The sequence below is a fragment of the Microbispora sp. GKU 823 genome, from assembly GCF_002027145.1.
GTDB classification, from domain to species: Bacteria; Actinomycetota; Actinomycetes; order Streptosporangiales; family Streptosporangiaceae; genus Microbispora; species Microbispora siamensis.
This window is the reverse complement of the sequence record NZ_MWJN01000026.1, coordinates 1-56,970: the sequence shown is the minus strand read 5'-3', so window position 1 is coordinate 56,970 and position 56,970 is coordinate 1. Positions and strand designations below refer to the sequence as shown.

50 protein-coding genes and 4 pseudogenes (1 of these 54 only partly in view) are annotated in these 56,970 nt (G+C 71.9%); 29 read left to right on the top strand and 25 right to left on the bottom strand.

The annotated features are described in order from the left end of the window. On the bottom strand, positions 1-580 hold the 5' portion of the coding sequence (locus B1L11_RS50950; RefSeq protein ID WP_256862595.1) for a GNAT family N-acetyltransferase. It extends 95 nt beyond the left edge of the window; the window shows 580 of its 675 coding nt (coding positions 1-580); the start codon lies at positions 578-580; its stop codon lies beyond the left edge, outside the window. Continuing rightward, positions 493-1,017 (bottom strand): GNAT family N-acetyltransferase, encoded by a 525-nt coding sequence (locus B1L11_RS50945; RefSeq protein ID WP_256862594.1) that lies wholly within the window; start codon positions 1,015-1,017, stop codon positions 493-495. The genes B1L11_RS50950 and B1L11_RS50945 overlap by 88 nt, the downstream gene beginning before the upstream one ends. Positions 1,018-1,124: 107 nt before the next feature. On the opposite strand from B1L11_RS50945, the gene B1L11_RS16240 reads away from it, so the two are divergent. The 4 genes from B1L11_RS16240 to dop all read left to right on the top strand — a co-directional run bounded on the left by B1L11_RS16240 (position 1,125) and on the right by dop (position 7,030). Continuing rightward, on the top strand, positions 1,125-1,988 hold the full coding sequence (locus B1L11_RS16240) for a tRNA (adenine-N1)-methyltransferase (protein WP_079315254.1): 864 nt from the start codon (positions 1,125-1,127) through the stop codon (positions 1,986-1,988). Between the two features lie 205 nt (positions 1,989-2,193). Next, positions 2,194-3,957 (top strand): proteasome ATPase, encoded by a 1,764-nt coding sequence (arc, locus tag B1L11_RS16235; protein ID WP_079315253.1) that lies wholly within the window; start codon positions 2,194-2,196, stop codon positions 3,955-3,957. A gap of 247 nt (positions 3,958-4,204) precedes the next feature. Then, positions 4,205-5,437 (top strand): acyltransferase, encoded by a 1,233-nt coding sequence (locus tag B1L11_RS16230; protein ID WP_256862593.1) that lies wholly within the window; start codon positions 4,205-4,207, stop codon positions 5,435-5,437. A 75-nt stretch (positions 5,438-5,512) separates the two neighbouring features. Next, on the top strand, positions 5,513-7,030 hold the full coding sequence (gene dop, locus B1L11_RS16225; RefSeq protein ID WP_179155174.1) for a depupylase/deamidase Dop: 1,518 nt from the start codon (positions 5,513-5,515) through the stop codon (positions 7,028-7,030). A 28-nt stretch (positions 7,031-7,058) separates the two neighbouring features. On the opposite strand, the gene B1L11_RS16220 is transcribed toward dop, so the two are convergent. Further along, entirely contained in the window at positions 7,059-7,322 is a 264-nt protein-coding gene (locus tag B1L11_RS16220) for a hypothetical protein (protein WP_079315251.1), read from the bottom strand. 312 nt (positions 7,323-7,634) lie between these two features. On the opposite strand from B1L11_RS16220, the gene B1L11_RS16215 reads away from it, so the two are divergent. The 3 genes from B1L11_RS16215 to B1L11_RS16205 are packed head-to-tail and all read left to right on the top strand — an operon-like array spanning position 7,635 to position 9,983. Further along, a complete protein-coding gene (locus tag B1L11_RS16215; protein WP_079315250.1) occupies positions 7,635-8,327 on the top strand; it encodes a response regulator transcription factor in 693 nt (230 codons plus the stop codon). Between the two features lie 4 nt (positions 8,328-8,331). Then, the gene (locus B1L11_RS16210; RefSeq protein WP_079315249.1) at positions 8,332-9,618 is read left to right on the top strand and encodes a HAMP domain-containing sensor histidine kinase; all 1,287 of its coding nucleotides are present in this window, start codon (positions 8,332-8,334) and stop codon (positions 9,616-9,618) included. Positions 9,619-9,653: 35 nt separating this feature from the next. Then, positions 9,654-9,983, top strand: coding sequence for a PepSY domain-containing protein (locus tag B1L11_RS16205; RefSeq protein ID WP_079315248.1), 330 nt, complete (start codon positions 9,654-9,656; stop codon positions 9,981-9,983). A 67-nt stretch (positions 9,984-10,050) separates the two neighbouring features. On the opposite strand, the gene B1L11_RS16200 is transcribed toward B1L11_RS16205, so the two are convergent. After that, the gene (locus tag B1L11_RS16200) at positions 10,051-11,142 is read right to left on the bottom strand and encodes a serine/threonine-protein kinase (protein WP_143737308.1); all 1,092 of its coding nucleotides are present in this window, start codon (positions 11,140-11,142) and stop codon (positions 10,051-10,053) included. A gap of 304 nt (positions 11,143-11,446) precedes the next feature. On the opposite strand from B1L11_RS16200, the gene B1L11_RS16195 reads away from it, so the two are divergent. After that, entirely contained in the window at positions 11,447-11,656 is a 210-nt protein-coding gene (locus B1L11_RS16195) for a ubiquitin-like protein Pup (protein WP_079315247.1), read from the top strand. 193 nt (positions 11,657-11,849) lie between these two features. Here B1L11_RS16195 and B1L11_RS50940 read toward each other — a convergent pair whose 3' ends face one another. The 8 genes and pseudogenes from B1L11_RS50940 to B1L11_RS16160 all read right to left on the bottom strand — a co-directional run bounded on the left by B1L11_RS50940 (position 11,850) and on the right by B1L11_RS16160 (position 21,308). Beyond that, positions 11,850-13,493, bottom strand: coding sequence for a glycoside hydrolase family 38 C-terminal domain-containing protein (locus B1L11_RS50940; protein ID WP_256862592.1), 1,644 nt, complete (start codon positions 13,491-13,493; stop codon positions 11,850-11,852). A 133-nt stretch (positions 13,494-13,626) separates the two neighbouring features. After that, positions 13,627-14,619: pseudogene (locus tag B1L11_RS54860) on the bottom strand (alpha-mannosidase); the annotation flags it as partial. A gap of 13 nt (positions 14,620-14,632) precedes the next feature. Further along, positions 14,633-15,847 (bottom strand): Gfo/Idh/MocA family protein, encoded by a 1,215-nt coding sequence (locus tag B1L11_RS16185; protein WP_256862589.1) that lies wholly within the window; start codon positions 15,845-15,847, stop codon positions 14,633-14,635. A gap of 66 nt (positions 15,848-15,913) precedes the next feature. Beyond that, positions 15,914-17,185: a CehA/McbA family metallohydrolase gene (locus B1L11_RS16180; protein WP_079315246.1), complete on the bottom strand. Its 1,272-nt coding sequence runs from the start codon at positions 17,183-17,185 to the stop codon at positions 15,914-15,916. Then, entirely contained in the window at positions 17,182-18,240 is a 1,059-nt protein-coding gene (locus tag B1L11_RS16175) for an ABC transporter ATP-binding protein (RefSeq protein ID WP_079315245.1), read from the bottom strand. Before B1L11_RS16175 ends, B1L11_RS16180 begins: the two co-directional genes overlap by 4 nt. After that, positions 18,237-19,061 carry a carbohydrate ABC transporter permease gene (locus tag B1L11_RS16170; RefSeq protein ID WP_079315244.1) on the bottom strand — a complete coding sequence of 275 codons (825 nt, stop codon included), beginning with the start codon at positions 19,059-19,061 and terminating at the stop codon, positions 18,237-18,239. The genes B1L11_RS16175 and B1L11_RS16170 overlap by 4 nt, the downstream gene beginning before the upstream one ends. Further along, the gene (locus B1L11_RS16165; protein ID WP_079315243.1) at positions 19,058-19,948 is read right to left on the bottom strand and encodes a carbohydrate ABC transporter permease; all 891 of its coding nucleotides are present in this window, start codon (positions 19,946-19,948) and stop codon (positions 19,058-19,060) included. The genes B1L11_RS16170 and B1L11_RS16165 overlap by 4 nt, the downstream gene beginning before the upstream one ends. After that, on the bottom strand, positions 19,935-21,308 hold the full coding sequence (locus B1L11_RS16160; RefSeq protein WP_079315242.1) for an extracellular solute-binding protein: 1,374 nt from the start codon (positions 21,306-21,308) through the stop codon (positions 19,935-19,937). Before B1L11_RS16160 ends, B1L11_RS16165 begins: the two co-directional genes overlap by 14 nt. 233 nt (positions 21,309-21,541) lie before the next feature. Here B1L11_RS16160 and prcB point away from each other — a divergent pair, with 233 nt between their 5' ends. The 4 genes and pseudogenes from prcB to B1L11_RS16140 all read left to right on the top strand — a co-directional run bounded on the left by prcB (position 21,542) and on the right by B1L11_RS16140 (position 26,490). Then, positions 21,542-22,357 carry a proteasome subunit beta gene (prcB, locus tag B1L11_RS16155; RefSeq protein ID WP_079315241.1) on the top strand — a complete coding sequence of 272 codons (816 nt, stop codon included), beginning with the start codon at positions 21,542-21,544 and terminating at the stop codon, positions 22,355-22,357. Positions 22,358-22,378: 21 nt separating this feature from the next. Next, positions 22,379-23,069: pseudogene (gene prcA / locus B1L11_RS16150) on the top strand (proteasome subunit alpha); the annotation flags it as partial. A gap of 1,028 nt (positions 23,070-24,097) precedes the next feature. Continuing rightward, the gene (gene pafA, locus B1L11_RS16145) at positions 24,098-25,456 is read left to right on the top strand and encodes a Pup--protein ligase (RefSeq protein ID WP_079315240.1); all 1,359 of its coding nucleotides are present in this window, start codon (positions 24,098-24,100) and stop codon (positions 25,454-25,456) included. 71 nt (positions 25,457-25,527) lie between these two features. After that, positions 25,528-26,490, top strand: a complete 963-nt coding sequence (locus tag B1L11_RS16140) for an FKBP-type peptidyl-prolyl cis-trans isomerase (RefSeq protein ID WP_079315239.1) — start codon at positions 25,528-25,530, stop codon at positions 26,488-26,490. A gap of 60 nt (positions 26,491-26,550) precedes the next feature. Here the strand turns inward: B1L11_RS16140 and B1L11_RS16135 are convergent, their stop codons facing one another. Continuing rightward, a complete protein-coding gene (locus B1L11_RS16135; RefSeq protein WP_306291660.1) occupies positions 26,551-27,426 on the bottom strand; it encodes a chitosanase in 876 nt (291 codons plus the stop codon). Positions 27,427-27,592: 166 nt separating this feature from the next. Between B1L11_RS16135 and B1L11_RS16130 the strand changes: the two genes are divergently transcribed. Both B1L11_RS16130 and B1L11_RS16125 read left to right on the top strand, forming a co-directional pair. Then, positions 27,593-28,234: a transcriptional regulator gene (locus B1L11_RS16130; RefSeq protein WP_256862588.1), complete on the top strand. Its 642-nt coding sequence runs from the start codon at positions 27,593-27,595 to the stop codon at positions 28,232-28,234. A 30-nt stretch (positions 28,235-28,264) separates the two neighbouring features. Continuing rightward, positions 28,265-28,741 (top strand): DUF3291 domain-containing protein, encoded by a 477-nt coding sequence (locus B1L11_RS16125; RefSeq protein WP_079315238.1) that lies wholly within the window; start codon positions 28,265-28,267, stop codon positions 28,739-28,741. Here the strand turns inward: B1L11_RS16125 and B1L11_RS16120 are convergent. Then, positions 28,687-29,754 (bottom strand): DUF3866 family protein, encoded by a 1,068-nt coding sequence (locus B1L11_RS16120; RefSeq protein WP_079315237.1) that lies wholly within the window; start codon positions 29,752-29,754, stop codon positions 28,687-28,689. The two genes, B1L11_RS16125 and B1L11_RS16120, sit on opposite strands and share 55 nt — an antisense overlap. A 39-nt stretch (positions 29,755-29,793) precedes the next feature. Here B1L11_RS16120 and B1L11_RS16115 point away from each other — a divergent pair, with 39 nt between their 5' ends. The 6 genes from B1L11_RS16115 (at position 29,794) to B1L11_RS16090 (ending at position 36,920) form a co-directional block, all read left to right on the top strand. Continuing rightward, positions 29,794-30,735: a YafY family protein gene (locus tag B1L11_RS16115; RefSeq protein WP_079315236.1), complete on the top strand. Its 942-nt coding sequence runs from the start codon at positions 29,794-29,796 to the stop codon at positions 30,733-30,735. Next, positions 30,732-31,682 (top strand): YafY family protein, encoded by a 951-nt coding sequence (locus B1L11_RS16110; protein ID WP_239109250.1) that lies wholly within the window; start codon positions 30,732-30,734, stop codon positions 31,680-31,682. The genes B1L11_RS16115 and B1L11_RS16110 overlap by 4 nt, the downstream gene beginning before the upstream one ends. A 271-nt stretch (positions 31,683-31,953) precedes the next feature. Beyond that, positions 31,954-32,277 carry a Sec-independent protein translocase subunit TatA gene (gene tatA, locus B1L11_RS16105; protein WP_079315235.1) on the top strand — a complete coding sequence of 108 codons (324 nt, stop codon included), beginning with the start codon at positions 31,954-31,956 and terminating at the stop codon, positions 32,275-32,277. Positions 32,278-32,311: 34 nt separating this feature from the next. Continuing rightward, positions 32,312-33,238, top strand: coding sequence for a twin-arginine translocase subunit TatC (gene tatC, locus B1L11_RS16100; RefSeq protein WP_079315234.1), 927 nt, complete (start codon positions 32,312-32,314; stop codon positions 33,236-33,238). Beyond that, positions 33,228-34,112, top strand: a complete 885-nt coding sequence (locus B1L11_RS16095) for a diacylglycerol kinase family protein (protein ID WP_079315233.1) — start codon at positions 33,228-33,230, stop codon at positions 34,110-34,112. Before tatC ends, B1L11_RS16095 begins: the two co-directional genes overlap by 11 nt. Before the next feature lie 90 nt (positions 34,113-34,202). Further along, positions 34,203-36,920, top strand: a complete 2,718-nt coding sequence (locus B1L11_RS16090; protein WP_079315232.1) for an RNA helicase — start codon at positions 34,203-34,205, stop codon at positions 36,918-36,920. A gap of 36 nt (positions 36,921-36,956) precedes the next feature. On the opposite strand, the gene B1L11_RS16085 is transcribed toward B1L11_RS16090, so the two are convergent. The 3 genes and pseudogenes from B1L11_RS16085 to B1L11_RS50920 all read right to left on the bottom strand — a co-directional run bounded on the left by B1L11_RS16085 (position 36,957) and on the right by B1L11_RS50920 (position 39,929). Beyond that, the gene (locus B1L11_RS16085; RefSeq protein WP_079315231.1) at positions 36,957-38,384 is read right to left on the bottom strand and encodes an RNB domain-containing ribonuclease; all 1,428 of its coding nucleotides are present in this window, start codon (positions 38,382-38,384) and stop codon (positions 36,957-36,959) included. Positions 38,385-38,432: 48 nt separating this feature from the next. Then, positions 38,433-39,323 (bottom strand): 5'-3' exonuclease, encoded by an 891-nt coding sequence (locus B1L11_RS16080; RefSeq protein WP_079315274.1) that lies wholly within the window; start codon positions 39,321-39,323, stop codon positions 38,433-38,435. A 25-nt stretch (positions 39,324-39,348) separates the two neighbouring features. Then, a pseudogene (locus tag B1L11_RS50920) lies at positions 39,349-39,929 on the bottom strand (PP2C family protein-serine/threonine phosphatase). Positions 39,930-40,464: 535 nt separating this feature from the next. Between B1L11_RS50920 and B1L11_RS16070 the strand changes: the two are divergent. The 8 genes from B1L11_RS16070 (at position 40,465) to B1L11_RS16040 (ending at position 49,378) form a co-directional block, all read left to right on the top strand. Continuing rightward, a complete protein-coding gene (locus B1L11_RS16070) occupies positions 40,465-41,583 on the top strand; it encodes a Xaa-Pro peptidase family protein (protein ID WP_256862603.1) in 1,119 nt (372 codons plus the stop codon). A gap of 427 nt (positions 41,584-42,010) precedes the next feature. Beyond that, entirely contained in the window at positions 42,011-43,438 is a 1,428-nt protein-coding gene (locus B1L11_RS46860; RefSeq protein ID WP_179155173.1) for a tetratricopeptide repeat protein, read from the top strand. A 65-nt stretch (positions 43,439-43,503) separates the two neighbouring features. Next, positions 43,504-44,469: an STM4015 family protein gene (locus B1L11_RS16060; protein ID WP_079315229.1), complete on the top strand. Its 966-nt coding sequence runs from the start codon at positions 43,504-43,506 to the stop codon at positions 44,467-44,469. Further along, complete coding sequence (locus B1L11_RS16055; protein WP_256862587.1) at positions 44,466-45,419, top strand: STM4015 family protein; 954 nt, start codon at positions 44,466-44,468, stop codon at positions 45,417-45,419. The genes B1L11_RS16060 and B1L11_RS16055 overlap by 4 nt, the downstream gene beginning before the upstream one ends. Further along, positions 45,416-46,465 carry an STM4014 family protein gene (locus B1L11_RS16050; RefSeq protein ID WP_143737307.1) on the top strand — a complete coding sequence of 350 codons (1,050 nt, stop codon included), beginning with the start codon at positions 45,416-45,418 and terminating at the stop codon, positions 46,463-46,465. The genes B1L11_RS16055 and B1L11_RS16050 overlap by 4 nt, the downstream gene beginning before the upstream one ends. Further along, a complete protein-coding gene (locus B1L11_RS45260; protein ID WP_179155177.1) occupies positions 46,462-47,253 on the top strand; it encodes an STM4013/SEN3800 family hydrolase in 792 nt (263 codons plus the stop codon). Before B1L11_RS16050 ends, B1L11_RS45260 begins: the two co-directional genes overlap by 4 nt. After that, positions 47,250-48,530 (top strand): STM4012 family radical SAM protein, encoded by a 1,281-nt coding sequence (locus B1L11_RS45255; RefSeq protein WP_179155172.1) that lies wholly within the window; start codon positions 47,250-47,252, stop codon positions 48,528-48,530. Before B1L11_RS45260 ends, B1L11_RS45255 begins: the two co-directional genes overlap by 4 nt. After that, on the top strand, positions 48,524-49,378 hold the full coding sequence (locus B1L11_RS16040) for an STM4011 family radical SAM protein (RefSeq protein WP_079315228.1): 855 nt from the start codon (positions 48,524-48,526) through the stop codon (positions 49,376-49,378). The genes B1L11_RS45255 and B1L11_RS16040 overlap by 7 nt, the downstream gene beginning before the upstream one ends. On the opposite strand, the gene B1L11_RS16035 is transcribed toward B1L11_RS16040, so the two are convergent. Continuing rightward, positions 49,354-50,391 (bottom strand): DUF6745 domain-containing protein, encoded by a 1,038-nt coding sequence (locus tag B1L11_RS16035; protein ID WP_079315227.1) that lies wholly within the window; start codon positions 50,389-50,391, stop codon positions 49,354-49,356. The genes B1L11_RS16040 and B1L11_RS16035 overlap by 25 nt on opposite strands. Continuing rightward, entirely contained in the window at positions 50,391-50,591 is a 201-nt protein-coding gene (locus B1L11_RS16030; protein ID WP_256862586.1) for a hypothetical protein, read from the bottom strand. Before B1L11_RS16030 ends, B1L11_RS16035 begins: the two co-directional genes overlap by 1 nt. A 216-nt stretch (positions 50,592-50,807) precedes the next feature. On the opposite strand from B1L11_RS16030, the gene B1L11_RS16025 reads away from it, so the two are divergent. Further along, entirely contained in the window at positions 50,808-51,278 is a 471-nt protein-coding gene (locus B1L11_RS16025; protein WP_079315226.1) for an Lrp/AsnC family transcriptional regulator, read from the top strand. On the opposite strand, the gene B1L11_RS16020 is transcribed toward B1L11_RS16025, so the two are convergent. The 6 genes and pseudogenes from B1L11_RS16020 to B1L11_RS15995 form a co-directional block, all read right to left on the bottom strand. Further along, positions 51,227-52,261 (bottom strand): N-acetylglucosamine kinase, encoded by a 1,035-nt coding sequence (locus B1L11_RS16020; protein WP_218671158.1) that lies wholly within the window; start codon positions 52,259-52,261, stop codon positions 51,227-51,229. The genes B1L11_RS16025 and B1L11_RS16020 overlap by 52 nt on opposite strands. After that, on the bottom strand, positions 52,258-53,520 hold the full coding sequence (locus tag B1L11_RS16015; protein WP_079315225.1) for a 6-phospho-beta-glucosidase: 1,263 nt from the start codon (positions 53,518-53,520) through the stop codon (positions 52,258-52,260). Before B1L11_RS16015 ends, B1L11_RS16020 begins: the two co-directional genes overlap by 4 nt. Next, the gene (locus B1L11_RS16010) at positions 53,517-54,341 is read right to left on the bottom strand and encodes a carbohydrate ABC transporter permease (protein WP_079315224.1); all 825 of its coding nucleotides are present in this window, start codon (positions 54,339-54,341) and stop codon (positions 53,517-53,519) included. Before B1L11_RS16010 ends, B1L11_RS16015 begins: the two co-directional genes overlap by 4 nt. Continuing rightward, positions 54,338-55,261 (bottom strand): carbohydrate ABC transporter permease, encoded by a 924-nt coding sequence (locus B1L11_RS16005; protein ID WP_079315223.1) that lies wholly within the window; start codon positions 55,259-55,261, stop codon positions 54,338-54,340. Before B1L11_RS16005 ends, B1L11_RS16010 begins: the two co-directional genes overlap by 4 nt. Positions 55,262-55,265: 4 nt before the next feature. Further along, positions 55,266-56,594, bottom strand: coding sequence for an ABC transporter substrate-binding protein (locus B1L11_RS16000; RefSeq protein WP_079315222.1), 1,329 nt, complete (start codon positions 56,592-56,594; stop codon positions 55,266-55,268). Between the two features lie 13 nt (positions 56,595-56,607). After that, positions 56,608-56,970, bottom strand: a pseudogene (locus B1L11_RS15995) (hypothetical protein); the annotation flags it as partial.

Sequence of the window (56,970 nt, the reverse complement as noted above, 5' to 3'; positions counted from 1 at the left end):
CCCGTTCGAGCACGCGGTGCGACGAGACGTTGTCCGGCGTGGTCCCGGCGATGATCCGGCGCAGCGGCGTGTTCGCGAACGCCCACTCGATCAGCAGGTTCGCCGCCCGGGTCACCAGGCCCCTGCCGCGGAACTCCGGACGGAGGCTGTAGCCGAGCATCGCCTGGCCGAGATCCGGGATGATGCCGGTGAGCTGGATGTCCCCGGCGTACTCGCCGGTCCCCGCGTCCCTGATGGCGATGTCCGCCCGCTGCCCGGTCAGCCACCGGTGCCCGGCGTACCGGCAGACGACCTCGCTGTCCGCGTACTCCGGCTGTCCGGGCGGCACGTGCGAGTCCATCACGTCCGGCACGGACGCCAGCGCGAAGTAGTCGGCGGCGTCGGCGGTGGTCAGCGGCGTGAGCCGGACGACGCCGTCGCTGAGCGAGCCGCCGGGGAACCCTCCGGGGAAGAACGGCAGGAAGGGCGTGATCGGGTCACCGGGGTCGGTGCTCAGCCGCCCGAACGCGGCGATGTCGCCGGGGGTGCCGCCCCGGGGAGCGCCGGCCCGCGCAGCACGCCCTCGTAGGCGAAGCCGCACCGCAAGGCGACCTGCTGGCTCCCGACGTTCTCCACGTCGGCGAGCAGCCCGATCCTGGGGACGCCCCGGGCGAAGGCCCGCTCGGCGAGCGTCCGCACGGCGGCCGTGGCGACGCCGCGCCCCCGGGCCCACGGCGCCAGCCAGTAGCCCACCTCCGAGGCGCCGAAGCGGTCCGGCGGCTTGAGCCCCGCGGTCCCGAGGATCTCGTCCGTGACCGGGTCGGCGGCGACGAAGCCGGCACCGCCGTTCTCCCACATCTCGGGCACGGTCTTGGTGATCCACGCCAGCGCGTCGTCCCGCGAGTACGGCGAGGGGAGGAAGGGGATGAACCTCGCGATATCGGGGTCGGCGCAGGCTCGGGCGATCTGGTCGGCGTCCCCCTCGACCGGCAGGCGCAGAACGGCCGGCCCGGCGGGGATCGCCTCTTGGGGCAACATGTCCCATTGTTACCAGCAGTGACACCGCACCGGCCAGGTGTTTTCCCCGCCGCCGCCGTCGCTCCGTCCGGGCAAATCTCGTCGGTCGCGGCACTAGCCTTTTCCGCATGGGTTTTCGCAGGCACGGCCCGTTCCGGGCCGGAGATCAGGTCCAGCTCACCGACCCCAAGAACAAGCGGCACACGGTGACGCTGAAAGAGGGCGGCGTCTTCCACACGCACAAGGGGTCGATCCCGCACGACGACCTGATCGGGCAGCCCGAGGGCTCCGTGGTGCGGTCCTCCGGCGGCACGGCCTACCTGGCGTTCCGGCACCTGCTCGCCGACTACGCGGTGTCGATGCCGCGCGGCGCCGCGGTGGTCTACCCGAAGGACGCGGCGCAGATCGTCGCCATGGCCGACATCTTCCCCGGCGCGCGGGTGGTCGAGGCCGGCGTGGGGTCCGGTGCGCTCACCTGCTTCCTGCTGCGGGCGGTCGGCCCGGAGGGGAAGGTCACCTCCTACGAGCGGCGGGCGGACTTCGCCGAGGTGGCCACCAAGAACGTGGAGAAGTTCTTCGGCGGCCCGGTGGGGCAGTGGCGCCTGGTGGTCGGCGACTTCGTCGACGCGCTGGACGAGGCGGACGTGGACCGCGTCGTCCTGGACATGCTCGCGCCTTGGGAGTGTGTTGACGCGGCGGCGAAGTCCCTTACCCCCGGGGGAGTTATTTGCTGCTATGTTGCGACAACGACCCAGATGTCCAGAACGGTGGAAACCCTGCGGGAGCACGGGAGTTTCACCGAGCCTCACGCGTGGGAGACCCTGGTTCGCGACTGGCATGTCGAAGGTCTCGCCGTACGACCCGACCACCGGATGGTCGGCCACACGGGATTTCTCGTCACGGCCCGTCGCATGGCGGACGGCGTCACGCCCCCGCCGCGGCGCAGGCGTCCCGCCAAGGGGGCGTATGGAGAGGGGATCGAACAAGTGTGACGATTCGGCCACAACCCGGCAAAGCCGCGTGACACGGGAACATATGGGTGTGTTCCTAATGGTGACCCGAACAATCGGTCCATAAGGTATCAAACGCCGAACACCCAACGTAACTACACGAACACTGCCCGGCCAGGTTACGTACAGCGCCAAGATAGGTAGGGTCTTGAGTAGTCGTTCTCGACGGGGAAGGAGGTGACGGGGCGTGGCAGCTCGCGACGACGCTGAGGCTCGAGCCGCGCAGCGCGAACGGGAGGTCGCGGATCTCACAACACAGGTCTCCTTCCTGCAAGAGGAGATCACCGCGTTGCGCCGGAAGCTGGCCGAGTCTCCCCGGCAGGCCAGGGTCATCGAGGAGCGTCTCCACGAGGCGCAGGCACAGGTGGCTGCCCTCACAAGCCAGAACGAGCGTTTGGTCTCCACCCTCAAGGAGGCCAGGGACCAGATCGTCGCCCTCAAGGAGGAGGTCGACCGGCTGGCACAGCCGCCGTCCGGATTCGGTGTTTTCCTCGAGGCCAGGGATGACGGCACGATCGAGGTGTTCACGGGCGGGCGCAAGCTCCGGGTGAACGTCAGTCCGGCGGTCGACGTCGACTCGCTCAAGCGTGGCCAGGAGGTCATGCTGAACGAGGCGCTCAACGTCGTCGAGGCCCTCGGCTACGAGGACGTCGGCGAGATCGTGATGCTGAAGGAGTTGCTGGAGAGCGGCGACCGCGCGCTCGTCATCTCGCACGCCGACGAGGAGCGGGTCGTCAAGCTCGCCCACTCGCTGCTGGACCAGCCGCTGCGGGCCGGTGACTCCCTCCTGCTCGAACCCCGTTCCAACTACGTCTACGAACGCATCCCCAAGTCCGAGGTGGAGGAGCTCGTCCTCGAGGAGGTCCCCGACATCTCCTACGAGGAGATCGGCGGCCTCAGCCGGCAGATCGAGCAGATCAGGGACGCCATCGAGCTGCCCTACCTGCACGCCGACCTGTTCCGCGAGCACAAGCTCCGGCCGCCGAAGGGCGTGCTGCTGTACGGCCCGCCCGGCTGCGGCAAGACGCTCATCGCCAAGGCGGTGGCCAACTCCCTGGCCAAGCAGGTCGCGGAGAAGACCGGCCAGTCCGGCAAGAGCTTCTTCCTGAACATCAAGGGCCCCGAGCTTCTCAACAAGTACGTCGGCGAGACCGAGCGGCACATCCGCCTGGTCTTCCAGCGGGCGCGTGAGAAGGCGTCCGAGGGCACCCCGGTGATCGTGTTCTTCGACGAGATGGACTCGATCTTCCGCACCCGCGGCTCCGGTGTGTCCTCCGACGTCGAGAACACCATCGTTCCCCAGCTCCTCTCGGAGATCGACGGTGTCGAGGGCCTGGAGAACGTCATCGTCATCGGCGCCTCCAACCGCGAGGACATGATCGACCCGGCGATCCTGCGGCCCGGCCGCCTGGACGTCAAGATCAAGATCGAGCGGCCCGACGCCGAGGCGGCCAAGGACATCTTCTCGAAGTACATCGTCAGCGACCTGCCGCTGCACCCGGACGACCTGGCCGAGCACGGCGACAGCCGCGAGGGCACGATCGCCGCGATGATCCAGCGGGTCGTCGAGCGGATGTACGCCGAGAGCGAGGAGAACCGCTTCCTCGAGGTGACCTACGCCAACGGCGACAAGGAAGTCCTCTACTTCAAGGACTTCAACTCCGGCGCCATGATCCAGAACATCGTGGACCGGGGCAAGAAGATGGCCATCAAGGAGTTCCTCGAGACCGGGCAGAAGGGCCTGAGGATCTCGCACCTGCTGGCCGCCTGCGTGGACGAGTTCTCCGAGAACGAGGACCTGCCCAACACCACCAACCCCGACGACTGGGCCCGCATCTCCGGCAAGAAGGGCGAGCGGATCGTCTACATCCGCACGCTCGTGCAGGGCAAGCAGGGCACCGAGGCCGGGCGGTCGATCGACACGGTCGCCAACACCGGCCAGTACCTGTAACACCCCGGCTCCGGCCGGACCGGTGCCATCGAGGAGCGGCGCGATCCCGGATCGCGCCGCTCCTCCGGCTTTCCGGGGCCTTTCCGACGCCGGCACGCGGACAGGGCGGCAGCAGGTGGGCCAAAAGTGACCTTTCGTGACGATCGTGATCCGAGGGAACCGAAACCCGGAGTGATCACGTCAAAGAGGGCATGATCTTCCTTGACGCGCGCGGGTGACCGCTGTGGGGCAGCCTGTGAGACAGCCTGTGAGACAGCCCGCGCGGCAGTCCGATCCGGCCTCGGCCGCGCCGGACGCGGTCCCAGCGCGGGGCGCCGCCGCGGACGCCAAGGGCCGCCGCCTGGTCGAGCTCGACGTCCTGCGCTTCGTGGCCGCGTTCGCCGTCATGGCGTTCCATTTCATGGCGGCCAGCAAATCCCTGTGGGACGAGTACCCCACCAAGCTGTTCGAGCCGGTCGCGCGCCTCACCACGCTGGGCATCCTCGGCGTGGAGCTGTTCTTCCTCATCAGCGGGTTCGTCATCCTGATGAGCGTCTGGGGGCACACGGTCGGCGAGTTCGCCGTCTCCCGGGTGTCGCGGCTGTACCCGGCGTACTGGTTCGCCGTGCTGGTGATCTTCATCATGTACCGCTTCAGCGGGGTCGCGGGATTCGACCCCAAGCTCGAAGACGGCGAGTACCTGCTCAACCTGACCATGCTCCAGGGGGCGTTCGGCGTGGGCCACGCCGGCGGCGTCTTCTGGTCCCTCTGGGTGGAACTGCGGTTCTACGTTCTCGTGGCGCTGTTCTCCCTCGTGGGGATCACACTGCGGCGCTGCCTGGTGTTCCTGGCGGCCTGGTTCGGCCTGGCGCTGCTGGCCGAGTTCACCCAGAACGAGGCGCTCGTCTTCGTCTTCATGCCGCGGCAGGCGCCGTACTTCATCGCGGGCATGGCCTTCTTCCTGATCCACCGCTTCGGGGTGCGTTCGGGGGCTCTCGTCCCGTGGCTGCTGGTCGCCGCCGGCTACGGGATGTCCCTGCACGCCGCCATGGAGCGCGTGGGGGAGCGGGTGCGCCTGGTCGGCATCGCGCGCTACCCGGCGCCCCCGGAGGCCGTCGTCGTCGCGATCACGGTCGTCTACCTCCTGATGGCCGCGGTCGCCCTCGGCTGGCTGCGGTGGGTGCGCTGGCGTCGCCTGGTCACCCTCGGGGCCCTCACGTATCCGCTCTATCTCCTGCACCAGACGGTCTCGGCCGTCGTGATCCCCGCGTACCGGGACGTGATCGACCCGTGGGCGCTGGCCGCGATCACGATGGCGGTCTCGATCGGGCTCGGGTATCTGATCTACCGTATGGTCGACAAGCCTGGTCAGCGGTGGCTTCGTGCCAGGCTGGGGGCCCTGCTCGACCGCTCCCGGAGGGCCCGTCCCCGGGGCCGCGGGGGTACCTCCCGGACTGCGACGGCCATTCCGGCGCAAAGTCCCGAGGCATCTGTGCCGTAACTGTTCGGTAGCAGGGCATAGAGAAAGGGCTAGGCTCGGATATGACTACGACGGCCTGAAACAGGCGGGGTGCGAATGACGGTTCGGCGGGTGATGGGCATCGAGACCGAGTACGGCATCGCCGTGCCCGGTCAACCGGGAGCGAACGCGATGGTGACCTCCTCACAGGTCGTCAACGCGTACCTGGCGGCGTCGGCCGCCCGGGCTCGCCGGGCCCGGTGGGACTTCGAGGAGGAGAACCCGCTCCGCGATGCCCGGGGATTCGACCTGGCCCGTGAGGTGGCCGACCAGAGCCAGCTCACCGACGAGGACCTCGGGCTCGCCAACGTGATCCTCACCAACGGCGCGCGCCTGTACGTCGACCACGCGCACCCGGAGTACTCCACGCCCGAGTGCACCAACCCCCGGGCCGCGGTGATCTGGGACAAGGCGGGCGAGCGGGTGATGTACGACGCCGCCGTGCGGGCCTCCTCCATGCCCGGCAACGCTCCCATCCAGCTCTACAAGAACAACACCGACGCCAAGGGCGCGTCGTACGGCTGCCACGAGAACTACCTCATGCGCCGCGCGACGCCGTTCGCCGACATCGTCAGGCACCTGACGCCGTTCTTCGTGTCGCGGCAGGTCGTCTGCGGCGCGGGCAAGGTCGGCATCGGCCAGGACTCGCGTGGCGAGGGCTTCCAGATCAGCCAGCGGGCCGACTTCTTCGAGGTCGAGGTCGGGCTGGAGACCACGCTCAAGCGGCCGATCATCAACACCCGGGACGAGCCGCACGCCGACCCGGAGAAGTACCGGCGACTGCACGTGATCATCGGCGACGCCAACATGTCGGAAATTTCGACATATCTGAAGCTCGGCACGACGGCGCTGGTCCTGGCGATGATCGAGGAGGGGTTCCTCACCATCGACCTGACCCCCGAGTCGCCGGTCGCGGCGCTGCGCGCGGTCTCCCACGACCCGACCTGCAAGTACGAGATCGCGCTGCGCAACGGGCGGAAGATGACCGCCGTGCAGTTGCAGATGGAATACCTGGAGCAGGCCCGCAAGTACGTCGAGGACCGCTTCGGCTCGGGCGTGGACGACCTCACCAAGGACGTGCTCAACCGCTGGGAGTCGGTGCTCACCCGGCTCGCGGAGGACCCGATGCAGCTGTCCCGGGAGCTCGACTGGGTCGCCAAGCTGGAGATCCTGGAGGGCTACCGCACCCGCGACAACCTGCCGTGGTCGCATCCGCGGCTGCAACTGGTCGACCTGCAGTACTCCGACATCCGCCCCGACCGCGGCCTGTACAACCGGCTGGTCGCCAGGGGCCGCATGCAGCGCCTGGTGACCGACGAGGACATCGACCGGGCGGTCGAGATGCCGCCCACCGACACCCGGGCCTACTTCCGCGGCCGGTGCCTGCGGCAGTACAGCGAGTCGGTCGCCGCCGCGTCCTGGGACTCGGTCATCTTCGACATCCCGGGCCGCGAGTCGCTGCAGCGCGTGCCGACCCTGGAGCCGCTGCGCGGCACCAAGGCGCACGTGGGCGACCTGCTCGACCGGTGCCGTACGGCCGCCGACCTCGTCGCCGCCCTCACCGGCGAGGGCTGAGAGGAAGCGGGGCCGGCCGGTGACCCGGTCAGTCGTCGTGCCGGGTGATCCGGGGGACCGGCACGCCGTCGGCGCAGCGCACCTCGATCTCGAGCCTGCCCTCGTCCGACTCGAACTTCACCCGGGCGCGGTCGTCCGGCCCCGGGTCGACGTCGTCCACCTCGAAGCCCTGCGCCGGGGTCCACGACTGGAGCCGGACCAGCCCGCCGTCGCACCGGGCGATCAGGCTGCCCGCGCCGGTGGAGACGAGCCTGCGTCCGGTCGCGGCGTCCGGCGTCTCGCCGGCCGGCATGAGGCCGCCGGGGTCGCACCGGCGGGGGTGGAGGCCGGGGAGGGCGGGCCCGGGGTGTCCCGGGCGAGTGCGAGGCGGATCTCCTCTGCCGTCATCGGCCGCTCCGCCGGGCCGGTGAGCGGCCGGCCGAGCAGGCCGAGCACCGCGACGCCCGTGCCGGTGGCGAGGGCGGCGGCCAGGAGCCACCCGGCGACGGCGAGTACGAGGCGGCTGTTCACGCCGCCCACTCTTCCACCGCGAACGCTAAGGGATTGCTAAGGCCCGGATAACGGACTTATGCCGCTTTCCTCGGACGGCTACCGTAGCGCTCAAATGCCAAGCGTGCTGCTCATCGAAGACGACGCCCCCATCCGCACCTCCCTCACCCGGAGCCTGCGCGATCGCGGCCATGCCGTCTCCTCCGCCTCCACCGCCCTCGACGGCCTGCGATCGGCCGTCGAGGACCGCCCCGACCTGATCGTGCTCGACCTCGGCCTCCCCGACATGGACGGCGCCGACCTGCTGCGCATGCTCCGCGCGGTGAGCCGCGTCCCGGTCATCGTCGCCACCGCCAGGGACGGGGAGGCCGACATGGTCCGCCTGCTCGACGCCGGCGCGGACGACTACGTGGTCAAGCCCTACAGCGCCGCGCAACTCGACGCGCGCATCCGCGCCGTGCTGCGCCGGGTCGACACCGGGCGTACGGACACCTCCCTGACGGTGGGGACGCTGCGGGTGGACCCGGGCAGCAGGGAGGCGACGCTCGACGGCGCGGCACTGGACCTGACGCCGCGGGAGTTCGACCTGCTGCACTATCTGGCGGCCCGGGCCGGCCAGGTCGTCACCAAGCGTGAGTTGCTCACCGAGGTCTGGCGCATCCCCTACGGGGGCACCGACAAGACGGTCGACGTCCACCTGTCCTGGCTGCGCCGCAAACTCGGCGAGACCGCCCAGCGGCCGCGCTATCTCCAGACGGTCCGCGGGGTGGGCGTGCGCCTGACCGCGCCGCCTTCGCCCGGGGAGTGAGCCGATGAGGCGCTGGCTCGCGGCCCTCGTCGCGGCGACCACGTCGCTCGTCCTGGTGTCGCTGCTGGTGCCGTTGGCGTTGCTGGTGCGGTCGGTGGCGCACAGCGAGGCAGTCGCCTCCGCGACCCGGGCCGCCGAGTCCGTCGCGGTGGCCGTCGGCGCGGTGGACGAGGAGACGCTGCGGCTGACCGCCGAACAGGCGGGCGCGTCGAGCGGGCACCCCGTCACGGTCTTCCTCGCGGACGGCCGCGTGCTCGGGGCCGTGGCGGCCCGCACCCGCGCCGTCGACCTGGCCGCACGCGGCCGGAGCCTGACCGCCGCCGTGCCGGGCGGCAGGGAGATCCTGGTGGCGGTGCAGGGGGCGCCGGGCGGCACCGCCGTCGTACGCGCCTTCCTCGGCGACGACGACCTCGACCGCGGCGTCCACCGGACGTGGCTCGCGCTGCTGGTCCTCGGGGTCGCCCTGGTGGGGGTCGGCATCCTGGTCGCCGACCGTCTCGCCCGCGCGGTCGTGCGGCCCACCACCGCGCTCGCCCAGGTCTCCCACCGCCTCGCGAAGGGCGACCTTACCGCCAGGGCGGCCCCGCAGGGCCCGCCCGAGGTCCGTACGGCGGGCCTGGCCCTCAACCACCTCGCGGGACGCATCTCCGACCTGCTCGCCGAGGAGCGCGAGACGGTGGCGGACGTCTCCCACCGGCTCCGCACCCCTCTGACCGGCCTGCGGCTCGAAGCGGAGTCGCTGGCCGACCCCGGCGAGGCGGCCAGGATGGAGGCCCGCGTCGACGCGCTGGAGCGGGCGGTCACGGCCGTGATCAACGATGTGCGGCGGCGGTCGAGGGAACGGGCCTCCTGCGACGCTGTCGCGGTGGTGCGCGACAGAGTGGAATTCTGGTCGGTGCTGGCGGAGGACCAGTCCAGGGCCTTCGCGCTCGACCTCGCGCCCGGCCCGCTGCCGGTGGCGGTCCCGGCCGAGGACCTGGCCGACTGCGTCGACGCGCTCCTCGGCAACGTCTTCGCGCACACCCCCGACGGGACGTCCTTCCGCGTACGCCTGGCCTCCGGGCCGGGTGGAGCGGTGACCCTGACGGTCTCGGACGCCGGGCCCGGCTTCGGCCCCGGCGATCCGCCGCGACGCGGGGAGAGCGGCGCGGGCTCGACGGGGCTCGGGCTGGACATCGCCCGCCGCGTGGCCGAGGACTCGGGCGGCTCCCTGGCCGTCGGCCGATCGGATCTCGGGGGCGCCGAGGTGCGCCTGCTCTTGGGCTCAGGCCCTGTTTTAGGGATCTCTTAGCGCGGCCCTAGCATGATCGCTGCGAACCTCGGGGCATGAGAAAGACAACGAAGATCGCTCTCGCCGCCGCCGTCACCGTCGCCGCTCTGGCCGCCGGGGGAACCGCCGTCGCCGCCGCCGTGCCCGCCCCTCTCTCCGCGAACGCCTCCGCTTCCGTCTCCCAGACTTCGGTCACCCGGAGCCAGGCGATCGCGATCGCGACGAGGCGGGTGCCCGGCGCGCGGGTGACCGAGGTCGAACGCGAGTGGGAGCACGGCCACCGCACCTGGAAGGTCGAGCTGCGCAAGAGCCACCGGGAGTACGAGGTCTACGTCGCGATCGCGACCGGGCGGATCGTCAAGTTCCGCGCCCACCACGACGACTGATCACAGGGAGGCGGGCACGGGCGGCTTCCCCGGCCGCGAACCCGGGGGAGTCGCCGGGGTTCGGAGCCTACGGGAGGCGTGGCGGTCCGGGCCGACGGGGCCCGGTCGTGGGGGTGGGCCAGTAGGGATTGTCCCGGCGACGTGAATCCACGTCGTGGAAGCGCCCGGTGGTGAGTTCTCCGGGCGCTGCGAGTTCCCGGGGTGCAAGGGGCCACCCGTGGCCGGAGGAGCGGCCAGACGGGTGCGCTCCGCTCGTTTTGGGCGCCGTGTCGGGCGCCGTGTTGGGCGTGGTGCGGCTGGGCAGCTCACCGGCCGTACGGCCCGGCGTCGCCGCCGGGATGCCCTGCCGCCGCAACACGTCCACGAGCACGTGCATCGCCTGGTCGATCGTGAGCCGTTCGTCCGGGTCGTGCCGCAACAGGCCCTCGATCAACGGCCGCAGCGGACCCGCCCGGCGCGGCGGCTCCGGCTCGCGGCCCAGCACCGCCGCGGCCGGCAGCGGGCCCGAGGTCGGGTACGGCGGCCGCCCCTCGACCCCGCAGTACAGCGTCGCGCCGAACGACCACAGGTCGGCGGCGGGGGCCAGGCCCTTCCCGCGCAGCCGCTCCGGGGCGAGATAGGCGCCCGACCGCGCCACGGGCACCGTCGTCGACCCGGCGGGATCCCGGTCGAAGGCGGCGATGCCGAAGTCGGTCAGCACCACCCGGTCCTCGGTCAGCATGACGTTGGCGGGCCGGATGTCGCCGTGGACGACGCCCATCGCGTGCGCGTGCCGTACGCCCGACAGGAGCTGGAAGCCCACCCAGGCGGTCCAGTGCACCGGCAGCCGGCCGAGGTGGCGGACGGTGTCGCCCAGCGTGAGGCCCTGCAGGAGCTCTGTCACGATCCAGAGACGGCCTTTGTCCTCCAGCAGGTCGTGCACGGTGATGACGGCCGGGTGGCTGAGCCGGGCCGCGGAACGGGCCTCTCGCAGGGCCTGCCGGCGGGCGGCCGGCAGGTCGGCCACGTCCACCCGGTACGGCGGCTGCACTTCCTTGATCGCGACGTCGCGCTTGAGGCGAAGATCGTGTGCCTGCCACATGATCCCGCCGCCGTCGCGCCGGAAGGGCGTCAGCAGTTTGTACCGATCCGCCAGCAGTTGCCGTGCGTGCGATGCCATCGACCACCCGTGCGCTAGGTCGTGCCGTGATCCATCAATTGTCGTCCCGGACGCGGTCGCTCTGTGCCGAAAGGCGGCCACGAAGAGTGTGACCTCGATAACGATCCGGTCTAACGCGCGTGGTTCCGGCGGGCCGGGGTGCCCGCCGCCGGGCCGGACACCGCGCGTTTGCCTTCCCGGCGCTCACCGGGTTGTCTGGCCACAGCGGACGGGCCGAAGATCGCGCGCTCTTTCGCGCGCATTGTCGGTCGGTTCGGGGAAGATATGGGGAGAGGCGTCCCCCCGAGCAGCGGAGGTGTCAGGGATGGCGACCAAGGAGACCGGCGGCCAGAAGCAGACCGGGCGACAGGAGCACGAAGTCGAAGAGACCGAGGCGCAGGCGTCCCCGGACGTCCAGGAGCGTCACGAGAAGCTCACCGACGACGTGGACGCGATCCTGGACGAGATCGACGAGGTCCTCGAGGAGAACGCGGAGGAGTTCGTCCGTTCCTACGTGCAGAAGGGCGGGCAGTAGCCCCGGCGGGAGGCGTCCGGGCCGGTGGTGGCCGCGCCGGGGGGACCACCCCCCGGCAGGGCCGCCGCCGGGCCCGGAAACTCCCGTCGGACGCACCGCCGCCACCGCGCCGCGATGAGGGCGTGTACGAAGCCGCCCTGACGATTCAGTGAATCCACCGGCCCGTTGACGGCCGGCTCGTCGGGCTGAGGCGTCAGGCTCCGCCGAGATGCACGGTCGCGATCTCGAAGGGCTTCAGCGGGACGCGCACCGTCCGCCAGGACGCCGCGGGCCCCTGCCCGTCGGCCTCATCTTCCGGCGACACGTCGGGCAATACGTCTGGGGACACCTCGTCGCGGGACACCTCCAGAGGGCTCAGGGGAGAGCCCAGCACGCCGGCCGTCCAGGCCGCGGTGAAATCTCCCCGGACGACCGCCTCGGTGGCCGTGGGATGCTCGGCCACCAGGCGGACCTCCAGCCGTCCGTCCCGCTCGCGCAGGGCGGCCATCACGACGCCGTTCCCGCCGACCGCGAGGCGACCGCCTGCGCCTGGGCCGTCCGCACCGGCGGCGCCTGCGCCCGGTACTGCCAGCAGATCGTGGCGGAACTCCTCGGCGAGCCTCGGCAGCCCGGCCTCGTGCCACTCGCCCGCGTACGGCAGGACGGCGAAGCGCACGGTCAGCGGCCCCTGGCACTGGGCGGCCGGGGTGGGCACCTCGGGCCCGGCGGGCTCGTCGCGGTAGGGGTTGCGGTTCCTGGACAGATAACCGACGGACCGCACGAGCGTCAGCGCCATCCCGGTCCCGTCCCCGCCGATCTCGTCCCTGGTGATCTCGTACTCGGTGACGTGGTCGAGCAGCACGGCCAGGCCGCCCGCGGCGGCGAAGGACTCGGCGGGGAAGGTCGGGATCGGCCGCTCGCCGCCCCCGCCCTCGGCCGCCAGGCCACGCCGCACCACGGCGAACTGCCCTTCGGCGTACGACTCGGCCGCCTTGCGGGGCAGCGGCGCGTGCCAGCGGACGCGGTGGTCGCGGCAGCGCACGTCCATGGTGATCTCACACCGCGCGAACGGCTCGCCCGCCCTGAGCTCCACCCGGGTCGTGACGGCCGTCGGCACGGTCTCGTCGTCGCCGTCGCCGTCGTCGCCGTCGTCGCCGAGCCCGGCCGGCCAGTCGTACACCCGCGTGATCTCGTACGCGCCGGTCAGCGGGCCGGAGCAGATCTCCTCGACGACGACCCGGGAGGGCCGGTCGAGGAGCCGGTCGTCCGGCGGGGGCGCGTGGTTGTAGGTGTCCCCGGCGTCCCCGCCGTGGACGATCCGCCCGACGCCGTGGACCTCGGTCCCGTCCGCGCCGCGCAGCGAGAGCGTCCCGTCGTCGGCCACCCGCACCCGCAGCAGCCCGTTGTCCAGCACCGGCTCGAACCCGTACGCGTCGGTCCGCAGGGCGTCCGCGACGGGGGCGGGCCGGCCGGACGCGGGCGGACGGGCGGTGAGGACGGCCCGGCCGAGCGGTGGCACGGTGACCAGCGCGGCCACGGTGACGACGGGCTCGGCCACCGTGCGGACCACCCACGGCCCGGGACCGGCCTCCAGGACGGCCCGGCGCAGGTCCTCGTAGGCGTACGCGCCGGAGGCGTGCCGGCTCACGGTGACGGTGAACACGCCGTCCCCGGCGTGCCAGGAGACGATCTCGTGGCCGTACAGTTCCCGCTCGTGGACGCGCCCCAGAAGCTGCGAGAGGTCGTCCATGACGGTCTCGTCGAGCAGTGTGGGAGCGTGTTCGAGCCGCTGAAGCGGGACGGGACGCCCCCGGCCGTCCGCCAGGGACGCGCGGTCCTCCGGCAGGTCGGCGAGCACCAGGCCGGTCCGCTCGAACGGGGGACGGGTTGACGACCACGAGCGCGCCCTTCGGCGCGGCCTCGGCGAGGGACGCCGCGACCAGGTCCACGACCGCCTGGGCCGTCTGCCCGGCCTCGGCGATCCGCGCGGCCACCTGCTGGGCGGTCTCGTCGGAGCCGCACCCGGTGACCGAGTCGTGCCCGCTGCAGGCGATCACCGACCGCCAGGCCATGTCGACGAGGCGCTCGCAGGCGGACCGGTCGGCGAGCCACAGCGCGGACATCGGCTCGGCGTAGCGGGTGAGGACCCGCTCGGCCCGCGCCATGGCCTGCTTCAGCGGCACCCGGGCCGAGATCACGCCGGGCAGGATGTTGGCCCGCGCGTGCGAGCGCAACTCGCCCGCCACCCGAGGCAGCCCGTCGCCGGGCCCGTCACAGCCGGCCAGAGCCTCGGCGAGGGTGGCGACGCGGAGCCCCGAGGTGGTGATCTCGCGAGCCGGCGCCGAGTGGTCCGCGCCGTACATCGCCAGCAGCGTCCTGCCCGTCGCCCAGCCCTCCGCCGTGGAGACGAAGGCCGTCGCGCGGTCGGGCATGCCCTCGGCCGGGCCGGTGAACAGGCCGAAGGCGTTGCCGTACCCGCCGGGCAGGTAGATGGTCCTGATCGTGGTGCCGTCTGCGCCGGTCCAGTCGAAGGCGTCGCGGTCCACGTGCGCGGGCACGCCGCGCCACAGGCACGCCACGCGTAGCCCCGCCAGCGACAGCATCTGCGGCATCTGGGCGCAGTGGCCGAACTGGTCGGGCAGGTAACCGACGGGCATGGCGCCGCCGAGCGCGGCGGCGCCGCGCATGCCGTACTCCAGGTTGCGCAGCAGGGTCTCGCCCGAGCACAGGAACTCGTCGGCGAGGATCAGCCAGGGCCCGACGGCCAGCCGTCCCTCGGCGACGAAGCGGGCGACGTCGCCGCGCCGCGCGGGCCGGATCTCCAGGTAGTCCTCGATCGCCGCGAGCTGGCCGTCCATCGTGAAGCGGTAGGCGGGGTCGGCGGCCATGGCGTCCAGGACCTCGTCGAGCACCCGCACCAGCCCGACCCGGAACCGCTGGAACGGCAGATACCACTCGCGGTCCCAGTGCGTGTGCGGGACCACCACGATCCTGTCGCTATCTGCTGAGGCTCTCCTCGGCGTGACCGCTGGCTCCACTCCCGCCCTCCTCGGCGTAGCTGCTGACGTCGGCCCCGGCGGTCGCCTCCCGCGGGGCGCCGGTCACCTCCTGGGCGCACTCCCCGCCGATGGGGATGCCCGCCCATCGCGCGTACCGGTGCACGATCCGCTGCGCCGTGACGATATCCTCCAGGGCCCCGTCGAGTCCGGTGAGCGGCGGTTCTTCCTGGGTGACGAAGCGGTGGAAGGCGCGAAGCTGGCGTTCGAACGCCTCGGCGACGTCCTCGTTGACGACCGTCCGCTCGGTGGTGCCGATCCGGCAGGTGACCGTCAGCCGGGTGGGCGCGTTCAGCAGATAGGGGGAGGGGAAGCGCAGCTCCAGCGAGCCGTGCTCGTGGTGCAGCGTCATGACCTCGTGGTAGGCCGGGTAGCTCGGCAGGTAGTGCCAGCGGATGCCGTACCTGCCGGAGCACTCGCCTCCGAGCGTCCCGCTGACCTCCAGGGACGGCGGGTACGCCTCCGCCGGCCACACGGCCACGTGGTCCACCGTGTCGGGAGACCCCGTGAACAGCCGCATCAGCGACAGCTCGTGGCACAGGCTGCTCAGCAGCACCTCCGCGTACAGCCGCCGCAGCCGCTCGGACGACGTGCCGAGCGCGGCGGTGAGGGCCCGCTCGTCGGCCTCCGCGTAGGGGGCCACCCGTTCGGGCGCGGGCCGCCCGGACCGCGCCCGGGCGAACAGCAGCTGCGACTCCTCCGAGGGATGCAGCACGGTGGCGTCCAGGTGGCGGACGACCTCCGGCCCGCCGGCCTCGTGCAGCGCCTCCACGAGCCGCTGGGAGGCCGGGTCGTACTGCTTCATGTAGCCGGCCATCAGCCGTTCGCCGGAGAACCCGCTCAGCTCGGCCCGGCTGTAGGCGACGGGCTTCTCGCACAGCACCCACAGGCCGCGTTCGAGGGCGGCCCGCACCAGCGGCCCGTGGGACCCCGGCGTGAGCACGATCAGCGCGTCGAACCCGCCCCTGTCGAGCATCGTCAGCGGGTCGTCGTACGCCGGGACGCCCGCCTCCCGGCCGACCGTCTCCGCGTGCCCGCGGTCGAGGTCGCACACGGCCGCGACCCGGAACAGGTCGCGCCGCCGGGCCAGCAGGGGCAGGTAGACGACCTGCGCGACCACGCCAAGCCCGGCGATCCCCACCTTCACCGTCTCCACGTCCTCACCCTCCTCCGCTCGGCGACCTGCCCTGCACCTCCCCGTCGGTGGCGGAGCACAACCCCGTCACGTGCAGACGGCCATCACCTCGTTGGCGGGCGTCTCCAGCCGGTGCACCCCGGGCCGGGCCGGCAGGAGGGCGAGGTCTCCCCGGACCACCCGCCGGGTCTGCGGGCCCCACAGCACCAGCCCGTCGGCGTCCACGGCGAGGAACTCGTCCTCCAGCCGCAGCAGCAGCGGGGCGCCGGGGGAGGCCGACACCGCCGTCCGCCCCTCCGCCACGGCCCGTACGACCGCCCCGGCCGCCTCGGAGCCCCGGCCGTCGCCCTCGGCGAGCACCCACGTCGTCGGCGCGCCGGGCAGGTGACCCTCCTCGGGCCGGTGGTAGTCGCCGCCGCCCACCACCACGAGGTCGCCGGCCGGGTCGCCGGTCGAATCGCGCGTCCAGGCCTGTGACCAGGCCAGCGGCGCGCCCCAGGTGCGGTCCCACCAGCTCCAGTGCCACAGCTCGACGACCCGCGGCCGGTCGGTCATCGGGTGCCGCCAGGCGCAGTCGGCCGCCACCGGATGGTTGACCGACAGCACCCCGCCCCGGTCGCGTACGGCCTTCGCCCACTCGTCGGGGGGCCGCCGGAAGTCGATCCAGCCGACGTCCCCGAGCGCGCCGGCGTGCCCGAGGTCGGTGGTCACCTCCTGCCCCGGCACGAGCACGAGACCGGCCAGCGCCGAGGCCGCCGCGAGTTCCGCGTGATGGCTGACGGTGTTGTGGTCGGTCACCGCGAGGAAGTCCAGCCCGGCCGCGGCCGCCACGCAGGCCAGTTCGTAGACGGTCAGCGTCCCGTCCGAGTGGTCGGTGTGCGCGTGCAGGTCCCCGGCGAGCCAGCGGTATCCCGGCGGCGACGGCAGGCGGCGCCGTACGGCGGCGGGCTCGGGCGGGACGGGCCCCGGCACGCGGGAGAAGCGGGTGCGGCGCCGGCGCGGCCGGACGGGCGGCCGCACGTGCCTGATCACCCTGATCTCGTACGGCAGGCCGCCGAGGGGCACCCGGTGCAGCCCGACCAGCACCCGCCACACCCCGGGCTCGATCTCCCCGGGCAGGTAGCCGGGGGTGGCCCAGGAGGGGGTGATGGTGTATTCGGAGCGCGCGCCGCCCGACCAGCCGCGGAACCCGGCCGGCCCGGCGCAGCCGAGGTCGAGCACGCCGACCGACCGGTCGTAGGACAGGCGCACCGTGAGGGCGGCCGTGCCGGGCCGCACCTCCACCGGCACCTCGGCCACCGGCCCGGCCAGCCGGTCGTCCAGCGTCCACGTCCCGCTGATCGCGGCCCTGGTCGTCACGCGCCACCCACCAGGGTGTCGTCGCGGTAGAGCAGCGCCCGGCCCGGGCGGGGCACCACCCAGGCGGCCGTCCCCGGCGGGGGCTCGGCGCCCTCGGGGACCACCACCTGGAGCAGGTGGTCCGCGCACTCCAGCGTGACGAGATGGGCCGTGCCGAGGTTCTCCACCACCGCCACCTTCCCGCAGAACGCCCCCTTCTCCCCGGGCTCCCGGGTGGTCAGGTCGGCGTACTCGGGCCGCAGGCCGTACAGGACCTCGCCCTCGGGCGTGCCGACCGGCAGGGGGAACTCGGCCCCGGCCACCCGCAGCACGCCGTCCCCGGCGACGCCCGGCAGCAGGTTCATCGGCGTGGATCCGATGAAGGAGGCCACGAACGTGGTGGCCGGGCGGCGGAACACCTCGGACGGCGTGCCGAGCTGCGTGATCCGCCCGGCCGACATGACCGCGATGCGGTCGGCCAGCGCGAGCGCCTCGCTCTGGTCGTGCGTGACGAAGACCGTGGTCACCGCCAGCTCGCGCTGCAGGCGCTTGAGGAACGTGCGGGCCTCCAGGCGCAGCCGCGCGTCCAGGTTCGACAGCGGCTCGTCGAACAGGAACGCCTTCGGACGGCAGGCGACCGCGCGGGCGAGCGCCACCCGCTGCTGCTGCCCGCCGGACAACTGACCGGGCCTGCGGTCCAGCAGCTCCGACAGGCTGAGCCGGGACGCGGTCTCGGCGGCCTTCGCCTCGCGCTCGGCCCGGGGGACCTTTCTGATCCGCAGCGGATAGGCGATGTTGGCGGTCACGTCCATGTGCGGGAACAACGCGTAGTCCTGGAAGACCATCGCGACGTCCCGCCGTCCCGGAGGCGTCCCGGTCACGTCCACGCCCCCGATCTCGATCCGCCCCGAGGTGGGGGTCTCCAGTCCGGCGATCGTCCTCAGCAGCGTCGTCTTGCCGCAGCCCGACGGGCCGAGCAGCGCGAAGAACTCGCCGTCGCCGATCTCCAGGTCGAGCGAGTCGATCGCCCGCACCCCGCCGGGGAACTCCTTGGTCAGGCCGCGCAACGCGATCACCGCTTGATCCCCCCGTGGAAGCGGAAGCCGTACCTCCGGCTGACGAACACGTACATCACCACTACCGGCAGCGAGTAGAGCAGCGAGAACGCCGAGATCACGTCGAGGCGCGGCGCGCCGCCCTCGGTGTAGAGCGTGTAGAGGATGACCGCGCCCGGGGCCTTGTCCGGGTCGCGCAGCAGGATGAACGGCTGCAGGAAGCTGCCCCAGACGTTGGCGACCGCCCACACCGCGATCGTCGCCAGACCGGGCCGCACCAGCGGGATCACGACGTGCCGCAGCACTTGTCCCGGCGACGCGCCGAAGACCCGCGCCGACTCTTCATAGGACGTGGGCGTGGCGTCCATGAAGTCCTTCAGGATGAAGATCGCGGCGGGCAGCAGGCCGCCCGACAGGGTGAGCACGACGCCGAGGTGGGTGTCGATCAGGTTCAGCCGGGTCGCCAGCTCGAACAGCGGCACCATCGCCGCCGTCCCCGTCACCACCGACGACAGGAGCAGCAGCACGTACAGCAGCGCGTCGCGGCCGGGCACCCGCGCCCGCGACAGCGCGTACGCCGCCAGCGCGGCCAGCGTCACGACCAGGGCCGCGCTGCCGCACGCCTGGATCAGCGAGTTGCGCAGCGAGCCCAGCGCGTACGGGTTGTCCAGCAGCGCCCGGAAGTTCGCCAGCGTGAAGTCCGGCACCGATGCCGTGATCGACGGATGCGCGTCGAACGGCGCCGAGGCCAGCCACAGCAGCGGCAGCGCGAAGAACCCCAGCACCAGGGCCAGGAAGGTGGCCCGCCCGAGGGTCCCCAGCACGTGACGCACCGGCGTCATGACGGCCTCACCTCCCCCCTCGACCGCAGAAGGCGCAGGTAGGCGAACGCCAGGACCAGGTTCACCACGAGGACGAGGAAGGAGACCGCCGCGCCGAAACCGAGCCTGCCGCCGCTCATCGCGACGTTGTAGATGTAGACGGGCAGGATCTCCGACCGCCCGTCGGGGCCTCCGGCGGTGAGCTGGAAGGCCGTGAAGTCGTTGAACGTCCACAGCGTGATCAGCAGCAGGTTCGTCAGCACGTGCCCCTTGATGTGCGGGAGGACCACGTCCCTGAGCTGCTGGAGCGTCGAGGCGCCGGCGAGCCGGGCGGTCTCCAGATGCGACGGCGGCACGTTCTCCAGCGCCGCGCCGTACAGCATCATCGAGAACGCCGTGCCCCGCCAGACGTTGAACACGATGATCGACGCCATGGGGTGGTCGAGCAGCCAGGCGAAGCCGGGCGTGTGCAGGATCGCGTTCAGCGTCCCGCCGTCGCGGTCGAGCAGCGCGATCCACAGGAACGCGACGACCGACGACGGCAGGATCCACGCGAGCAGCACCAGCCCCTCGGTGACGCTCTTCAGCGGCCCCCGCCGGTCGCGCAGCGCCCACGCGATCGCGAACCCGAGCACCGCCTGCCCGAGCACGGCCGAGCCGAGCACGAACTGCACGGTGAGCCACAGCGACGTGCGGAACCGCTCGTCGCCCAGCGCCTCGGCGTAGTTGGCCGCCCCGACCACCCGGGGATCGGCCGCCGCCAGGCCCGTCAGACGGTAGTCCGTGAGGCCCAGGTAGACGGTCCACAGCGCGGGGAAGACCAGGAACACCCCGATCAGCACCAGCGCCGGCACCACGAACGTCAGCGCGCGAGGCGCGCTCAGCGTCCCCGGATCAGGACGAGACATGGGCGGGTCCGCCGACGAGGGACTCGACCTTGCGCTGGTAGGCGGCGGCCGCCTCGTCCACGCTCGTGCCCGACACGACCGCGGCCGTGGCCTCCTGCAGGGCGACCGACACCTGCGGGTAGACGGCCAGCGGCGGCCGGTACGCCGTGAGGGGCAGGACCTCGTCGGAGACGAACTTCAGCATCGGGTCGGCCCCCAGCACCGTGTCGTTCACGTCCTTACGCGCGGTGATCCTGGCGGCCCCGGCGAGCTGCGACGTGGTGGCCTCGGCCGAGTGCATGAACGACAGCAGCTCCCAGGCCAGCTTCGGGTTCTTGGAGTTGGGGTTGAGCACGCGTACGGCGCCGCCGGACATGCTGACGAAGTCCTGGCCCCGGATGCCCGCGCCGGGGCGCTGGGCGGGGATCAGGGCGTATCCGACGACGGAGTCGCGGTCCTTCATCGGGGCGACCCCGGCCTTCGGCTCGATCACCGACCGCCAGAAGTAGTCGCCCTCCGCCAGGATCCCGATCCTGCCCTCGGCGAACTGGGCGAACGACTTGTCCCGTCCCCGCGCCTCCTGCTGGAGCCTGGGGTCGCCGAGGCCGCCGGAGTAGACCTGCCGGTAGAAGTCCAGCACGTCCCTGAGCGCACGGGAGGCGCCGGTCCACTTGCCGTCGGCGTAGATCTGCGCCCCCGCGCCCGCCAGCAGCGGCAGCGCGCCCTGCATGCTGGTCGCCTCGCCCATGGCGGTGCCGGCGTCGATCTGGATCGGGACCGGCACCCCGGCCCTCCTGAGCGCCGCGCCGGCGTCGAGGATCTCCTGCCAGCTCCGCGGCTGCCAGCGGTCCGGCAGGCCGGCCTTGCGGAACAGGGTCTTGTTGTAGAACAGCACCCGCCCGTCGGTGCCCTGGGGCAGGCCGTACCTCCTGCCCTCGAACGTGCCGAGGCCCTGCACGGCCTGCGGGATCTGGCTCCAGCCCTCCCAGGAGTCCGCCTCGGGACCGGCGACCTCGGCGAGCGGCTTGATGTACCCGGCCTGGGCGAACTCGCCCACCCAGATGCCGTCGAGGTCGATGACGTCGGCGCCCGCCCGCGACTTGAGGTCGAGGGCGACCTTGGTCTTGTACTGCTCGTCGTCCACGCCGCTCGGCTGGAACACCACGCGGACGTCACGGCCCTTGGCCTTCTGCGCGGCCTCGAACCGGGGGATGACCCACGTGGCCGTCCAGTCGGCGGTCTCGGCGTTCTTGCCGCCGGAGATCGCGTTGGCCGTGATGGTCAGGGTGACGTCCCCGTCTGCGGAATCGCCGGAGCCGCCGGTGCCGCACGCGCCCAGAGCCAGCAGGGCCACCGCCGCCACCGCGAGCGCAGGTCTCATGATCGACCTCCCCGTAAGTCCTGACGTACGGACAAATCGACCCTCGCACGCGATTACCAACACGTAAAGAAACGGTTTGGTGAACGAGTAAGGGACGCACGCCCGGCCTCTTGCGGGATGTCTGGTTCGCGCTGAGCTGATCGGGAAGAGTGCAACCAGTGCTGAGACCTGAGTATGGTCGGGCGTAACAACGCACGCTTGGAGGGAGTCGCGTGGCATCTCAGCCAGCCTGGATGAACAGCCTCTTCACATATACGGGATCGTCGTCGTTCTCGGAGTTCCTAGGCGTGCACGCGCCGAACCTGCTGCCCGCCCGCAACGAGTCGCTGGCGGCGCCGGTGGGAGACGAGATCCCGCACGCGACCACCATCGTCGCGGCGACCTGCGCCGGCGGCGTGGTGATGGCGGGCGACAGGCGTGCGACCTCCGGGAACATCATCTCGCAGCGGGACATCGAGAAGGTGTTCCGCACCGACGACTACTCCTGCATGGGCATCGCGGGCACCGCGAGCACCGGCCTGGAGCTGGCCCGGCTCTACCGGGTCGAGCTGGAGCACTACGAGAAGACCGAAGGTCGCTCGCTGTCGACCGAGGGCAAGGCGCACCGCCTGGCCACCATGATCCGCGGCAACCTGCCCATGGCCATGCAGGGCCTCGTGGTCGTGCCGCTCTTCGCGGCCTACGACCCGACCCGCGACACCGGGCGGATCTTCAGCTACGACGTGGGCGGCGGGCCGTACGAGCAGAAGGAGTTCCACTCGATCGGCTCGGGTTCGATCTTCGCCCGGGGCTCGCTCAAGAAGCTCTACCGGGAGAACTCCAGCCCGCAGGACACCGTCCTGGCCTGCCTGCACGCCCTGTACGACGCCGCCGACGACGACTCGGCGACCGGCGGCCCCGACGTGATGCGGAAGATCTGGCCGGTCGTGGCCGTCATCACCGCCGACGGCTTCCGCCGCCTCCCGGACGACGAGATCGCGGAGTTCGTGGAGTCCATGCTGGAGAGGCGGATGACCGCCCCCGAAGGTCCGACCGCGCCGCTGCGCTAACCCAAGAGAGGATCACCCCCGGTGTCCATCCCCTTCGGAGGATATGCCTCGCCCGAGCAGATCATGCGGGACAGGGCGGAGTATGCCCGCAAGGGCATCGCTCGCGGTCGCAGCGTGGTCGTGATGCAGTACGCCGACGGCATCCTGTTCGTGGCGCCCAACCCGTCCAAGGCGCTGCACAAGATCAGTGAGATCTACGACCGCATCGGCTTCGCCGCGGTGGGGCGCTACAACGAGTTCGAGTCGCTCCGCCTGGCCGGCATCCGCTACGCGGACATCAACGGCTACACGTTCAACCGCAGTGACGTCACCGGCCGCGGTCTGGCGAACCTGTACGCCCAGCACCTCGGCATGATCTTCACCGAGTCGATCAAGTCGTTCGAGGTGGAGATCGTCGTCGCGGAGGTCGGCGACGCCCCCGAGGACGACCAGATCTACCGGATCACCTTCGACGGCTCCGTCTTCGACGAGCAGGGCATGGCCGTGATCGGCGGCCAGGCCGACGCCGTCGGAGGACGCCTGAAGGAGCGCTACAGCGAGGGACTGCCGCTGCCGCAGGCCCTCGACGCCGCGCTGGCCGCCCTGACCGAGCCGGGAGGGGAGCGTCCCCCGGTGACCCAGATCGAGGTCGCCGTCCTCGACCGGGGCAGGGAGCACCGCAAGTTCCTGCGCCTGACCGGCCCCCGCCTGGAGAAGCTCCTGGAGGCCGCCAAGGAGGGCCAGGAGGGCGCGCAGCAGCCCGCCGCCGAGCAGGCCCCGGTGGAGCAGGCACAGGCCGAACAGGACCAGGCCGGGCAGGCTCCCGGCGGCACCCCGCCGATCGCCCCGAGGGCGACATCGACACGGGCTCCGGCGAGTAGCCCCGTCCCTTCGTCCGTACGGCCGCGGCGCGCGCCCTCGTCGGGGGCGCGGCGCCGCCGTCTCATGGGCCCGCTCGGGCGTTTCGGCTCAGCCCAACTCCGATTTCGCTACTCTCATCCGGTTATGACGACTCTTGATCTCTTGCGGCGCGCGGGCGTTCCGGCCGCGGCCGTCGCCCTCCTGTCGCTGAGCGCGTGCTCCGGAGCCTCCGGCACCTCGGCCTCGCCCACCGTGACCGCCACCGTGACGGTGACGGCTCCGGCGTCGCCCGCGGAGCCGTCCGCCGACCCGGCGGCCTCCGGCACCCCGACGGTGGACACGCCCACCGGTTCGGCCACGACCGCGCCGACGCCGAAGCCGGGCAAGGCCGGGCCGCCGATCACGGACAAGGCGCCGGCCCCCTTCGGCGGGACCCTCCAGTCGGACCCCGGGCACGACTTCACCAAGGGGCTCAGCCCCAGCAGGGACGGTGTCGTACGCGGCCAGCTTGTCGCCATGCACGACGAGAACGTGGCGGAGTATCGGCCCGTCAAGTTCGTCAAGGAGTACGGCGGCAGCACCAGCGGCCACTTCGAGGGGCCGCCGGAGGGCGACGGGATGGCCTTCGCCGCGCCCATCGCGAAGAACGTGGTGTTCCTCAGCGCGCTCGGCTGCGACGGCAAGGACCAGACCATCGACAGCCAGTACCTCGGCACCCAGCGCTGCTCTCGTGACAAGCTGATCCTGCGGGCCGACGCGGGCGACCTGCGGGCGCTCATCACCGTCCGGGGCGGGCAGATCGTCAAGGTGACGGAGATTTACGCCGCCTGACCGCTCCTTCTCGTCATTCCCCCGCCTGATCACTGTTCGGCCGCCGGTTTATGGGAATAGTGTGAGGTGATGGATCGACGCATATTCGGGCTGGAGAACGAGTACGGCGTCACCTGCACGTTCCGCGGGCAGCGGAGGCTGTCGCCGGACGAGGTGGCGCGGTACCTGTTCCGGCGAGTGGTGTCCTGGGGCCGATCGAGCAACGTCTTCCTGCGTAACGGCGCACGTCTCTACCTGGACGTGGGCAGCCATCCCGAGTACGCCACCCCTGAGTGCGACAACGTCGTGGAGCTGGTCACCCACGACAAGGCGGGGGAGCGGATCCTGGAGGGCCTCCTCGTGGACGCCGAGAAGCGGCTCCGCGAGGAGGGCATCGCAGGAGACATCTACCTGTTCAAGAACAACACCGACTCGGCCGGCAACTCCTACGGCTGCCACGAGAACTACCTCGTGGGCCGGCACGGGGAGTTCGGGCGGCTGGCCGACGTCCTGATCCCTTATCTGGTGACGCGCCAGATCATCTGCGGCGCGGGCAAGGTGCTGCAGACGCCGCGCGGAGCGGTCTACTGCGTCTCCCAGCGGGCCGAGCACATCTGGGAGGGCGTCTCCTCGGCGACCACCCGGTCCCGGCCGATCATCAACACCCGTGACGAGCCGCACGCGGACGCCGAGCGGTTCCGTCGGCTGCACGTCATCGTGGGCGACTCGAACATGAGCGAGACCACGATGCTGCTCAAGGTCGGCGCCACCGACCTGGTGCTGCGCATGATCGAGGCGGGCGTGGTGATGCGCGACCTGTCCCTGGAGAACCCCATCAGGGCGATCCGGGAGGTGTCCCACGACATGACGGGCCGGCGCAGAGTGCGCCTGGCCAACGGCCGCGAGGCCTCGTCGCTGGAGATCCAGCAGGAGTACCTGACCAAGGCGCAGGACTTCGTCGACCGGCGCGGCGGGGACGCCACTGCCAAGCGGGTGCTGGAGCTGTGGGAGCGCACGCTGCGGGCGGTCGAGACCGGCGACCTCGACCTCGTCTCGCGGGAGATCGACTGGGTCACCAAGTACCAGATGATTGAACGTTACAGACAGAAGTACGACCTGCCGCTGTCGTCGCCGCGCGTCGCGCAGCTCGATCTGGCCTACCACGACGTCCACCGCAAGCGCGGGCTGTTCTATCTCCTGCAGAAGCGGGGGGCCGTCGAGAGGGTGGCCGACGACGTCCGCATCTTCGAGGCCAAGTCGGTTCCGCCGCAGACCACACGGGCCAAGCTGCGCGGCGAGTTCATCCGCAAGGCCCAGGAGAAGCGGCGCGACTTCACCGTCGACTGGGTGCACCTGAAGCTCAACGACCAGGCCCAGCGGACGGTGCTGTGCAAGGATCCGTTCCGCAGCGTGGACGAGAGGGTCGACAAGCTCATCGCGGGCATGTGATCTCTTACACCGCTCTGACGGCGGGTTCGGGTAGCCTGGCCCGGACCCGCTGTCTGTTTGAGGATTCCCATATGCGCCGTCGTACGGCACTCGTCGCCGTCCTACCCCTGTTGCTCGCCGCCGCCTGCGGAACCGCGCAGAAGAGCGCGTCCAGCGCGAGCCCCACCTCCAGTGGCCAGGCCGCCGCCTCGGCCATCAAGGTGACGGGAGAGGCCGGCAAGAAGCCCACCGTGACCTTCCCGGCGGGCAAGCCCTCGCTCACGTCCGCCTCCATCAAGGTCATCGAGGGTCAGGGCACCCCGGCCAAGGACGGCGACGTCCTCACCGCCAACGTCACCGTCTACAACTGGGACGGCAAGGAGAACAAGGCGGCCGGCTCCGACTACGACCAGGGCAAGTCGGAGTTCGTCTCGGTCAGCCCGCAGCTGCCCAAGGCGCTGCACGAGGCGCTCGTCGGCGCCAAGCCGGGCGGCCGGGTGATGGCCGTGGTCGCCAAGGACAACCTGAGCGCGGAGCAGCTCGACCAGGCCAAGCAGCAGGGCCAGGACTTCAACACCACGTCGCAGGTGCTGGTCATCGACGTGCTGTCGGCGGCGCTGAAGTCCGTCCAGGGCACCGCCGTCGACCCCGGCGTCACCGGCGTGAAGGTCGAGAACGCCGGCGGCGACAAGGCCCCGACGCTGACCACCAAGACCAGTGAGAAGGCGCCCAAGAAGCTGGTCGTCAAGACCGTGATCAAGGGGAACGGCCCGGAGGTGAAGGCCGACCAGACAGTCCTCGCCCACTACGTCGGCAAGATCTGGGGCACCGACAAGCAGTTCGACTCCAGCTGGGAGCGCGGCCAGCCCGCCACGTTCGCGCTCAACCAGGTCGTCAAGGGCTGGGCGCAGGGCCTGACCGGCGTCCCGGTCGGCAGCCGCGTGCTCATCTCGATCCCGCCGGACCTCGGCTACGGCAAGGAGGGCAACGCCCAGGGCGGCATCAAGGGCACCGACACGCTCGTCTTCGTCGTGGACGTCCTCGGCGCGGCCTGACACCCGCGGCAAGCAGGGCCCCTCTCACCGTCCGGTGGGAGGGGCCCTGCCGTACGGGCGTCAGCCGAGAATCTGGTAGCTGTCGCCGTAGACCTTCCAGCGCAGCGGCGGGTCGAGGTCGAGGTTGCCGTTCTTGAGGAACACCCGCTGGGCGGTGTCGACCCGGCTGGTGTCGCTGTGCGCCTCCTCGGTCTTCATCGCCGCCTTGCGGGCGTCGAGGAACGCGTTGAGGTAGGCGACCTCGTCGCCGCCCTGCGCCGGGGTCTTCGCCTTCTTCATGGCCGTCTTGCGGATGCCGCCGAAGCTGACCGGGTCGGTGCCGGGGCCGTGCATCACGATGGCGTCGTAGTAGACGAACTGCCCGAGCGCGCGCAGGCCGTCGGCCTTGGCCTGGGCCACGGCGGGGTTGAAGTAGACCCGGTCGCGCTCGTCGTTCTGCGCCTGCTGGAAGACGGGATCGGCGGCGGCGGTGCGCCAGTCCTTGGGGAAGTCCGGGTCGAGCCCCTTGTGCGAGTCGGTGCCGTTGACCTTCCGCAGCGCGGGCAGATACTTGGCCAGCACGTTGCCGGGCTTGCGGGTCGTGTAGAGCTCGACCAGGTCGAGCATGTCGCCGGTGCCGGAGCAGAAGCCGATGATCCCGGCGGTGTAGCCGCGCCCGTCGTCGATGTCCTCGATGTACTTGTACTGGGCCTTCCAGTCGAGTGAGGAGTTCTCCGCGCTGGAGACGAGCTCCATCGCGATCTCCTTCTTCTTCGGGTCCGTGAGGTCGACCGGCGCCTTGACGGTGACCTTCACGGCCTCCCGGGCGGAGGAGGCCGGAGAGGCCGGGCCGCCGGTGACGGCTCCCGCCGCGTTCGCGGGGAGTACGGCCGCGGCGGCGGCCACGAGCAGCAGAGCAGCGCGCCGGGGAGTGCGCCTGATCAGCGGGTCTTTCACGTGCGTCGCTCCGTTCTCCGCCCGCGGCCGTGCGTCGTGGCGGGAAGGGGGCGCGGGCGGGGGTGAGCCCTCCGTGAGGGGGGTTTAGTTAGTAAGGTTTCCTAATGAAAGCAGCAGTCCCCGGCGCTGTCAACGGCCTCCCTGCCACCCCGCCTAGACTCCGGCTGTGACGAGCGACGACCTGGAGTCGATCAGCGTTCTCGGCGATCCCGTACGGCGGGCGCTGTACCGGTTCGTGGCCGAGCAGGGGCGGGACGTGGGCCGCAACGAGGCGGCCGAGGCGACCGGCGTCCAGCGCACGCTGGCGGCCCACCATCTGGACAAGCTGGTGGAGGCGGGCCTGCTGGAGGCGGGCTTTCGGCGGCTGAGCGGCAGGGCCGGCCCCGGCGGCGGCCGCCCGGCGAAGGTCTACCGGCGGGTGCGTGAGGAGCGGGCCGTGAGCCTGCCGCCCCGCGACTACCGCACGCTCGCACTCGTGCTGGCGGAGACCGTCGACCTGCTGGGCGGCGAGGAGAAGGCCGAGGAGGCCGCGCGGCGGGCGGGGGAGGCGCCTGGCCGCCGCCGACGCCGCGTCCGGCGACCTCATGGAGGTGCTGCGTGCGCGCGGCTACGAGCCGTACGAGGAGGACGGGCGGGTGCGGCTGCGCAACTGTCCCTTCCATGTGCTGGCCGACAGTCATCCGCTGCTCGTGTGCTCGATGAACCTCGCGCTGTGCGAGGGACTGCTCGCCGGTCTGGGGGAGACGGGGGTCGTCGCGACGCTCGACCCGAGACCGGAGGAGTGCTGTGTGGCCTTCCAGCCTTCTAAAAACAACGTAGATTGACATAGAATCGCGGCATGCATCTCGCCCAGCTCAACGTCGCCCATCTCCGGGAACCCCTCGACTCCCCCGCGCTGGCGGACTTCCTCGCCGCTCTGGGGCCGATCTACCAGGTGTCGGACGCCGCGCCCGGCTTCGTCTGGCGCATGAAGGAGGGCGATGAGCCCACGGACCTGATCCAGCACGACTACGGACCGATGCTGGTCGTGAACCTCTCCGTCTGGGAGTCCCGCGAGACGTTGTGGAACTTCATCTACCGCAGCGCACATCTCGAGGTGATGCGGCGCCGCCGGGAGTGGTTCCACCGGATGGCCGAGCCGTACACGGTGATGTGGTGGGTGCCCGAGGGCCACCTGCCGCCGCTCGACGAGGCCATGGCGCGCCTGGACCTCCTCCGGACCCAGGGGCCGGGCCCGGAGGCGTTCACGTTCAAGGATTTCTACGACAGCAGTGACGCCGCGTGCCTCCCGGCGGCGGCGGAGGTCACGAAGTAGGCCAGGTCCTCCTCCAGGCCGCGGCCCATGGTGGACAGCCGCACGGGCGACGCCTTGAGCGCCTCGTGCAGGCCCTCCACCGGTACGGTCACGATCTCGTGGCGCGTGGCCAGGGCCGCGGCCTGCTCGCGCACCGTCGCCCCGAACGCGCCGGGCAGGTCCGGCACGACGACCTGGGCCGGGGCCAGCGCGACCCGGCCGTACGCCGTGAGCGAGTGGTGCGACACCCCGACGTGCCGTTCGCGGCGGTCGCCCTCGCTGACCCGCAGCGCGGCCACGGGCCGCCCGGCCAGCACGGCGGCGGCGTTCACCGCCTCGCCCGCGGCGACGCCCGAAAATCCCCAGCGGGTGCCGGTGCCGAGGTTGCCCGGCCCCTGCGTGACCACGGCGACGTCGGCGCCGAGCACGTGGCGGGCGGCCAGCAGGCCGGTGTGCAGCGTCACCGCCTCGACGTCCCCGCCGAAGGACTGGCCGGTCGTCACCACCCCGCACAGCCAGTCGCGCTCGCGCAGCGCCGCGCACGACATCGAGAACCAGGCCGGCAGCGCCCCGCCGTCCTGCATCACGTACGCCACCCTGATCCCCGGAGAGTCCGCGTACAGACCGCACAGGATCGCGGGCAGGGCGGAGTGCAGGTCGGCGACCACCACGGGCATGCCGTCGACCGAGTCGGCCTCCCGCAGCGCCTCGTGGTGCGGGGACTCCTGCTCGTCCGCGCCGAGCACGGTGGCCTGCAACGGGGTGTAGCGTGCTTTCACCAGGTGACCGGGGCCGGAAGGATCTTGCGGTAAACGGTCCGGGACGGCCACCACCATGGCGTACCCTCCCGTACCGAGACCCATGGCGAGGGCGGTCGTGTTGAGCAGCACGGTGTCGCCCACTTCAGGGCGTCCCACCAGCGGGGGATAGGCGAGCGCCCGGCACTCGCCCTCGGCGACGGCGACGTCGAGTTCCACCGCTCCCGGCCACTCGCGCCGGACCCGCACCACTTCGCCCTTGCGCCATCTGATCACGCCGAAAAGGGTAGCGTTCTCCACTGGAAGGGAGGCCCGATGTCGCGGCGGAAGACCGAGCGGCTGCTCAATCTGGTGATCTGCCTGCTCGCGACGCGGCGGCCGTTGAGCGCGGAGCAGATCCGGCAGGCCGTCCCCGGGTACGACCCGGACAACGACGAGGCCTTCCAGCGCATGTTCGAGCGCGACAAGAACGAGCTGCGCGAGATCGGCATCCCCATCGAGGTCCACAAGGACCCCTGGGAGGACGACCCCGGCTACCGGATCGTGCGCGAGGCGTACGAGCTGCCCGAGATCACCCTGGAACCCGACGAGGCCGCCGTCATCGGCCTGGCCGCGCAGGTGTGGCAGCGGGCGAGCCTCGCCGAGGCGGCCAGCGGGGCGGTGCTGAAGCTGACCGCGGGCGGCGTGCACGCCGACCTCACGGAGAGCCCGCTGGAGCTGCGGGTGGACACCCGAGACCCCGCCTTCCCCGCGCTGTGGGAGGCCGTGCGGGACCGGCGCGCGGTCGCCTTCGACTACCGGTCGGCCGGCAGCGAGTCGGTGCTGCGGCGGACGGTCGAGCCGTGGGGGGTCGTCAGCAGGCGCGGCCGGTGGTACCTGGTCGGGCACGACCGCGACCGCGGCGCCGCCCGGGTCTTCCGGCTGAGCCGGATCACCGGGGCCGTGTCCACGCTCGGGCGGCCGGGGGCCTTCACCGTGCCTGAGGGGCTGGACCTGCGCGCCATGGTGGGCTACCAGGAGCTGCCGAACGAGCGGGTCGCCCTGGTGCGCGTGCGCAAGGGCACGTGCCTCGGCCTGCGGCACGCCGCCCAGGCCGTGCGTACCGGGCCGGGGGAGTGGGACGAGGCCGAGGTGACCTTCGCCGACGCGGAACGGCTGGCCGGGTGGCTGGCCAGCCTCGGCCAGGACGCCGTCGTGCTTGACCCGCCGGACGCGCGCGAGGCCGTGATCCGCCGTCTGAAGGGGGCGTTGCAGTGAGTTCGGACCGGCTGCCGCGGCTGCTGGCGCTCGTGCCGTACCTGATGTCGCATCCGGGCGCGCAGGTGCCCGAGGTGGCGCGACTGTTCGGCCTGTCGGAAAAGCAGCTCATCGACGACCTCCAGCTCGTCTGGATGTGCGGCCTGCCCGGGCACACGCCCGGCGACCTGATCGACGTCTCGTGGGACGGCGGCGAGATCCTCATCGACAACGCCGAGGCGATCGCCCGGCCGCTCAAGCTCGGCGTGGACGAGGCGAGCGCGCTGCTCGTCGCGCTGCGCATGCTCGACGAACTGCCCGAGTTCCAGGGCCGCGACGTGCTCGGACGGGTCATCGCCAAGCTGGAGCAGGCGGCAGGCGAGGGCGCGGCCACGGTGAGCAGCCAGGTCCAGGTGGAGATCGGCGCGGCCCCGGACGCCCACGCCGTGATCACCGACGCCGCCCGCAGGGGCCGCAGGCTGTCGCTGCGCTACTACGTGCCGGGGCGCGACGAGATCACCCCCAGGGAGGTCGATCCGCTGCGGGTCGTGCTCGTGGACGGGCGGCACTACCTGGAGGGCTGGTGCTACCGCGCCGAGGCGATGCGCATGTTCCGCCTCGACCGGATCATCGAGGTCGAGGTCCTCGACGTGCCGGCCGATCCGCCGGCCGAGGCCGAGCCGATGGACGTCGCCAAGGGCGTGTTCCGGCCGTCGGACAGCGACGAGCTGGTGGAGCTGGAGCTGACCCCGGCGGGCCGCTGGGTGGCGGAGTACTACCCCTGCGAGGAGGTCGCCGAGCTCGGTGAGGGCCGTCTGCGCGTCTCCCTGCGGGCCCGCGACCAGTCCTGGCTGGTACGGCTCGCGCTCCGGCTGGGCGACAGCGGCCGGGTGCTGTCCCCGGCGTCCCTCGCCGAGCGGGTGACGGCCACCGCCAAGCAGGCGCTGGCCAACTACGAAACCGTGTGACCTGGGAAAGTGACATGACTTTGCTCTTCGCCCTGTCCGCGGTGGCCGTGGCCGGGCTCGCCGTCCTCGCGTGGCCGGCGCCCGCGTGCTGGCCGCGGCGCGCGACCTGCACGCCGAGGTCAAGCGGGCCAAGGGGCGGCTCGGAGTGCCCGAATAGGGGACTTTGCGTACGATTGATGTGATTTTGAAGCCCGAGGACAGGTGAACTTTGGCGCGTGGTGCGCGTACGATCGGGGAGTAGTACCCACGGCCCTCGCGGTAAGGACACGACATGCCCAACCTCGGACCCATGGAATGGATTCTGATCCTCCTGGTTCTGATCCTTCTCTTCGGCGCCAAGAAGCTCCCGGACACCGCGAGGGCTCTTGGGCAGTCGCTGCGCATGTTCAAGAAGGAAACCAGCAAGATGAGCGAGGAGGACGAGGAGCGGCAGACGGTCAAGGCGCAGGCCGAGCCCGTCGCTCCGCCGGCGGCGCAGATCCCGCCGGCCACCCCGTCCGTCGAGGAGCGGCTGCGTCTGCTGGAGGAGGAGAACCGGAAGCTGCGGGAGAGCCAGCAGCCGGTGAGCTCGCAGAACGAGCAGCGCTCCAACTAGGCGCCGCACCCCCACTGACCCCAGGACGAGCTAGATGGCCCTGTTGAAACGGTCGACTCCCGCCACGGCGGACGACGGGCGGATGACGCTCATGGAGCACATCCGCGAGCTGCGCAATCGGCTGATCAAGGCCATCCTGGCGGTGGTCGTCGGGACCGCCGTCGGGTTCATCTACTTCGAACCCATCTGGAACTTCCTGAAGCAGCCCTACTGCCGGCTGCCCCAGGCCCACCAGTTCGACAAGGACCAGTGCCTGCTGGTGGTGAACGGGGTCTTCGACTCGTTCTTCGTGAACCTCAAGGTCGCCGTGATCTTCGGCGTGGTGGTCTCGGCCGTGTTCTGGATCTACCAGATCTGGGCGTTCGTGACCCCGGGCCTGTACCAGAACGAGCGCCGCTACACCATGGCGTTCCTCGGGCTCTCCGTCCCGCTGTTCACCGCCGGCTCGGCCCTCGCCTACGTCACGATGGACAAGGGCCTGTCGCTGCTGCTCAGCTTCGCTCCCGAGGGCACGCTGACGCTGGTGAGCATCAACGAGTACCTCAGCTTCGCGCTCGCGATGCTGATCATCTTCGGCGTCTCCTTCCTGATGCCGTTGCTGCTGGTGTTCCTCAACGTCATCGGGGTGCTGCGGTTCAAGACGGTGTCCAAGCACACCCGCATGGTCGTGTTCCTGATGTTCGTCTTCGCGGCCGTCGCGACGCCGAGCCAGGACCCCGTCACCATGCTGGCGCTGGCACTCCCGATGGTCGCGCTGTTCTTCGTCGCGGAGGCGTTCATGTACTTCCACGACAAGAAGCGCGACGCCGCCGACGCGGCGCACGCACGGGCGATCGCGGAGGAGCTCGACGGGCCGTCCGCCGCCGAGGGCGACGGCGGACTCGATCGACGTGAGGGACTGACAGAAGATCCCTCTGGTGCCGCCCGGTGGGCGGCGGTAGGTTCCGCCTATGGCCGATGAGATCGTCGTCCTGGTTAACCCCGCCGCCCGCGGTGGCCGTACGCTGCGCCTGCTCGACCCGGTGCTGCGACGGCTGCGGACGGGCGGCCGCCCGGTCTCGGTGATCGTCGGGACCTCGGCGACCGACGCCCTGGGCCGGGCCCGCGAGGCCGTCGCCGCCGGGCCGGCCGCGCTCGTCGCCTTCGGCGGCGACGGTCTGGTCCACCTGGCCGTGCAGGCGGTGGCCGGGACGGCCGTGCCGCTCGGGATCGTGCCAGCCGGGACCGGCAACGACATCGCCGACGCTCTCGGCATCCCACGCAAGGATCCGCTCGCCGCCGCGGACATCGTGACCGCGGGCGGCTGCCGGGCGGTCGACGCGGCCAGGCTGGGCACGGGCGAATGGTTCGCGGGAGTCCTCGCCTGCGGGTTCGACTCCCGCGTCAACGAGCGGGCCAACGCCATGACCAGGCCGCCCGGAATGGCGAAGTACCTGGTCGCGCTTGTGCGCGAGTTGCGGTCGTTCACGCCGATCCCGTTCCGGATCACCCTCGACGGGGAGGCGGTCGAGCGCGAGGCGATGCTGGTGGCGGTGGCCAACACCCGGTCGTACGGCGCCGGGATGCGGGTGTGCCCGGACGCCCGGCCCGACGACGGCCTGCTCGACGTGCTCGTGCTCGGGGCGGTGCCCAAGGGCGAGTTCCTGCGCACCTTCCCCCGCGTCTACCGGGGCAGCCATACCGGGCACCCTGCGGTGACCCTGCGGCGCGCCCGGCGGGTGGAGATCGAGGCCCTGGACGGGGAGGTCGTCGCGTACGCCGACGGCGAGCGGGCCGGTCCGGCCCCGCTGACCTGCGCCGTCGAGCCGGGGGGCGCTGCGGGTCCTGGCCCCTGATCGACGCCTGATCTACGGCGTAAAGGCGGTCGGGTAAAAGGATCACCGATGACGGACGCCCGGAATCCCGTTATCGGTAGGGTTGACGGTATGAGTACGCCAGCGGAACGCTATGCCGCCTTCCGTGAGGGGCAGTCCGGCGCCGGACCCGCTCTCGCCTCGTTCCGCGAACTTTACGACTTCGAGCTCGACGAGTTCCAGATCGACGCCTGTCAGGCGCTGGAGGCCGGGGACGGCGTGCTGGTGGCCGCGCCGACCGGGTCGGGCAAGACGGTGGTGGGGGAGTTCGCCGTCCACCTGGCGTTGGAGCAGGGCCGCAAGTGCTTCTACACGACGCCGATCAAGGCGTTGTCCAACCAGAAGTACAACGACCTGGTCCGGCGGTACGGCGCGCGCAAGGTCGGCCTGCTGACCGGCGACAACAGCGTCAACGGCGAGGCCCCGATCGTGGTCATGACCACCGAGGTCCTGCGCAACATGCTGTACGCGGGCTCGAACACGCTGACCGGCCTCGGGTACGTGGTGATGGACGAGGTCCACTACCTGGCCGACCGGTTCCGCGGCGCGGTCTGGGAAGAGGTCATCATCCACCTGCCGGAGTCGGTGCGGGTGGTGGCCCTGTCGGCCACGGTCAGCAACGCCGAGGAGTTCGGCGAGTGGCTGGGCGAGGTGCGCGGCGACACCACGGTCATCGTGGACGAGCACCGGCCTGTCCCGCTGTGGCAGCACATGCTGGTCGGCAACAGGATGTACGACCTGTTCGTGGACGAGGGCGACGGCACCCTGCGGGTCAACCCGTCCCTCATGCGGATCGCCCGCGACGAGATGCGGCTGGCCCAGGCCAGGGGCAGGCGGGGCTACTCGCGGCCGGGCCGGGGCACGACGCCGAGCCGGTCGGACGTGATCGAGAAGCTCGACGCCGAGGGCCTGCTGCCGGCGATCACCTTCATCTTCTCCAGGAACGGCTGCGACGCCGCCGTCATGCAGTGCCTCTACTCGGGGCTGCGCCTCACCACGGAGGCCGAGAGCCACGAGATCCGGCAGATCGTGGACGAGCGCACCGCGCACCTGCCCGACGAGGACCTCGCGGTGCTCGGCTACCTCGAATGGCGCGACTGCCTGGAGCGCGGCCTGGCCGCCCACCACGCGGGCATGCTCCCGGCGTTCAAGGAGGTCGTGGAGGAGCTGTTCACCAAGGGGCTGGTGAAGGCGGTCTTCGCGACCGAGACGCTGGCGCTCGGCATCAACATGCCGGCCAGGTCCGTGGTGATCGAGAAGCTCGACAAGTGGAACGGCGAGACCCACGCCGACCTGACCCCGGGGGAGTACACCCAGCTCACCGGGCGGGCCGGGCGGCGCGGCATCGACATCGAGGGCCACGCGGTGGTGGTCTGGCAGCCGGGCATGGATCCGCTCTCGGTCGCCGGCCTCGCCAGCACCCGCACCTATCCGCTGCGCTCCAGCTTCCAGCCGTCGTACAACATGGCGGTCAACCTCGTCGGGCAGGTCGGCCGGGAGCGGGCGCGGACCCTGCTCGAGGACTCCTTCGCCCAGTTCCAGGCCGACCGCGCCGTGGTCGGGCTGGCCCGCCAGCTCCGCAAGTCGGAGCAGGCCCTCGAGGGCTACGCCGAGGCCATGACCTGCCACCTCGGCGACTTCGAGGAGTACGCCGCGATGCGCAGGCGGCTGTCGGACCGCGAGGCCGAGCTGTCGCGCCAGCGGGGGGCGGCCCGCCGCGCCCAGGCCGTGCAGTCCCTGGAGGTGCTCAAGCCCGGCGACGTCATCCGGGTGCCGGGCGGGCGCCGCGCGGGCATCGCGGTCGTGCTCGACCCCGGCGTCAACGGCCGGGGACACGAGGGCCCCGCGCCGCTCGTGCTGACGATCGGCAAGCAGGTCAAGCGGCTGTCGGCGGCCGACTTCCCGGTGCCGGTCGAGCCGGTCGACAAGATCAGGATTCCTAAGGGCTTCAATCCGCGCTCGCCGAAGGAACGGGCCAACCTCGTCTCGACGGTGCACGCGAAGCTGGGCGACCGCGACCTCGGCAAGCCGCCGCGGGCCCGCGACCACGCCGCGGAGGACGAGGAGGTCACGCGCCTGCGGCGGGAGCTGCGCCAGCACCCCTGCCACGGCTGCGACGAGCGTGAGGACCACGCCCGCTGGGCCGAGCGCTACCACAAGCTGCTCAGGGAGACCGAGGGGCTGCGCCGCCGGGTCGAGGGGCGCTCCCACGTCATCGCCAGGACCTTCGACCGGGTCTGCGGCGTGCTCGACCAGCTCGGCTACCTGGACGGCGAGACCGTCACCGAACAGGGCCGCAGGCTCGCCTCGCTCTACACCGAGCTCGACCTGCTCACGGCCGAGTGCCTGCGGGCGGGGGTGTGGAACCGCCTCGACCCCGCCGAGCTGGCCGCGTGCGTGTCGTCGCTGGTTTACGAGTCGCGGCAGGCCGACGACGTCCGCAGCCCCAAGATCCCGGCCGGGGCCACGCGCGAGGCGCTCGGGGAGATGGTGCGCCTGTGGGGCGAGCTGGAGGGCATCGAGGAGGACCACGGCCTGTCGTTCGTCCGCGAGCCGGACATCGGCTTCGCCTGGGCGGCCTTCCGCTGGGCCAAGGGCCACAGTCTCGACGCCGTGCTGACCGACTGCGACCTCGCGGCGGGCGACTTCGTCCGCTGGGTCAAGCAGTTGCTCGACCTGCTCGGCCAGCTCAGGGACGCCGCGCCCAAGGGGAGCAAGGTCGCCGAGAACGCCGCCAAGGCCATCGACGCCATGCGCCGCGGGGTCGTCGCCTACTCGTCGGTGAACTGAGCCGTGCCACGCACGCGCACGGAGTAGCGATGCGGTTCAGGCCGTGGTGAAGCGGACCTCGCGGGTGGTGGGGTCGGCGTGCGTGAGCCGTACGGGGATGCGCTCGCCGAGCGGCAGGTGGTCGCCGCGCAGCGGGCGATGACGGCGGGGCTCGGTGACCTGCACCTGCCCGCCTGGTTTCCCGTCGCTGACGTCGATGACGACCGCCTCGAAGACGTCGCCGATCCTGGGCCGCAGCACGGCCGCCTCGACCAGGTCCACGCAGGCCCGCTCGACCGCCCCGGCCCGCCTGCCGCCCATGGCCATCTGCTCCGGCAGGCCGGGCAGCGCCGCCGCGATCTCCTCGGCGACCGGGCGGCCCGCGGCAACGGCCAGGCAGACCTCGGTGCCGTACCGGTCGACCAGCCGCCGCAGCGGCGCGGTGACGTGCGCGTACGGCGCGCCCAGTGCGGCGTGCAGCACCTGCGCGGGCGCCGAACCGTTGAAGGCGACGTAGGCCGCGCCGCGCAGCAGCACCGTGGACTCGTGCAGGAAGGCGGCGTGGCCGGGGATCTTCGGGTCGAGCCCGTGCACCACCTCGGCGTACGACGTGCCGTCGGGCCAGGGTACGCCGAGCGCGGCGGCGACCCTGCGGACCTTGCCGACGTCCTCCGGGCCCGCCTGGGGGAGCACCCGCAGCACGCCGACGCCCGCGTCCAGCATCATCCGGGCCGCCGCCATACCGGTGAGCAGTGAGATCTGGGCGTTCCACGCCTCGCACGGGTGGTTCGTGCGGAACTCCACCTGGTAGCCGCCGTTCCCGTCGGGGATCACCTGTTGCTCGGGGGTCGGCAGCGACAGCCCGCCCCTGGCCCGCTCCCGTTCGAGGCGCAGCGGCCCCACCTCGGCGAGCAGCGCGATCGTCCCCTCCGCCCGGCCGGTGTCCACGGCGGCCTGGACCGTCTCGTAGTCGAGCCGTTCCCGGCTGCGCACCAGCGCGCGGCGCAGGTCCACCGCCTCGATCTCCCCGTCGGAGCCGAGGTCGAGCCGCCACAGGGCGGCTGGGCGGGTCTGTCCGGGCAGCAGGCTGGCCGCGCCCTCCGACAGGACCGGCGGGTGCAGCGGCACGCGCCCGTCGGCCATGTAGACGGTCTCGGCGCGGGCTCTCGCCTCGGCGTCGATCGCGCCGCCGGGCCGGACGAACGCCGCGACGTCGGCGATCGCGTACCAGACGCGGTAGCCCGTCCCGCGCCGCTCGATGCACAGCGCCTGGTCCAGGTCCATCGAGCCGGGCGGGTCGATGGTCACCAGCGGCAGGTCGGTCCGGTCCTCCTGCGGCACGGCGGGGGAGGCGGCGGCCCGCTCGGCCTCCTCCTGCACGGGGGCGGGGAAACCGTCCGGCAGGTCGAACTCGCTGCGGATGCGGGCGAATCCGTCGCGGAGGCCGTCCGCGCTGTCCCGGAGGCGGATCGTCGTGTACGGCACGCGATCAACCTACCCGAGAGTGGACATACCAGCCCGTAAACGGCCTTCCTAGGTCAATGTGGCGAGCAGGCGGTTGAGCGGGCTGTCCAGGCCGTACTTCTCCGACAGCGCGACGAGCCGCTCGGGGTCGCGCGGCGCGGCGGGCAGGGTGATGTCGACGTCCGGGACCGGGACGTCGTGGGCCACCCGGACCACGGCCGGGGCGACCTCCAGGTACTCACGGGCGGCGGCGAGCTTGTTGCGCGCGCCCGCGGGGAAGCCGTCGGCGCGGCCGTCGTCCAGCGCGGCGAGCAGCGCGGACAGCGACCCGAAGCGTGTGATGAGGGCCGCCGCCGTCTTCTCGCCGATGCCGGCGACGCCGGGCAGGCCGTCGCTCGGGTCGCCGCGCAGCGTCGCGAAGTCGGCGTACGCCCGGCCCGGGATGCCGTACTTCTCCCGGACGAACGCCTCGTCGATGATCTGGAGGTTACGGATTCCCCTTACTGTGTAAAGGGCGCGGCACGGCTTCTCGTCGTCGACGAGCTGGAACAGGTCGCGGTCGCCCGTGACGATGTCCACGGCCGTGGTCGCGGCGGTCGCGTAGGTGCCGATCACGTCGTCGGCCTCGTAGCCGGCGACGCCGACGCGGGCGATGCCGAGCGCGTCCAGGACCTCCTCGATGACCGGGACCTGCGGGGCCAGCGTGTCCGGCACCTCCTCCTCATCGCCGCTCGCCACCCGGTGCGCCTTGTACGACGGGATCGCGGCCACCGGAACGCCGGGCGCCGAGTCGGCGTCCATGCAGGCCACGATCTGGGCGGGGGAGTGCTGCCGGACCAGGGTGGCGATCATGTCGAGGAGCCCGCGCACCGCGTTGACCGGCATGCCGTCCGGCGAGGTCACCGACTCCGGGACTCCGTAGAAGGCGCGGAAGTACAACGACGGGGTGTCGAGAAGCATCAGCACCCTGCCATTGTCACGCCTGTCAGGGGTGCCGCGGACCCTCTTCGGTCACCGCCACGGCCAGCAGGCAGGTGTCGTCCTCGGGGTTGGGGCCGCCGATCGCCTCCAGGAGGCGGTCGAGGCCCGCGTCGAGGTCCGCTCCCGCCGAGCCGAGGCCGGTCGCCACGGCCGCCTCCACGATGAGGGACACCCCCGCGCCGATGTCGCGCGAGCGGCGCTCGACCAGGCCGTCGGTGAACATCAGCAGCAGGTCGCCGGGCTCGAGGCGGACGTCGGCCACTCCGTACGGCAGGCTCGACGTCGCCCCGAGCACGACTCCCCGGGGCGCCCGAGCTGGCGCGCGCCCCCGCGGCGCACCAGGATCGGGGCGGGGTGACCCGCCTGTGCCCACGTGAAAAGGCGGGTCGCCGGGTCGAAGTGGCCGCACACGGCGGTCGCGGTGGTGTCGTCCAACCGGGTGAGGACCAGGGTGTTGAGCCACGTCAGCAGCCTGCCGGGGCAGGCGCCCGTCATGCTCAGACCGAGCAGCGCGTGACGCAGCTGTGCCATCTCGGCGATCGCGGGCAGGCCGTGTCCCGACACGTCGCCCACCGCGAGGAACATGCGCCCGTCGGGCAGCGGCGCGGCGTCGTACCAGTCGCCGCCGAGGCTCGACGCCAGGCCCGCCGGGACGTACCGGACCGCGATCCGGGCGTAGGGCAGGTCGATCGACGCGCCGGGCTCGGGCAGGATCGCCTCCCGCAGCGCCAGGGTGACGCGGCGCTCCTCGGCGGCGCGTTCCCGGCGCTCCGCCCACCGCCGTCCGCCGATGTCCTGGACCATGAGGGTGCCGACGGGGGCGGCGCCGGGCGTCGTGTCCGGGTCGCGGTCGTCCGCGGGGGGAAGGGCGGGCTTCGTGCCGCCCACTACGCCGACCATTTGTCTCGCTCTCGATGCCGCTCTTGCACTGCCGTACGGACGTTCTGTGATCGCCCTGACGCGGAGCGTAGCAGTCCTGCATTCCGCAGGGGTTGGTTTTCTTCTATGGCGTGGAATAAGCCAGAGCCCCGCGAAGGTCGCCCGCGTGGCGCCTGTGGTATGCGCGCACCTGAGTAGGTCGTCAGGGCCCGCGCTCGTTAGATTAGGTCGCGTGACGACGATGTCCATGGAGCCCTCCGACCTGTATCCCACGACCCGTCCGGCCGCGGTGAGCGAGGCCGTCGACCGAGCCGGTCTCGACGCGCTGCTGCTGACGCCGGGCCCGGACCTGCGCTATGTGACCGGCTACGACGCCCTGCCGCTGGAACGGCTGACCTGCCTGGTCGTCCCGGCGTCAGGCGAGCCGTTCATGATGGTGCCGCGCCTGGAGTTGCCGGCCGCCGAGCACTCGCCCGCCTCCCGGCTCGGCATCGAGTTCGTCGCGTGGGACGAGACCGACGACCCGTACGCCGAGGTGGCCCGCCGCCTGGGCCCGGTCGCCCGGGTCGGGCTCGCCGACCGCATGTGGGCGCTGCAGTCGCTGCGGTTCCGCGCGGCCATGCCCGGGGCCGAGCAGGTGCTGGCCGGGAGCGTCCTGCGTGAGCTGCGCATGCGCAAGTCGCCCGCGGAGAAGGCGGCGCTCGCGGAGGCGGGGGCGGCCATCGACGCCGTGCACAACCTGGTGCCCCGGCTGCTGAAGGCCGGTCGTACCGAGCGCGAGGTCGGCAAGGACATCGCGGAGGCGATCATCGACGCGGGGCACGCCCGGGTCGACTTCGTGATCGTGGGCTCGGGGCCGAACGGCGCCAGCCCGCACGCCGAGCTGAGCGACCGCGTGATCCGGCCCGGCGAGCCCGTCGTGGTGGACATCGGCGGCGTCATGCCGAGCGGCTACTGCTCCGACTCCACGCGGACCTACTGCGTGGGCGAGCCCCCGGCCGACTTCACGGCCTACTACGAGGTGCTCAAGCGTGCCCAGGAGGCCGCCTGCGCCCACGTCAGGCCCGGCGTGAGCTGCGAGTCGGTGGACGCCGCCGCCCGCGAGGTGATCGCGGAGGCGGGGTACGGCGAGTACTTCGTCCACCGCACCGGGCACGGCATCGGCCTGGAGACGCACGAGGAGCCGTACATCGTCGCGGGCAACACCGAGGAGATGCGGCCGGGGTTCGCCTTCTCGGTCGAGCCGGGCATCTACCTGCCCGGACGGCACGGCGCCCGGATCGAGGACATCGTCGTCTGCGGCGAGACCGCCGGCGAGCGGATGAACAACACGACCAGGGACCTGGTCGTGGTGGACTGATCCCCGCGGCCGTGCTCTCCGCCGCTCTGGCAGAGTGATGATCACGACTGCCGGATCGGAGGACGGATGACGCACGAGGACATGGGCGGGGGCATCGGCGAGGGCATGGACGATCCCCGCGCCCAGGCCGAGGGCGAGGTCAGCATGGCGCGGCTGGCGCTGGAGGACGGGGAGACCGGGCACGCCGCCGCGCACGTCGCGGCGGCGCTGGCCCACGATCCCGCCCTGCCCGAGGCGCACGAGATGCTGGCGCGGCTGCTGGCCGGTCCGGGCGGCGGGCCGGACCTGTTTCCGGTGGACGAACCGGTCTTCCTCGGCACGGCGCTGGCCCGCGCGCACGCGCTGGCCGCCCGCGGCGAGCACGTGCCCGCGCTGCGCCTGCTGATCTCGGTGCAGCGGCACGAGCCGGGGGGGACGCTGGGCGCACGTGCCGTGGGTGCTCGACCCCGAGCTGCCCGGGCGGATCCCGCCCGGCGAACTGTGCTCGCTCGTCTCGCTGCTGGCCTCCGGGCTGCCCGGCACCGTGCCGGAGGACGGCCGCGAGGCGCTGCTGCCGTACGTCGTGCTGGTGCGGGGCGCGCTGCGCGCCCACCCGGACGACGCGTCGTTGCTCTGGCTGGCCTCGCTGCTCCTGCGCCGGGTGGGGGAGGCCGAGGAGGCGGTGGAGCTGGCCGTCCGCTCCTACGCGCTCGCGCCGTCCTTCCAGGCCGCCCTCGCCGAGGGGTACGCGTGCCGCGACCTGCAGCGGTGGCCCGAGGCCGAGCGGGCGATGGTGCGGGCGCTGGAGCACGACCCCGCCAACCTCGCGTTGTACACCGACATCGGCGAGATGCTGCACAGCAGCGGCCGCCCGCAGGAGGGCCTGGAGTGGGTGGAGCGCGCGCTGCGGCGTGAGCCCCGGCACCCGAACGCCTATCCGACGGCCTGCGGGATGCGCTTCGAGCGGGACGGGGACGTCCGGCACCTGGTGGAGCTGGCCGACCACCTGCGCGGCGACCCCGGCAACGAGCACGGCGACGCGGTCCTCGGCGAGCAGTGCGGGCTGCGGCTGTGGCTGGGACGCGTCCCTGGCCCGACGGAGTCGGTGATCGACGTGCTCTACCAGATGGTGGAGCGGGAGGAGGTCCCGGCCGGCGGCGAGCTTACGGTCTCCGCCCCCGAGCCGCCCAGCGCGCTGCTCGCCTTCTCCCTGGTCGCGCCCGGCTTCGCGCTGACCATCGCCGATGCGCCTGAACCCGACGCGCGGCTGACCGTGCCGGAGGTGTACGCCCACGGCCCGGTGCGGGGGGTGACCCGCCGGGTGTGGCGTTACGAGGGCATGACGGCCGTGCCCGCCGTGCCGCCGCCGTCCAGGGAGGCGCTGGAGGCCGTCGCCGCCGTCGCGGCGTTGCGCTGGCCGCACCTGCCGGCCGCCTACGACCACGCCGTACGCCTGTCGGGCCTGTCCCTCGGCGACCTGCTCGGCGTGCTCGTCCACCCGCCGCTGTCGCCGTACGGCGAGCCGGCGGCCGTGCCGCTGTGGATCAGGCAGGTCCAGGCGTGGGCCTGCCTCGGCATCGCCCATCACCAGGCCGGCCAGCCGTGGGCGGAGTCCGAGCGCAGGAGTGTGCTGACCGACCTGGCGTACGGGCCGGAGGACTGGGTGAACGAGGCGGCCCTGCTCGGAATGATCGCCACGGCCTGGATGGACCCGGACGCCCGCGAGGACGTGGCCGAACTGGTGGCCTGGCGCTACCTGGCCGCCGTGGAGGCGTCGAAGACGAGGCCCGTGACGATCCTCGGCTCGCTCGCCGCCCTCGTGCTGGCGACCCCCGGCATGCACCCCGACGTACGGGCGCTGGCGACGGAGGAGTGATCGCGGAATTGTCACCCGGGTCTGGTAGGACGGACCCCGCCGGTTCCCCCAGCCAAGGACATTCCATGATCCCGTACGACACCTATTTCGGCTACAAGCATCGCTACGACGAGACCTATGCCGGGCTGCCGGTGACCGAGGTGGCCCCGTGGCAGGAGGAGGCGATCCCCGACCTGACGTCGGTGGCGGTGCGGATCAGCTCGGGGTGGGGCGAGGACTACCCCATCGCCGAGGCGTTCGGCGCGCTGCTGACGCAGGTGGACACGGCGGCCGTGCCGGCGATCGTGATCGGGGGGTGGAACGACTGCTACGGCAAGTCGTCGGAGCAGATCGTCGGCCTGCTCGCGGAGAACGCCGCCCGGTTTCCCGGGCTGCGCTCGCTCTTCCTCGGCGCGATCAGCTCCGATGAGGCGGAGATCTCCTGGATCCAGCAGTCGGACGTGACACCGCTGCTGGAGGCGTTCCCACGGCTGGAGCGGCTGGAGGTGCGCGGCGGCTCGGGACTGAGACTCCGGCCCGTCAGGCACGAGTCGCTGCGGATGCTGCGGTTCGAGACAGGCGGGCTGCCCGCCGAGGTGGTGCGTGCCGTGGGCGCCTGCGACCTGCCCGCCCTGGAGCACCTGGACCTGTGGCTCGGTGAGGAGAATTACGGCGGGGACGCCACGGTCGCCGACCTCGCGCCGATCCTGTCCGGCGAGCGGCTGCCGGCGCTGCGCCATCTCGGGCTCCAGGACAGCGAGATCCAGGACGAGATCGCGGCGACCGTGGCCTCCGCGCCGGTCGTCGCCCGGCTGGAGTCCCTCGCCCTGTCGATGGGCACGCTGACCGACGCCGGGGCGGAGGCCCTGCTCGGCGGGCAGCCGCTGACCCATCTGCACACGCTCGACCTGCACCACCACTTCCTCACCGACGCGATGGCCGCCCGGGTGACCGAGGCGCTGCCGGGCGTCGAGGTCGACCTGTCGGAGCAGGAGGAGGCCGAAGACGACGGGGACGGGGAAGTCTGGCGTTACGTGGCGGTGAGCGAGTGACGGCGGCGCCCGACCCCGGCGAGACCTTCGTCCACGAAGACCTTTATCTGTACGGCACAGAGTGGGAGACCGAGCAGTTCTTCGCCGGAAGGCCGGTGGTGGAGCCGGGAGAGCCGGTCGCCGATCCCTCGGCGGTGGCATGGGCTCTCACCAACGGGCTGTCCGGCCACGAGGGAGAGCCGGGACTCGAGCAGGAACTTCGGCGCCTGCTCGACTCGGTGGGCGGCGACGCGATCGAGTCGCTCGTACTGGTTCACTACGGGCGCGACGTGCCCGCGTTCCTGGCCGCCAACGCGGCGCGGTTGCCCCGTCTCCGGTCGGTCTTCCTGGGGTTCGTCAGCGCTGAGCTGATGGAGATCTCCTGGATCGAGCAGGGGGACGTCACTCCGCTGCTCGAGGCGTTCCCCCACCTGGAGCGGCTGGACGTCCGCGGCTCGCAGGGGCTGACCCTGCGGCCCGTACGGCACGAGCGGCTGCGGGTGCTGCGGTTCGAGTGCGGCGGGCTGCCCGCCGAGGTGGTGCGGGCGGTCGGGGCCTGCCACCTTCCCGCGCTGGAGCACCTGGAGCTCTGGCTCGGGGTCGAGAACTACGGCGGGAACGCCACCGTCGCCGATCTGGCGCCGATCCTGTCCGGGGAGCGGCTGCCCGCGCTGCGGCGGCTCGGCCTGTGCGACAGCCCGGCGCAGGACGAGATCGCGGCGGCCGTCGCCGCCGCCCCCGTGGTGGCCCGGCTGGAGGAGCTCAGCCTGTCGATGGGCGAGCTCACCGACGCCGGTGCGGAGGCGCTGCTCGGCGGGCAGCCGCTGACCCATCTGCGCCGGCTCGACCTGCACCACCACTACCTCAGCGGGCCGATGGCGGCCCGGATCGCCGCGTCCCTGCCGGACGTGGACGTGGACCTGTCCGAGCGGCAGCCCGACTACGAGCGCTACGTGGCGGTGAGCGAGTGACTCCGCACCTGGCCGTGGTCGGGGTGCCGGGCGACCGGCGGGTGACGATGTTCCGCGACGCCGTCGTCGCCCGGGGGCTGCCCGAGCCGCGGGTGGTTTCCTGGCGTGACGTGCTGACCGGACGCGAGATCGGCCTGCCGCCCGGGACGCTCGTGCGGATCGACTCGCCGGGCGAGGACGCGGAGACCGACGCGCTGCTGCGCGGACCGGGGGACCCCACCAGGGTCGGCGGGGGCGCGGCCTGGTACGCCGCCTTCACGGCCGGGCTGCGGCGGATCGCCGCGCTTCCCGGCGTCCGCCTGCTGGGGGACGTCGAGGAGATCGCGGTGATGTTCGACAAACGCCGCTGTCACGCCCGGCTGTCCGCGGCCGGAGTGCCGGTGCCGCCCGCCTTCGAGGCCGGCTCGTACGGCGAACTGCGCGAGTGGATGGCCGAGCGGGGCTGGGCCCGCGTGTTCGTCAAGCCCGCCCACGGCTCGTCGGCCTCCGGGGTGATCGCGTTCCAGGCCCACGCGGGCCGGGTGAAGGCGGTCACGTCGGCGGCGTGGATCGGCGGCACGCTGTGCAACTCGCTGCGGGTCCGCGCCTACGAGGACGAGGCCGATGTGAAGGCGCTGGTCGAGACGCTCGCCCCCGACGGGCTCCATGTGGAGCGGTGGTTCCCGAAGGCGTCGGCGGGCGGCAGGACGTTCGATCTGCGTGTCGTGACCGTGGCAGGAAACCCGACCCACGCGGTGATGCGTACGAGCAGGACGCCGATCACCAACCTGCACCTCGGTGGCCTGCGGGGCGACCTCGGCGTGGTCCGGGCGCGGACCGGCCTGTGGGAGCGGGTGCTCGACGCGGCCGCCCGGACCTCCGCGTGCTTCCCCGGGAGCCTGACCGCCGGTGTCGACCTGATGGTCGGGGCCGACTGGCGGTCGGTGGCCGTGGCGGAGGTCAACGCGTTCGGCGACCTCCTGCCCGGCCTGGGCGACCTGGCGGGCGAGGGCAGGGACACCTACGCCGAGCAGGCCGAGGCGATCCTGGATGGGCGATGGACATGAACGAGGTCGTGGGGACCCACGACATCCTCCTGGTCACGCTCGACACGCTCCGCTACGACGTCGCGGCCGAGCTGGCCGACGCCGGGCGGCTGCCCAACCTGCTGCCCGGCGGCCGGAGGTGGGAGCGGCGGCACAGCCCCGGCAGCTTCACCTACGCCGCGCACGTCGCGATCTTCGCGGGGTTCCTGCCCACGCCGGTCACGCCGGGGCCGCACCCGCGCCTGTTCGCCGCGACCTTCCCCGGCAGCGAGACGACCGGGGCGGGCACCTGGGTGTTCGACGCGCCCGACCTGCCCACCGGGCTCGCCCGCGCCGGCTACCACACGGTCTGCGTCGGCGGGGTCGGGTTCTTCAACAAGCTGACTCCGCTGGGCTCGGCCCTGCCCGGGTTGTTCGCGGAGAGCCACTGGGAGCCGGCGTTCGGGGTGACCAGCCCCCACTCGCTGGAACGGCAGATCGACCGCGCCGAGGAGGTGCTGGCGCGGCGGGACCGGCCGGTCTTCCTGTTCGTCAACGTGTCGGCGCTGCACCAGCCCAACCACTTCCACCTGCCCGGCGCCACCGGGGACGGCCTGGACACCCACGCTGCCGCGCTCGAATACGTCGACCGGCACATCGGCAGGCTGTACGCGCTGATGAGCCGGCCCTGCCTCGTCATCGTCTGCTCCGACCACGGCACGGCGTACGGCGAGGACGGGCACGTCGGGCATCGCGTGGGCCACGAAGTCGTCTGGACGGTGCCCTACGCCGAGTTCATCCTGGTCAATCCCGATGGGGAGCACGATTGACGCCTTACGAGGGATACGTCTACGCCTACCCGCACAAGACCGCCTACCGGCCGCTCGATCCTCGTCCGGCCCTGAGCGAGGTCTGGGCGGGGGAACGGGCGGGCGCGTTGTATGTCCACATCCCGTTCTGCGAGATGCGGTGCGGGTTCTGCAACCTGTTCACCCGCACCGGGGCTCCGGAAGGCCTCACCGGGGCCTACCTGGACGCCCTGGAACGGCAGGCGCGAGCCGTACGGGCCGCTCTGGACGAGCCGCGCTTCACGACGGCGGCCTTCGGCGGCGGCACGCCCACCTACCTGGACGCCCGGGAGCTGGCCCGCCTGTTCGACCTCACAGAGCAGGCGATGGGCGTCGACCTGCGGGAGATCCCGCTGTCGGTGGAGACCTCCCCGGCCACCGCCACGCCCGACCGTCTCGCCGTGCTGGCCGAGCGGGGCGCGAGCCGGATCTCGATCGGCGTGCAGAGCTTCGTGGACGCCGAGGCCCGCGCGGCCGTACGGCCGCAGAAGCGCGCGGAGGTGGACGCCGCGCTCGACGCGATTCGCGCGTCGGGCATCGCGGCCCTCAACATCGACCTGATCTACGGCATCGACGGGCAGACGCCCGGCTCCTGGCAGTACTCGCTGGACACCGCGCTGACGTGGAAGCCGGAGGAGCTGTACCTCTACCCCCTGTACGTCCGGCCGCTCACCGGGCTCGGCAGGCAGTCGGGCGGGCAGGGCCGCGCCTGGGACGACCAGCGGATGGAGCTGTATCGCCTCGGCCGCGACCACCTGCTCGACGCGGGGTACGAACAGGTGTCCATGCGGATGTTCCGGCTGCCCGGCACGACGGCGTCCACGGACTACTGCTGCCAGACCGACGGCATGGTCGGCCTCGGCTGCGGGGCCCGGTCCTACACGAGCACCCTGCACCACTCCTTCGAGTACGCGGTCGGGGCCCGCCACGTACGGGCGATCATCGACGACTACGTGCGGCGCGACGACTTCGGCGTGGCCAACGTGGGGTTCGCCCTGGACGAGGAGGAGCGCAGGAGACGGCACCTCATCCAGTCGCTGCTGCGGACCGAGGGGCTGTCGCGGGACCTCTACCGGTCCAGGTTCGGCACCGATGTGCTCGACGACTTCCCCCTGCTGGACCGGTTCCCGGGCTGGCTGACGGCGGACGCGTCCACCGTGCGCCCGACCCCCGACGGGCTCGCCCACTCCGACGCCGTCGGCCCCGCGCTGTTCTCGCCGCGCGTCAGGGCGCTCATGGAGGGATACGCCGCGTGCTGACCATCCTCTATCGGGGGCCGCTGGCGAGCTGCGACTACGACTGCGGCTACTGCCCGTTCGCCAAACGCAGGGACACCCCCGAGCAGTTGCGCGCCGACCGGGCCGCCCTGGAGCGGTTCACGGCATGGGTGGCGGCCCAGGACATCGAGATCTCGGTGCTGTTCACCCCGTGGGGCGAGGGTCTGGTGCGGTCCTGGTATCGCGAGGCGCTGGTGCGGCTGTCCTGGCTCGGCAACGTGCGAAGGGTCGCCATCCAGACGAACCTGAGCTGCCGCACCGGCTGGCTCGCGGAGGCGTCGGACCGGGCGGCGCTGTGGGTGACCTACCACCCCACCCAGGTGCCCTACGAGCGGTTCCTGCCCAAGGTCCGCTCGCTTCCCGTACGGCACAGTGTCGGCATCGTCGGCGACCCCGCGCATCTGGCGGACGCCCGCAGGCTCAGAGCGGACCTGCCGCCCGAGACCTATCTGTGGGTCAACGCGCAGGAGGGCCGGGTCTACAGCGACGCCGAGGCCGCGGACTGGACGGCCGTCGACCCGCTGTTCGGCTACAGCCGGCACGCGCACCGCAGCCTGGGCCTGCCGTGCCGCACCGGGGACAGCGTGATCTCGGTGGACGGCGACGGGACGGTCAGGCGCTGCCACTTCGTGCCGGAGGTCCTCGGCAACCTCTACGACGGCTCCTACCGGCCCGCCCTGCGGCCCCGCGCCTGCCCGCTGCCTGTCTGCGACTGCCACATCGGGTACGTCCACCTGGAGCCCCTCGGCCTCTACGACGTCTTCGCGGGAGGCGTGCTGGAACGCGTCCCGGCCGCCTGGCCGCCTCAGGTCTCCCGCTCGGGGCGGTAGTCCTCCTCGCGTACGCCGAAGGTCCACGCCACCCCCTCGCGCGCCCTGGTCACCCACGGCGGGACCCGCAGGAAGTAGGTGCGCCGGGTGCCGTCCGGCTCGGGCGTCGAGTTGACCACCTCGACCAACGCCACCGGTTCGTCGCCCGGCAGGTCGATCCGCCACAGGACGCCGGTCTCGTCGGAGTGCCGCGGCCGGGCGCCCGGCTCGGCGAGGTAGCGGTCGAGGCCGAAGTGCTCCAGCATGACCCGGCGCAGCTCCGCGTTCTCCTCCGCGCGGATGCGCTCGGGGGTGAGCGCGGCCATGGTCGCGCCGAACCCCGCCGGGACAGGCATCCCGTGCCAGGCGTGCAGCGCGAAGCCGTCGGCGTACGACAGGGCCGGACCCTCCGCCCGGTGTAGCCGCCCCACGTCGTCCAGGTGCAGCTCAACCGGACGGTCGGTGACGATCGCGACCCGCTCGTACGGCCACCACCAGCCCGCGTGCCGCGCGACCCGCTTGAGCCCCTCCAGGCCCTCGAAGGCCGACAGCCAGGCCGCGTCGTGCTGGCCGAGCACCGCGTCGAGCGTCGCCTGCCGTAGCACGTCGCCGCCGAGGCCGCCGACGGCCCTGCGGATCTCGGTGACCAGCCGGTCGACCCGCGGCCACAGCCGGCCGCCCGTCTCCTCCCACAACCGGGCCCAGCCGGCGGGGCCGGCGGCGGCGCTCGCCTCCGCCCTGGCGCTCTCCCAGGGCACGGTGCGCACCTCGTATCGCACCGAGACCCCCGGGTCGACGCCGTCGAGCGCCCGCAGCCGCCCGAAGCCGATCTCCTCCATCGCCGTCCGGACCTCGTCGGTGCCGAGCAGCCACACCGCCGCGATCGCCCCGGCGGCGGGGGAGGCCAGCCGTACGATCACCTCAGGCTCGGGCAGGCCCGCCTCGCGGTAGGCCAGCCGCACTCCCGCCGACGCCTCGTCGTGGTCTCCTTCGCCGGTGGCGAAGGCCACCCGCTCCCAGGTCAGGGTCTCCATCAGTCGGCCACCGTCCGGAACGAGCCGGGCACGTACTCCCGCTGGCGGATCACCCGGAACCATCCCTTCGGCAGCGAGATCGCGTCGTGCTCCTCGTGGACGAGGCGTCCGCCGCCGGGCAGGTGCAGGAACCCGGGGTACAGCGTTCCCGGCCCCGGGATCGCGTGGCAGTGCCCGGTCGCCTCGCCCTCCGCCAGCACCAGCCTCCCGCGCGGTCGCGCGGCACCGGGCGCAGCCCGCGCGGCACCGCCGTCTCCGCCACGGGCACGATCAACACGTCTCCCTGTCGGTACATCAGTCGACCTCCGGGTCTCGGCAATGATCGCAAGCTAGCCAGGCCCACTGACATTTCTGGCAACGCGGCATTTCGGTGGCTTGGGGACGAGGCGGTCTCGGGCGGCGCTACCGTTGCTGGGGTGGAGGAGATCGATCGCCGAATCGTCACCCTGCTGGCGACTGACGGCCGGATGAGCTTCACCGATCTGGCCAAGGAGACCGGGCTGTCGGTCTCCGCCGTGCACCAGCGGGTACGCAGGCTGGAAAAGCGTGGTGTCATCCGCGGATACGCCGCTCTCGTGGACTACGACGAGATCGGTCTTCCGATGACCGCCTTCGTCTCGATCAAGCCGATCGACCCCTCCGCGCCGGACGACGCGCCGGAACGGCTGAGCCATCTGACCGCCATCGAGGCGTGCCACAGCGTCGCGGGCGATGAAAGTTACATTCTCAAGGTCCGCGTCGCCTCCCCGCTGGCGCTGGAGGAACTCCTCCAGCAGATCCGCGCCTCGGCCAACGTCAGCACCCGCACGACCGTCGTCCTCAGCACCCCGTACGACTACCGCTCCCCCGTGATCGAGAAGGAGCCGGAAGAGGACGCCGCCGGCTGAGCGCCGTCCCCCTCCCGGAGGAAGTGCGCACGGACCCGGGCGTACGCCTCGGGGGGCGCGCCGAGGCGGTCGAGGCCGAGCAGGGCGGCGCCCACAATCGGCGGCACGTCGGCCACGACGAGCCGGGCGAGCGGCGCCCGTTCGGCGTAGTGCCTCTCGACCAGCGACGTCAGCAGGGGGTGCCGGGCGGTCAGCACGCCGCCGCCGAGCACGACCTCGCAGGGCGCGGCGAGCAGGCCGAGCCGCCGCATGGCGACGACGCCGAGCAGCGTGATCTCCTCGGCCTGCCGCTCCACCAGCGACCCGGCGATCGCGTCGCCGTCCGCGGCGGCGGCCAGCAGGGGTGGCACGAGGGCGTGCAGCCGGTCGGCCGGCAGGTCGCCGAAGTGCAGTGCGACGACGGCCTCCTCGACCGTGGCGGTGCCGAAGCAGGCGCGCACGACGTCGGTCAGCACGGTCGCGGGACCGCGGCCGTCCTCGGCGCGTACGGCGTGCCAGAACGCCTCCTCGCCCAGGTGGTGCCCGCCGCCCCAGTCGCCGCTGAGACGGCCGAGCGCGGGGAAACGGGCGACCTGCCCGGTGGGGGAGACGCCCACCGCGTTGATGCCGGCGCCGCAGACGACGGCCACGCCCCATCCCGCGCCCGAACCGGCCCGCAGCAGGGCGAAGGTGTCGTTGCCCACGGCGACCTCGGCGCCGTAGCCGCGGGCCAGCAGCTCGGCCCGCAGCCGCTCCTCCTCGACCGGCAGGTCCGCGCCCGCGACGTACGCCGCGACGTGGTCGGCGTACGGCGGTGAGGCGGTCTCGTCGGCGAGGGCACGCCGTACGGTCCGGCCGATCACCTCGACGGCGGCGGCGGCCCCGGCGCTCTGCGGCAGGAACGCGGGCCCGCGCGCGGTGGCGAGCACCGTGCCGTCCTCGCGGACGAGGGCGACGTCGGTCTTGCTGTTGCCGCCGTCCACGGCGAGCACCGTACGGGTCACCGGGCCACCGCCCACGGCAGGAACGCGCGGTTGGCCTCCACGAGGCGCGCGGCGAGGTCGTCGGCGAGGGAGGCCTGGCCGACCAGCGGATGGGCCAGCAGGGCGTCCCTGACCCGGTCCTCGCCGCCGTGCAGGGCCGCCTCCAGGGCGAGCGACTCGTACGCCGACACGTGGGCGATCAGGCCCCGATAGAGCGGCTCCACGGGATCGACGGGCAGCGGGACGGCCCCGGCGGCCCCGACGGCGGCCGGGACCTCGATCACCGCGTCGTCGTCGAGGAACGGCAGCGTGCCGTTGTTGCGGGTGTTGACGACCTGCACGTCCCCGCGGTCGCCCATGAGCGAGGCGACCAGGGCGACGGCGGCCTCGGAGTAGAAGGCGCCGCCGCGTTTGTCCAGCAGGTCGGGCTTGGTGTCCACGGCCGGGTCGGCGTACATCTCCAGCAGCGCCGACTCCATCGCCGCCACCTCGGCGGCCCGCGACGGCGAGGTCCGCTGCTCGGCCACCACGCGGTCGTGCTCGTAGAAGTACCGCAGGTAGTACGACGGCACGGCGCGCAGGTGGCGGACCAGGCCGACCGGCAGGCCGAGGGCCTCGGCGATGCCCTCGCCGTGCTCGTCCAGCAGGCGGGGCAGCACGTCCACGCCGTCGAGCAGGACGGACCGCTCCCAGGTGAGGTGGTTGAGCCCGACGTGGCCGAGGGCGATCCGCTCGGGGGCCACGCCGAGGAGGGCGGCGAAGCGGCGCTGGAACCCGATGGCCACGTTGCACAGCCCGATGGCCCGGTGCCCGGCGTCGAGCAGCGCCCGGGTGACGATGCCGACGGGGTTGGTGAAGTCGACGATCCACGCGCCGGGCGCGTGCGCGCGCACCTTCTCGGCGATGCCGAGCACCACGGGCACGGTCCGCAGGGCCTTGGCGAGGCCCCCGGCGCCCGTGGTCTCCTGCCCGACGCAGCCGCACTCCAGCGGCAGGGTCTCGTCGACGTTCCTGGCGGCCTGGCCGCCGACGCGCAACTGCAGCAGCACCGCCGCGGCCCCGGCCACGCCGTCCTCCACGCGGGTCGTGGTGGTCAGCGTGGCCGGATGCCCGGCGCGGGCGAGCATCCGCCGGGCCATCCCGGCGACGGTCGCGAGCCGTCGCTCGTCGGGGTCGACGAGCGCGATCTCCGACAGCGGCAGTTCGCCGCGCAGGCGGGCGAAACCGTCGATCAGCTCCGGCGTGTACGTGGAACCGCCCCCGACAACGGCCAGCTTCATTTGACTCCCGTCAGCTTGACGCCCTCGATGAAGACCTTCTGGGCGAAGAAGAACACGATGATCACCGGGGCCATGGCCAGCAGTGTGGCGGCCATCGTGAGGTTCCACTGCACGCGGTGCACCGACCGGAACGCCGCCAGCCCCAGCGACAGCGTCCAGTTGTCCAGGTCGGTCCCCGCGTACAGCAGGGGTCCGTAGTAGTCGTTCCAGCAGTAGAAGAACTGGAAGAGCGCGACGGCGGCGATGGCCGGCCGGGCCATCGGCAGGATCACTCGCACGAGCGTGCGGAACTCGCCGCATCCGTCGACCTTGGCCGCGTCGGAGTACTCGCGCGGGATCGTGACGAGGAACTGGCGCAGCAGGAAGATCGAGAACGCGTCGCCGAGCAGCATCGGCAGGATCAGCGGCCACAGCGTGCCGGTCAGGTGGAAGCGGGCCCAGATCAGGTAGATCGGCACCGCCACGACCTGCGGCGGCAGCATCATCATGGTGATCACGAGCAGCATCGCCATCCGGCGGCCGGGAAAGCGGAACCGCGCCAGCGCGTACGCCACGGGGATCGACGACACCAGCATGAACGCGGTGGCGAGCACCGAGTAGAGCAGCGTGTTGCGGATCCAGGTCAGCAGCGGCGCCTTCTCGAAGATCTCGGTGAAGTTGCCCCAGTTCCAGGTGTGCGGCCACAGGTCGGAGGTGAGCGCCTGCCGGTCGCTCATCAGGGCCGTGAGCGCGATGAACACCAGCGGGCCGAGGAACATCAGCGCGAGCGCGATGCCCAGCGCGTGCCGGGCGACCCACAACAGCACCGAACGCCTCGTCATACGTCCTCCTCGCCGAGGCCGCGGAACTGCCGCAGCAGGATGAGCGTGAACACCATCGCGACCGCGAACAGCATCAGCGCGAGCACGCAGGCGTAGCCCATCGCGTAGTCACGGAAACCCTGCTGGAACAGCCACTGCGGGAACGTCAGCGTGGACTGGTCGGGGTAGCCCGGGGTGAAGACCGACCCGGCCGAGTCGGTCGCCCCGGACGCGACCCGCGCGGCGACCTCGGCCTGGGTGAAGTACTGCAGCGTCTGGATCACCCCGGTGACGAGGGCGAACATCAGCACCGGCCGGATCACCGGCAGCGTGATCGACGTGAACTGCCGCCAGCCGTTCGCGCCGTCGATCGCGGCGGCCTCGTAGAGCTGTTTCGGCACGTCGAGCAGTGCGGCCATGAAGATGACCATCAGGTCGCCGACCGACCACAGGCCGAGGAGGGTCAGCCCCCACTTCGACCACGCCGGGTCGCCGAACCAGTCCGGCGCGGGCAGCCCGACGGCCGACAGGATCGCCTGCACCGGACCGGTGCCGGGGTTGAGCAGGAACACGAACCCCAGCGTCCCGGCCACCAGCGGCACCAGAGCCGGCAGGTAGAAGATCGTGCGGTAGACCCCGGCGCCGGCCTTCAGCCGGGTCACCAGCTGGGCGACGCCGAGGCCGAACAGCACCCGCAGCGGGACCATCACCACGACGAGCCACAGCGTGTTGCGGATCGCCGTCCAGGCCGCCTGATCCTTGAAGAAGTACTCCCAGTTGAGCAGCCCGACGGGCTCCAGGGTGAACAGGTCGTACCGCTGGAAGGAGAAGTAGACCGTGGACACCAGCGGGTAGACGAAGAAGATCGCGAACCCGGCGAGCCAGGGGGACAGGTAGAGCAGGGCGCGGAGGTTCGGGCGGCTGAGAGCCGTTCTTGCCATCGGCTCAGCCGCCTGCCGTCAGCCTGAGCTTCTCGTCGATCTTCTTGTCGACCTCGGCGAGCAGCGCGTCCAGGTCGGACGCGCGGCCCGACTCCCACTTGATCTGCGCCTCCTGCAGCGTCTGCTGGTTGAAGACGGAGTTGACGTGGGCCGGCAGCGTCGTGCTGTTCGGGTTGGCGAAGACGTCGAGGAAGGTCTGGAAGTTCGGGTCCTTCTTCAGGTCGGGTGACTGGAGCGCGGGCAGCGTGCTCGGCACGTTCCTGATCGCGTTCGACAGCGTCACCAGCGAGCCGGTGTCGGTGGTGAGGTACTTCACCAGCTCCCAGGCGGCCTCCGGGTGCTTGGCGCCACGCGGGATGCCGATGACGGTGCCGGTGATGAAACCCGCGCCGTACCGCTGGGCCTGGTCGTCGGCCACCGGCAGCGGCGCGGTGCCGTAGTCGAGGTCCGGGGCGTCGGCGGCGAGCATGGCCGTGCGCCACTCGCCGTCGATCGCCATGGCGACCTTGCCGGTGGTGAACGGGTTCTCGGCCGACCACTCGTCGCCGAAGCTCTTGCGGAACTTCTCGATCTTGTCGTAGCCATACCAGTCCGTGAGGTCCTTCTGCCAGGTCATCAGCTTCTTCCACTGCGGGTCGGAGCCGATGGCCGAGGTGCCGTCGGGATTGGTCCACTTCGCGCCGACCATCACGCCGGTGTGGATGGGGGCGTTCTCGTACATCTGGCTGGTCGGGACGAAACCGGCGACCTTGATGTCGCCCTTGTCGTCCTTGACCGTCAGCTTCTTGGCGAGGTCGGCCAGCTCGCTCATCGTCTTCGGCGGCTGGTGGCCCTTCATGAGCGCCTTGTTGTAGTAGAGGCCGTACGCGTCGGCGAGCATGGGCATCACGCAGCGCTTGCCCTGATACTGCGTGTATTCGGCGATCACCTTCGGGAACAGCGACGCCGGGTCGATGCCGGTCGCCTTCAGGTACGGGTTGAGGTCCTGGAAGATCCCGGCCTTGCAGAACTCGGCGACGCTGTCGGTGGTGAACGAAAGGGCCACGTCGGGCGGGTTGCCGCCGCGGACCGACTGGAGGATCTGGCTGTCCTGGATGGCCTTGGTCGGCTTGACCGTGATCCAGGGGAACTTCTTCTGGAAGCCCGCGAGGGTCTCGTCGAAGGCCTTGAGCTCGTTGTCGGCGCTGAAGCCGTGCCAGAACTCGATGGTGACCGGGTCGTGGCTCGCCCCGCTCTGGGCCACCTTGGGCGGCCCGCTCTCGGTGCCGGCCGTACAGGCGGTGAGCGCGGCCCCGACGGAAAGTGCCGCGGAGAGGAAGAGAAGGCGTTTCATGGGGGGTGCCTCCCTAGTGAGTCGAAGGGGATTTGTTCACCGCGCCGAACAGCTCCTCGCGTACGGCGCCGAGCGCGAGGTCGAGGGCCCCGGCGAGGACCGGGTTGCCCTCCAGGGTGGACAGCAGCACGCGGGGCCGGGGGATGGTCAGCGCGTGCAGCTCACGCTCGACCGTCTCCCGCAGGACCTCGCCGCCGGCCAGCAGCACGCCGCCGGACAGCACGACGATCTCGGGATCGACCACGGCCGTGATCGCGGCCACGCCCCAGCGCGAGGCGGCCGGCGAGGTCGCGGAGGGCCTCGCGCCGCGCTCTCGCCGTCCGGGCCGCCGCGTCCGGCCACGGCGACCGCGGTGCGGACGGCGCCGCTCGCCGTG

Coding starts and splice junctions, on each gene's coding strand:
- tatC (WP_079315234.1), top strand. CDS start 32,312: ATGGCCCTGTTGAAACGGTCGACTCCCGCCACGGCGGACGACGGGCGG.
- B1L11_RS16170 (WP_079315244.1), bottom strand. CDS start 19,061: ATGACGCCGGTGCGTCACGTGCTGGGGACCCTCGGGCGGGCCACCTTC.
- pafA (WP_079315240.1), top strand. CDS start 24,098: ATGGATCGACGCATATTCGGGCTGGAGAACGAGTACGGCGTCACCTGC.
- B1L11_RS16000 (WP_079315222.1), bottom strand. CDS start 56,594: ATGAAACGCCTTCTCTTCCTCTCCGCGGCACTTTCCGTCGGGGCCGCG.
- B1L11_RS16095 (WP_079315233.1), top strand. CDS start 33,228: ATGGCCGATGAGATCGTCGTCCTGGTTAACCCCGCCGCCCGCGGTGGC.
- tatA (WP_079315235.1), top strand. CDS start 31,954: ATGCCCAACCTCGGACCCATGGAATGGATTCTGATCCTCCTGGTTCTG.
- B1L11_RS16070 (WP_256862603.1), top strand. CDS start 40,465: ATGTCCATGGAGCCCTCCGACCTGTATCCCACGACCCGTCCGGCCGCG.
- B1L11_RS16010 (WP_079315224.1), bottom strand. CDS start 54,341: ATGACGAGGCGTTCGGTGCTGTTGTGGGTCGCCCGGCACGCGCTGGGC.
- B1L11_RS16005 (WP_079315223.1), bottom strand. CDS start 55,261: ATGGCAAGAACGGCTCTCAGCCGCCCGAACCTCCGCGCCCTGCTCTAC.
- B1L11_RS16215 (WP_079315250.1), top strand. CDS start 7,635: ATGCCAAGCGTGCTGCTCATCGAAGACGACGCCCCCATCCGCACCTCC.
- B1L11_RS50945 (WP_256862594.1), bottom strand. CDS start 1,017: ATGTTGCCCCAAGAGGCGATCCCCGCCGGGCCGGCCGTTCTGCGCCTG.
- B1L11_RS16015 (WP_079315225.1), bottom strand. CDS start 53,520: ATGAAGCTGGCCGTTGTCGGGGGCGGTTCCACGTACACGCCGGAGCTG.
- B1L11_RS16090 (WP_079315232.1), top strand. CDS start 34,203: ATGAGTACGCCAGCGGAACGCTATGCCGCCTTCCGTGAGGGGCAGTCC.
- B1L11_RS16060 (WP_079315229.1), top strand. CDS start 43,504: ATGATCCCGTACGACACCTATTTCGGCTACAAGCATCGCTACGACGAG.
- B1L11_RS16200 (WP_143737308.1), bottom strand. CDS start 11,142: ATGGCATCGCACGCACGGCAACTGCTGGCGGATCGGTACAAACTGCTG.
- B1L11_RS16160 (WP_079315242.1), bottom strand. CDS start 21,308: ATGAGACCTGCGCTCGCGGTGGCGGCGGTGGCCCTGCTGGCTCTGGGC.
- B1L11_RS16080 (WP_079315274.1), bottom strand. CDS start 39,323: ATGCTTCTCGACACCCCGTCGTTGTACTTCCGCGCCTTCTACGGAGTC.
- B1L11_RS16035 (WP_079315227.1), bottom strand. CDS start 50,391: ATGGAGACCCTGACCTGGGAGCGGGTGGCCTTCGCCACCGGCGAAGGA.
- B1L11_RS16115 (WP_079315236.1), top strand. CDS start 29,794: ATGTCGCGGCGGAAGACCGAGCGGCTGCTCAATCTGGTGATCTGCCTG.
- B1L11_RS16220 (WP_079315251.1), bottom strand. CDS start 7,322: ATGCCGGCCGGCGAGACGCCGGACGCCGCGACCGGACGCAGGCTCGTC.
- dop (WP_179155174.1), top strand. CDS start 5,513: ATGACGGTTCGGCGGGTGATGGGCATCGAGACCGAGTACGGCATCGCC.
- prcB (WP_079315241.1), top strand. CDS start 21,542: ATGAACAGCCTCTTCACATATACGGGATCGTCGTCGTTCTCGGAGTTC.
- B1L11_RS16240 (WP_079315254.1), top strand. CDS start 1,125: ATGGGTTTTCGCAGGCACGGCCCGTTCCGGGCCGGAGATCAGGTCCAG.
- B1L11_RS45260 (WP_179155177.1), top strand. CDS start 46,462: ATGAACGAGGTCGTGGGGACCCACGACATCCTCCTGGTCACGCTCGAC.
- B1L11_RS16205 (WP_079315248.1), top strand. CDS start 9,654: ATGAGAAAGACAACGAAGATCGCTCTCGCCGCCGCCGTCACCGTCGCC.
- B1L11_RS16125 (WP_079315238.1), top strand. CDS start 28,265: ATGCATCTCGCCCAGCTCAACGTCGCCCATCTCCGGGAACCCCTCGAC.
- B1L11_RS16195 (WP_079315247.1), top strand. CDS start 11,447: ATGGCGACCAAGGAGACCGGCGGCCAGAAGCAGACCGGGCGACAGGAG.
- B1L11_RS16140 (WP_079315239.1), top strand. CDS start 25,528: ATGCGCCGTCGTACGGCACTCGTCGCCGTCCTACCCCTGTTGCTCGCC.
- B1L11_RS16210 (WP_079315249.1), top strand. CDS start 8,332: ATGAGGCGCTGGCTCGCGGCCCTCGTCGCGGCGACCACGTCGCTCGTC.
- B1L11_RS16165 (WP_079315243.1), bottom strand. CDS start 19,948: ATGTCTCGTCCTGATCCGGGGACGCTGAGCGCGCCTCGCGCGCTGACG.